The organism is Pseudomonas sp. NPDC087336 (genome assembly GCF_044744285.1).
Lineage (GTDB): Bacteria > Pseudomonadota > Gammaproteobacteria > Pseudomonadales > Pseudomonadaceae > Aquipseudomonas.
Window position 1 is genome coordinate 157,313 of record NZ_JBIUYA010000010.1, and the last position, 46,925, is coordinate 204,237.

49 protein-coding genes and 4 tRNA genes are annotated in these 46,925 nt (G+C 59.6%); 27 read left to right on the forward strand and 26 right to left on the reverse strand.

From position 1 onward, the window contains the following. Positions 1-164: 164 nt before the first annotated feature. The 6 genes from clpP to ACIO0C_RS12780 all read right to left on the reverse strand — a co-directional run bounded on the left by clpP (position 165) and on the right by ACIO0C_RS12780 (position 3,088). Complete coding sequence (gene clpP, locus ACIO0C_RS12755; protein WP_008062468.1) at positions 165-800, reverse strand: ATP-dependent Clp endopeptidase proteolytic subunit ClpP; 636 nt, start codon at positions 798-800, stop codon at positions 165-167. A gap of 92 nt (positions 801-892) precedes the next feature. Next, positions 893-2,203: a trigger factor gene (tig, locus tag ACIO0C_RS12760; RefSeq protein ID WP_401312304.1), complete on the reverse strand. Its 1,311-nt coding sequence runs from the start codon at positions 2,201-2,203 to the stop codon at positions 893-895. 404 nt (positions 2,204-2,607) lie between these two features. Beyond that, positions 2,608-2,683 (reverse strand) — tRNA-His (locus tag ACIO0C_RS12765). Positions 2,684-2,761: 78 nt separating this feature from the next. Then, positions 2,762-2,846 (reverse strand) — tRNA-Leu (locus ACIO0C_RS12770). 57 nt (positions 2,847-2,903) lie between these two features. Then, positions 2,904-2,979 (reverse strand) — tRNA-His (locus ACIO0C_RS12775). A gap of 32 nt (positions 2,980-3,011) precedes the next feature. Continuing rightward, a tRNA-Arg gene (locus tag ACIO0C_RS12780) sits at positions 3,012-3,088 on the reverse strand. A 275-nt stretch (positions 3,089-3,363) separates the two neighbouring features. Between ACIO0C_RS12780 and folD the strand changes: the two genes are divergently transcribed. Continuing rightward, positions 3,364-4,218: a bifunctional methylenetetrahydrofolate dehydrogenase/methenyltetrahydrofolate cyclohydrolase FolD gene (gene folD / locus ACIO0C_RS12785; protein ID WP_401312307.1), complete on the forward strand. Its 855-nt coding sequence runs from the start codon at positions 3,364-3,366 to the stop codon at positions 4,216-4,218. Between the two features lie 239 nt (positions 4,219-4,457). Continuing rightward, the gene (gene pbpG, locus ACIO0C_RS12790) at positions 4,458-5,399 is read left to right on the forward strand and encodes a D-alanyl-D-alanine endopeptidase (protein ID WP_401312310.1); all 942 of its coding nucleotides are present in this window, start codon (positions 4,458-4,460) and stop codon (positions 5,397-5,399) included. Positions 5,400-5,540: 141 nt separating this feature from the next. Here pbpG and ACIO0C_RS12795 read toward each other — a convergent pair whose 3' ends face one another. From ACIO0C_RS12795 to ACIO0C_RS12805, 3 genes are all read right to left on the reverse strand, one after another. Beyond that, on the reverse strand, positions 5,541-5,756 hold the full coding sequence (locus ACIO0C_RS12795) for a hypothetical protein (RefSeq protein WP_020800925.1): 216 nt from the start codon (positions 5,754-5,756) through the stop codon (positions 5,541-5,543). Between the two features lie 17 nt (positions 5,757-5,773). Next, positions 5,774-5,980 (reverse strand): DUF6021 family protein, encoded by a 207-nt coding sequence (locus ACIO0C_RS12800; RefSeq protein ID WP_020800926.1) that lies wholly within the window; start codon positions 5,978-5,980, stop codon positions 5,774-5,776. An 87-nt stretch (positions 5,981-6,067) separates the two neighbouring features. Further along, positions 6,068-6,796 carry a peptidase C39 family protein gene (locus ACIO0C_RS12805; protein ID WP_401312415.1) on the reverse strand — a complete coding sequence of 243 codons (729 nt, stop codon included), beginning with the start codon at positions 6,794-6,796 and terminating at the stop codon, positions 6,068-6,070. Positions 6,797-6,963: 167 nt separating this feature from the next. Here ACIO0C_RS12805 and ACIO0C_RS12810 point away from each other — a divergent pair, with 167 nt between their 5' ends. After that, complete coding sequence (locus ACIO0C_RS12810; protein WP_162831841.1) at positions 6,964-7,131, forward strand: hypothetical protein; 168 nt, start codon at positions 6,964-6,966, stop codon at positions 7,129-7,131. A gap of 64 nt (positions 7,132-7,195) precedes the next feature. Here the strand turns inward: ACIO0C_RS12810 and ACIO0C_RS12815 are convergent, their stop codons facing one another. Together ACIO0C_RS12815 and ACIO0C_RS12820 are read right to left on the reverse strand one after the other, a co-directional pair. Then, positions 7,196-7,945 (reverse strand): TerC family protein, encoded by a 750-nt coding sequence (locus tag ACIO0C_RS12815; RefSeq protein WP_110749094.1) that lies wholly within the window; start codon positions 7,943-7,945, stop codon positions 7,196-7,198. A gap of 29 nt (positions 7,946-7,974) precedes the next feature. Then, positions 7,975-8,217 carry a hypothetical protein gene (locus ACIO0C_RS12820; RefSeq protein WP_401312315.1) on the reverse strand — a complete coding sequence of 81 codons (243 nt, stop codon included), beginning with the start codon at positions 8,215-8,217 and terminating at the stop codon, positions 7,975-7,977. Positions 8,218-8,365: 148 nt separating this feature from the next. Between ACIO0C_RS12820 and nhaR the strand changes: the two genes are divergently transcribed. Continuing rightward, on the forward strand, positions 8,366-9,265 hold the full coding sequence (gene nhaR, locus ACIO0C_RS12825; RefSeq protein ID WP_401312318.1) for a transcriptional activator NhaR: 900 nt from the start codon (positions 8,366-8,368) through the stop codon (positions 9,263-9,265). Between the two features lie 4 nt (positions 9,266-9,269). Here the strand turns inward: nhaR and ACIO0C_RS12830 are convergent, their stop codons facing one another. Then, a complete protein-coding gene (locus tag ACIO0C_RS12830; RefSeq protein ID WP_401312321.1) occupies positions 9,270-10,424 on the reverse strand; it encodes an MFS transporter in 1,155 nt (384 codons plus the stop codon). A gap of 325 nt (positions 10,425-10,749) precedes the next feature. Here ACIO0C_RS12830 and sstT point away from each other — a divergent pair, with 325 nt between their 5' ends. Next, on the forward strand, positions 10,750-11,982 hold the full coding sequence (gene sstT / locus ACIO0C_RS12835) for a serine/threonine transporter SstT (RefSeq protein ID WP_401312324.1): 1,233 nt from the start codon (positions 10,750-10,752) through the stop codon (positions 11,980-11,982). 75 nt (positions 11,983-12,057) lie between these two features. Here sstT and ACIO0C_RS12840 read toward each other — a convergent pair whose 3' ends face one another. From ACIO0C_RS12840 to ACIO0C_RS12850, 3 genes are all read right to left on the reverse strand, one after another. Next, complete coding sequence (locus tag ACIO0C_RS12840; protein WP_401312327.1) at positions 12,058-12,567, reverse strand: DUF1993 family protein; 510 nt, start codon at positions 12,565-12,567, stop codon at positions 12,058-12,060. A gap of 77 nt (positions 12,568-12,644) precedes the next feature. Beyond that, a complete protein-coding gene (locus ACIO0C_RS12845) occupies positions 12,645-13,838 on the reverse strand; it encodes an acyl-CoA dehydrogenase family protein (RefSeq protein WP_401312330.1) in 1,194 nt (397 codons plus the stop codon). Further along, positions 13,835-15,007: an acyl-CoA dehydrogenase family protein gene (locus ACIO0C_RS12850; protein WP_401312333.1), complete on the reverse strand. Its 1,173-nt coding sequence runs from the start codon at positions 15,005-15,007 to the stop codon at positions 13,835-13,837. The genes ACIO0C_RS12845 and ACIO0C_RS12850 overlap by 4 nt, the downstream gene beginning before the upstream one ends. A gap of 227 nt (positions 15,008-15,234) precedes the next feature. On the opposite strand from ACIO0C_RS12850, the gene ACIO0C_RS12855 reads away from it, so the two are divergent. After that, positions 15,235-15,882: a YceH family protein gene (locus ACIO0C_RS12855; protein ID WP_401312336.1), complete on the forward strand. Its 648-nt coding sequence runs from the start codon at positions 15,235-15,237 to the stop codon at positions 15,880-15,882. Positions 15,883-15,928: 46 nt separating this feature from the next. On the opposite strand, the gene ACIO0C_RS12860 is transcribed toward ACIO0C_RS12855, so the two are convergent. Next, entirely contained in the window at positions 15,929-16,756 is an 828-nt protein-coding gene (locus ACIO0C_RS12860; protein WP_401312339.1) for a shikimate 5-dehydrogenase, read from the reverse strand. Between the two features lie 244 nt (positions 16,757-17,000). On the opposite strand from ACIO0C_RS12860, the gene ACIO0C_RS12865 reads away from it, so the two are divergent. The 3 genes from ACIO0C_RS12865 to ACIO0C_RS12875 all read left to right on the forward strand — a co-directional run bounded on the left by ACIO0C_RS12865 (position 17,001) and on the right by ACIO0C_RS12875 (position 18,057). Then, positions 17,001-17,384 (forward strand): hypothetical protein, encoded by a 384-nt coding sequence (locus tag ACIO0C_RS12865; RefSeq protein WP_401312342.1) that lies wholly within the window; start codon positions 17,001-17,003, stop codon positions 17,382-17,384. Between the two features lie 171 nt (positions 17,385-17,555). Beyond that, the gene (locus tag ACIO0C_RS12870) at positions 17,556-17,750 is read left to right on the forward strand and encodes a hypothetical protein (RefSeq protein ID WP_401312344.1); all 195 of its coding nucleotides are present in this window, start codon (positions 17,556-17,558) and stop codon (positions 17,748-17,750) included. Between the two features lie 115 nt (positions 17,751-17,865). Further along, a complete protein-coding gene (locus tag ACIO0C_RS12875; RefSeq protein ID WP_401312418.1) occupies positions 17,866-18,057 on the forward strand; it encodes a hypothetical protein in 192 nt (63 codons plus the stop codon). On the opposite strand, the gene ACIO0C_RS12880 is transcribed toward ACIO0C_RS12875, so the two are convergent. After that, on the reverse strand, positions 18,054-19,112 hold the full coding sequence (locus ACIO0C_RS12880; RefSeq protein ID WP_401312347.1) for an AI-2E family transporter: 1,059 nt from the start codon (positions 19,110-19,112) through the stop codon (positions 18,054-18,056). The genes ACIO0C_RS12875 and ACIO0C_RS12880 overlap by 4 nt on opposite strands. A gap of 191 nt (positions 19,113-19,303) precedes the next feature. Here ACIO0C_RS12880 and ACIO0C_RS12885 point away from each other — a divergent pair, with 191 nt between their 5' ends. After that, entirely contained in the window at positions 19,304-20,479 is a 1,176-nt protein-coding gene (locus ACIO0C_RS12885) for an ATP-binding protein (RefSeq protein WP_401312350.1), read from the forward strand. Between the two features lie 64 nt (positions 20,480-20,543). On the opposite strand, the gene oadA is transcribed toward ACIO0C_RS12885, so the two are convergent. Both oadA and ACIO0C_RS12895 read right to left on the reverse strand, forming a co-directional pair. Beyond that, positions 20,544-22,352: a sodium-extruding oxaloacetate decarboxylase subunit alpha gene (oadA, locus tag ACIO0C_RS12890; RefSeq protein ID WP_401312353.1), complete on the reverse strand. Its 1,809-nt coding sequence runs from the start codon at positions 22,350-22,352 to the stop codon at positions 20,544-20,546. Between the two features lie 11 nt (positions 22,353-22,363). Next, positions 22,364-23,779: an acetyl-CoA carboxylase biotin carboxylase subunit gene (locus ACIO0C_RS12895; RefSeq protein ID WP_401312356.1), complete on the reverse strand. Its 1,416-nt coding sequence runs from the start codon at positions 23,777-23,779 to the stop codon at positions 22,364-22,366. Between the two features lie 190 nt (positions 23,780-23,969). On the opposite strand from ACIO0C_RS12895, the gene ACIO0C_RS12900 reads away from it, so the two are divergent. Beyond that, complete coding sequence (locus tag ACIO0C_RS12900) at positions 23,970-24,932, forward strand: LysR family transcriptional regulator (RefSeq protein ID WP_401312359.1); 963 nt, start codon at positions 23,970-23,972, stop codon at positions 24,930-24,932. Here ACIO0C_RS12900 and ACIO0C_RS12905 read toward each other — a convergent pair. The 4 genes from ACIO0C_RS12905 to ACIO0C_RS12920 form a co-directional block, all read right to left on the reverse strand. After that, positions 24,874-25,083 carry a PA3496 family putative envelope integrity protein gene (locus ACIO0C_RS12905; protein WP_401312362.1) on the reverse strand — a complete coding sequence of 70 codons (210 nt, stop codon included), beginning with the start codon at positions 25,081-25,083 and terminating at the stop codon, positions 24,874-24,876. The two genes, ACIO0C_RS12900 and ACIO0C_RS12905, sit on opposite strands and share 59 nt — an antisense overlap. 176 nt (positions 25,084-25,259) lie before the next feature. Next, positions 25,260-26,126 (reverse strand): transcriptional regulator HexR, encoded by an 867-nt coding sequence (gene hexR / locus ACIO0C_RS12910; RefSeq protein ID WP_008056956.1) that lies wholly within the window; start codon positions 26,124-26,126, stop codon positions 25,260-25,262. 265 nt (positions 26,127-26,391) lie between these two features. Then, positions 26,392-26,745, reverse strand: a complete 354-nt coding sequence (gene uraH / locus ACIO0C_RS12915; RefSeq protein ID WP_401312366.1) for a hydroxyisourate hydrolase — start codon at positions 26,743-26,745, stop codon at positions 26,392-26,394. A gap of 52 nt (positions 26,746-26,797) precedes the next feature. Continuing rightward, on the reverse strand, positions 26,798-27,013 hold the full coding sequence (locus ACIO0C_RS12920) for a hypothetical protein (protein WP_401312369.1): 216 nt from the start codon (positions 27,011-27,013) through the stop codon (positions 26,798-26,800). A gap of 168 nt (positions 27,014-27,181) precedes the next feature. On the opposite strand from ACIO0C_RS12920, the gene puuE reads away from it, so the two are divergent. The 8 genes from puuE (at position 27,182) to ACIO0C_RS12960 (ending at position 35,298) form a co-directional block, all read left to right on the forward strand. Continuing rightward, on the forward strand, positions 27,182-28,108 hold the full coding sequence (puuE, locus tag ACIO0C_RS12925) for an allantoinase PuuE (RefSeq protein WP_008056957.1): 927 nt from the start codon (positions 27,182-27,184) through the stop codon (positions 28,106-28,108). After that, complete coding sequence (gene uraD / locus ACIO0C_RS12930) at positions 28,105-28,620, forward strand: 2-oxo-4-hydroxy-4-carboxy-5-ureidoimidazoline decarboxylase (RefSeq protein WP_401312372.1); 516 nt, start codon at positions 28,105-28,107, stop codon at positions 28,618-28,620. Before puuE ends, uraD begins: the two co-directional genes overlap by 4 nt. 86 nt (positions 28,621-28,706) lie before the next feature. Next, positions 28,707-29,702, forward strand: a complete 996-nt coding sequence (alc, locus tag ACIO0C_RS12935) for an allantoicase (protein ID WP_401312375.1) — start codon at positions 28,707-28,709, stop codon at positions 29,700-29,702. 139 nt (positions 29,703-29,841) lie between these two features. Then, complete coding sequence (locus tag ACIO0C_RS12940) at positions 29,842-30,345, forward strand: ureidoglycolate lyase (protein WP_401312420.1); 504 nt, start codon at positions 29,842-29,844, stop codon at positions 30,343-30,345. Positions 30,346-30,396: 51 nt separating this feature from the next. Beyond that, positions 30,397-31,701, forward strand: coding sequence for a urate hydroxylase PuuD (locus tag ACIO0C_RS12945; RefSeq protein ID WP_401312378.1), 1,305 nt, complete (start codon positions 30,397-30,399; stop codon positions 31,699-31,701). A gap of 138 nt (positions 31,702-31,839) precedes the next feature. Further along, positions 31,840-33,192, forward strand: coding sequence for a nucleobase:cation symporter-2 family protein (locus ACIO0C_RS12950; protein WP_401312381.1), 1,353 nt, complete (start codon positions 31,840-31,842; stop codon positions 33,190-33,192). A gap of 160 nt (positions 33,193-33,352) precedes the next feature. Further along, on the forward strand, positions 33,353-34,138 hold the full coding sequence (locus tag ACIO0C_RS12955) for an outer membrane protein OmpK (RefSeq protein ID WP_401312384.1): 786 nt from the start codon (positions 33,353-33,355) through the stop codon (positions 34,136-34,138). A gap of 374 nt (positions 34,139-34,512) precedes the next feature. Then, on the forward strand, positions 34,513-35,298 hold the full coding sequence (locus ACIO0C_RS12960; RefSeq protein WP_046817966.1) for an outer membrane protein OmpK: 786 nt from the start codon (positions 34,513-34,515) through the stop codon (positions 35,296-35,298). A 128-nt stretch (positions 35,299-35,426) separates the two neighbouring features. Here ACIO0C_RS12960 and ACIO0C_RS12965 read toward each other — a convergent pair whose 3' ends face one another. Together ACIO0C_RS12965 and ACIO0C_RS12970 are read right to left on the reverse strand one after the other, a co-directional pair. Continuing rightward, positions 35,427-36,599, reverse strand: coding sequence for a patatin-like phospholipase family protein (locus tag ACIO0C_RS12965; protein WP_401312387.1), 1,173 nt, complete (start codon positions 36,597-36,599; stop codon positions 35,427-35,429). A 35-nt stretch (positions 36,600-36,634) separates the two neighbouring features. Continuing rightward, a complete protein-coding gene (locus tag ACIO0C_RS12970) occupies positions 36,635-37,567 on the reverse strand; it encodes a lipid A biosynthesis lauroyl acyltransferase (protein WP_401312390.1) in 933 nt (310 codons plus the stop codon). 118 nt (positions 37,568-37,685) lie between these two features. Here ACIO0C_RS12970 and minC point away from each other — a divergent pair, with 118 nt between their 5' ends. The 8 genes from minC to ACIO0C_RS13010 all read left to right on the forward strand — a co-directional run bounded on the left by minC (position 37,686) and on the right by ACIO0C_RS13010 (position 45,475). After that, positions 37,686-38,423 carry a septum site-determining protein MinC gene (minC, locus tag ACIO0C_RS12975; RefSeq protein WP_401312393.1) on the forward strand — a complete coding sequence of 246 codons (738 nt, stop codon included), beginning with the start codon at positions 37,686-37,688 and terminating at the stop codon, positions 38,421-38,423. 200 nt (positions 38,424-38,623) lie between these two features. Continuing rightward, on the forward strand, positions 38,624-39,436 hold the full coding sequence (minD, locus tag ACIO0C_RS12980; RefSeq protein ID WP_008056976.1) for a septum site-determining protein MinD: 813 nt from the start codon (positions 38,624-38,626) through the stop codon (positions 39,434-39,436). 3 nt (positions 39,437-39,439) lie between these two features. Continuing rightward, the gene (gene minE, locus ACIO0C_RS12985) at positions 39,440-39,694 is read left to right on the forward strand and encodes a cell division topological specificity factor MinE (protein WP_007974947.1); all 255 of its coding nucleotides are present in this window, start codon (positions 39,440-39,442) and stop codon (positions 39,692-39,694) included. 76 nt (positions 39,695-39,770) lie between these two features. After that, positions 39,771-40,406: an RluA family pseudouridine synthase gene (locus tag ACIO0C_RS12990; protein WP_401312397.1), complete on the forward strand. Its 636-nt coding sequence runs from the start codon at positions 39,771-39,773 to the stop codon at positions 40,404-40,406. Between the two features lie 144 nt (positions 40,407-40,550). Next, positions 40,551-41,642, forward strand: coding sequence for a hypothetical protein (locus tag ACIO0C_RS12995; protein ID WP_401312400.1), 1,092 nt, complete (start codon positions 40,551-40,553; stop codon positions 41,640-41,642). A gap of 78 nt (positions 41,643-41,720) precedes the next feature. After that, positions 41,721-43,010 carry a M18 family aminopeptidase gene (locus ACIO0C_RS13000; protein WP_046817960.1) on the forward strand — a complete coding sequence of 430 codons (1,290 nt, stop codon included), beginning with the start codon at positions 41,721-41,723 and terminating at the stop codon, positions 43,008-43,010. A 54-nt stretch (positions 43,011-43,064) separates the two neighbouring features. Further along, positions 43,065-43,241, forward strand: a complete 177-nt coding sequence (locus tag ACIO0C_RS13005) for a hypothetical protein (protein WP_008056983.1) — start codon at positions 43,065-43,067, stop codon at positions 43,239-43,241. Between the two features lie 77 nt (positions 43,242-43,318). Then, on the forward strand, positions 43,319-45,475 hold the full coding sequence (locus tag ACIO0C_RS13010; RefSeq protein ID WP_401312404.1) for a mechanosensitive ion channel family protein: 2,157 nt from the start codon (positions 43,319-43,321) through the stop codon (positions 45,473-45,475). Between the two features lie 75 nt (positions 45,476-45,550). Here the strand turns inward: ACIO0C_RS13010 and ACIO0C_RS13015 are convergent. Then, positions 45,551-46,925, reverse strand: a 1,375-nt coding sequence (locus tag ACIO0C_RS13015; protein WP_401312407.1) for a DEAD/DEAH box helicase, incomplete at its 5' end; no start/stop codon positions are given.

The window sequence follows — 46,925 nt, forward strand, 5'->3', positions numbered from 1 at the left end:
AAGGAGCAATAGAGCAGCTTGCCGTTGTCCTCGCCGTTGCGGGTGTCAGTCATTCGTTCGATCCAAATCCGATAGGCTTGCAACACAAGATGAAGGCTATTGCGGGCTTTTTCAAGCCCGCCGGTGATCGGACCTGCCGACCAGCCTTATTTTGAGCTGCTTATTTAAGCGGGGCGCTGGTTGATCACTTCATCGATCAACCCGTACTCACGCGCGGCTTCTGCACTCATGAAATTATCGCGGTTGGTATCGCGCTCGATTTCTTCAAGGGTGCGCCCGCTGTGCTTGGCCATCAGCGTGTTGAGACGCTCACGAATGAAGAGGATTTCCTTGGCATGGATTTCGATGTCCGAGGCCTGGCCCTGGAAACCGCCCAGAGGCTGGTGAATCATCACACGCGAGTTCGGCAGGCAGTAGCGCTTGCCTTTGGCACCGGCCGTCAGCAGGAACGCGCCCATGCTGCACGCCTGACCGATACAGGTGGTCGACACGTTAGGCTTGATGAACTGCATGGTGTCGTAGATCGACATGCCCGCCGTCACCGAACCGCCCGGGGAGTTGATATAGAGATGGATGTCCTTGTCCGGGTTTTCCGCTTCAAGGAACAGCAGTTGCGCACAGATCAGGTTGGCCATGTAGTCCTCTACAGGGCCCACCAGAAAGATCACTCGCTCCTTGAGGAGACGCGAGTAGATGTCGTAGGCGCGCTCGCCACGAGCGGACTGCTCGACAACCATCGGGACCAGGCCGCCTGCAGCCTGGATATCAGAGTTCTGCTGAATATACGAATTACGGAACATGCTCTGCAGTCACTCCCAAATAGTTATGTCTTGAATACGCATAAGCCAGCTCGAGAGCTGGCTTATGGTGTGTGCTTCTTAGCGCAAAATGATCAGTCGGCTTGTGGAGCTTCTACCGGCTTGACCGCTTCTTCGTAAGAGACCGATTTGTCGGTCACGCTAGCTTTCTGCAGAACAGTATCCACAACTTGCTCTTCCAGCACAACCGAACGAACTTCGTTCAGTTGCTGGTCGTTCTTGTAGTACCAGGACACAACTTGCTCAGGCTCTTGGTAAGCCGAAGCCATTTCCTGGATCATCTCGCGAACGCGGGCTTCGTCAGGCTTGAGGTCGAATTGCTTGACCACTTCAGCCACGATCAGGCCCAGGACAACACGGCGCTTGGCTTGCTCTTCGAACAGCTCGGCCGGCAGTTGGTCAGGCTTGATGTTGCCGCCGAACTGCTGAACAGCTTGCACGCGCAGACGATCAACTTCGTTGGACAGAAGAGCCTTTGGCACTTCGATCGGGTTGGTGGCCAGCAGACCGTCCATGACCTGATTCTTGACCTTGGACTTGATCGCCTGACGCAGCTCGCGCTCCATGTTCTTGCGAACTTCGGTGCGGAAGCCTTCCAGACCGGTTTCCTTGATGCCGAATTGCGCGAAGAACTCTTCGTTCAGCTCAGGCAGTTTTGGCTCGGAAACGGTGTTGACGGTCACGGTGAACTCGGCGGTTTTGCCAGCCAGGTCCAGATTCTGATAATCCTCTGGGAACGTCAGGTTCAGAACGCGTACTTCACCGGCTTTAGCGCCAACCAGGCCATCTTCGAAGCCCGGGATCATGCGGCCGGAACCCAGCACCAGCTGGGTGCCCTTGGCGGAACCGCCAGCGAACACTTCACCGTCGACCTTGCCTTCGAAATCGATGTTCAGCTGGTCTTCGTTCTGGGCAGCGCGATCGGCCACTTCAAAACGGGTGTTCTGCTTGCGCAGGATGTCCAGCATCTTGTCCAGATCGGCATCAGCCACGTCAGCGCTCAGGCGCTCTACGGTGATACCTTCGAAACCGGCAACGGTGAACTCAGGGAACACTTCGAATACGGCAACGTATTCCAGGTCCTTGCCTGCTTCCAGGGATTTAGGCTCGATCGACGGCGAACCAGCCGGGTTCAGCTTCTGCTCAACCACAGCTTCGTAGAAGGAAGACTGGATGACGTCGCCTACCGCTTCCTGGCGAGCTTCAGCGCCGAAACGACGCTTGATTTCGCTCATTGGCACTTTGCCTGGACGGAAGCCAGCAATCTTGGCCTTTTGGGCAGTCTGCTGCAGACGCTTGTTGACCTGAGTCTCGATGCGCTCAGCCGGCACGGTGATGCTCATGCGGCGCTCAAGAGCAGAAGTATTTTCAACAGAAACTTGCATGGATATTCCTCGTTGCACAGACGTTAGCCGGCCGTTTCCGACCCCAGAATCAAGGGCATGCATTCTAGTGGGTCAAACTCAAGAAGTCACCCTACTGAAAACGGGTAAAAAAGCAGCAGGCAATTTATAGGTGCGAATGCACGGGTGCACCTCGCCCCGGTGGCAAATACAGCCAATCACGCCAAGGCTCTGCGCCAACCCTTCCTTATATGGATGAGGTTGCCAATCATCTCCCTGACAGCCGACCTTGCGAACACGGCCGGCGGGCAGCACGGCATCATCGAGAAACATAAAAACGACGAAACGCCCTGCCCTTGCGACCCGGAACCCGCAGTCGCTGAAACCGCTGAAACCGCTGAAACAAAAAAGGCGCCAGACTATTAATCTGGCGCCTTTTCGAAATATGGGGTGGACGATGGGGATCGAACCCACGACAACGGGAGTCACAATCCCGTGCTCTACCAACTGAGCTACGCCCACCATATTGCGTGCCAAAGAAGCCAAATCACTTCTTTGTTGAACCTCGACCAGGCCAGGCGGCATGGTTGAAGTCTTGTTTGGTGCGGATGAAGAGACTCGAACTCTTACGCCTCGCGGCGCTGGAACCTAAATCCAGTGTGTCTACCAATTCCACCACATCCGCGAGATGAAGCCTTTAAAGCAAAGGCGCCAGACTGTTAATCTGGCGCCCTTCGAAATATGGGGTGGACGATGGGGATCGAACCCACGACAACGGGAGTCACAATCCCGTGCTCTACCAACTGAGCTACGCCCACCATATCGCGTTACTTGTGCCAAAGCTGCCTAATGGCGCACCCGGCAGGACTCGAACCTGCGACCATCCGCTTAGAAGGCGGATGCTCTATCCAGCTGAGCTACGGGCGCCTTGTTAATCTGTACTCTTGGAGGACTACAAACTAAGTGCTTTTCAGTCTCGCAGAACCGTAACCCCGCTCAACCTTCTAAACCAGTGCTAGGCTGTGCCCGACAAGTGCGACGAATAGTATAGAGCCCCCCGCAGGTCGTCAAATCCTTTTTGAAAAAAATTCATTTAATTAAAGGAGTTAGCGGAATTTGCAGACCAAGCGCCTTTGCCCTCACCGCATGACATGCGAGAATGCGCTCTCTTTTTTTCCCCTCTCGATGGTTAATCACGCGCAATGACTGCACAACTTATCGACGGCAAATCGATCGCCGCCAGCCTGCGCCAGCAGATCGCCCAACGCGTCAACGAGCGTCGCCAGCAAGGCCTGCGCACGCCCGGCCTTGCGGTGATCCTGGTCGGCAGCGATCCTGCCTCTCAGGTTTATGTCTCGCACAAGCGTAAAGACTGTGAAGAGGTCGGCTTCCTTTCCCAAGCTTATGACCTGCCTTCCGAAACCACTCAAGAAGCGCTGACCGATCTGATCGATCGCCTCAATGACGATCCGGCGATTGACGGCGTTCTGCTTCAACTTCCTCTCCCTGAACATCTCGACGCCTCCAAATTGCTGGAACGCATTCGTCCCGATAAAGACGTCGATGGTTTCCATCCCTATAACGTCGGTCGCCTGGCCCAACGCATCCCGTTGCTGCGCCCATGCACCCCGAAAGGCATCATGACCCTGCTGGAAAGCACCGGCGCCGATCTCTACGGAATGAACGCGGTGGTGGTCGGCGCTTCCAACATCGTCGGACGCCCGATGGCGATGGAATTGCTGCTGGCCGGTTGCACCGTGACCGTCACTCACCGTTTCACCAAGGACTTGGCCGGGCATGTCGGCCGCGCCGACCTGGTGGTCGTCGCCGCCGGCAAGCCGGGCCTGGTAAAAGGTGAGTGGATCAAGGAAGGCGCGATCGTGATCGACGTCGGCATCAACCGCCAGGAAGACGGCAAACTGGTGGGTGACGTGATCTACGAAACCGCCCTGCCCCGCGCCGGCTGGATCACTCCGGTGCCGGGTGGCGTCGGCCCGATGACTCGCGCCTGCCTGCTGGAAAACACGCTGTACGCCGCCGAAACCCTGCATAGCTGAGGCTTAAAGCAGAGGTAGCTCGCGACACAAGGAACCCCGCCCATGGCGGGGTTCTTTTTTACCCGCGCAACAGGATCGACCATCCGCCGGAAAGTGACTTTTTTTTCATGTTTCCAGGCACTTTCACCCCGTCCCCGAACAACCATCGACAGTTATTCAGCCATACTCCAGAATGTCGCGCTTTTTAAGAAATAGCCCGTTACAAAACGGCTTATCAACACTTCATTGAGTCTGCCAGCGTGAAAATCCGTCTTTCCATCCTGAACCTATTTTTTGCAGTTACAGGGACTTTCATCACGGCACTGGCCAGCGCGGGCGACACCACCACCGCAGCGCCTCGAGACACCTCGCAACTCAAGCTCGCTTCCAGCAGCTCCTTGCTGCTGGATATGCAGACCAACAAAATCATCTATGCCAGCAATCCGGACGTCGTCGTCCCCATCGCTTCCGTCAGCAAACTGATGACTGGCCTGGTCGTGGTTGAAGCCCGGCAGAACATGGATGAATACATCAGCATCAACATCAGCGACACACCGGAAATGAAAGGTGTGTACTCCCGGGTAAAACTCAAGAGCGAACTGCCGCGTCGGGAAATGCTGCTGATTGCCCTGATGTCCTCCGAAAACCGTGCCGCCGCCAGCCTGGCCCACCACTATCCAGGCGGCTATGCCGCGTTCATTGCTGCGATGAACGCCAAGGCCCGAGCCCTGGGCATGACCAAAACCCATTTCGTCGAGCCGACTGGTCTCTCCCCGCGCAACGTTTCCACCGCTCGCGATCTGAGCAAACTGTTGATCGCCGCGCACAAATACCCGTTGCTGACAGAACTGAGCACAACCAAGGAAAAAACCGTCACCTTCCGTAAACCCATCTATAGCCTGGGCTTCCGCAATACCGACCACTTGGTGCGTAAACCGGACTGGGACATCCAACTGACCAAAACCGGTTTCACCAACGAAGCCGGTCGCTGCCTGGTGCTGGTGACCCGGATGAGTAACCGTCCGGTTGCCCTGGTGCTCCTTGACGCCTATGGCAAATACACACACTTTGCCGACGCCGCCCGCATCCGCAATTGGGTCGAAACCGGCAAGAGCGCGAACGTGGCTTCTGCGGCCTTGCAGTACAAGTCGGACAAGAACCTCAAGCAGCGCCAGAGTGGTGTTGTTGAGGCTTCGAAGTAAGCAGGCAGTCGGCCATTGTGGTTTAACAGGGTGCCGAGGCGGCCTGACCCCAAGTGAACACAGATGATCGTCCCACGCAGAGCGTGGGAACGATCATCTCCAGGCTTATCACCCGCCGAAATCAGACGACCTCCCCCGCAATCAATCGTTAGGCAGCGGCATCTGGTCATCATCAGGAATACCATCACCCTTGCTGGGGTCGTGCCAGCCCTGCGGATGTTCAGTCGGCACTACCGTCGGCCGCGCCAGCGGATCGCGCAACGGACTGTCCGGGTCCATCACCGGATCCATGTCCTTCTCGGGAGTAGTCGGCACGGTTTCCGGACGTTCGTCGTTGAAGCTCGAATCGGTAGACATACGCACCTCCAATAGGACTAGGGTTTGAGATTACCCAATGGATCGTAGGGTTTGGCCGGCGCCTTGGAGTTGTCACCCGGCTTCACATCCCTCGGGGCCTTGGCTGGCCCGATTGGATCGACTGCCGGATCGGCAAGGTCCGGGGAGTCGGGATCGAACCCCAACTCATCGCCAGACGAATGCTCGGATGAGTGAGGGCCGTCGGGGGTATTGGAATGTGCCATGACACCTCCTGATAGCCCGGGAAAATCCGGGCCTTTAAGATAAGAGGTTGGCAACGGCCGCAGGTGCCCGGCGAGTGACGAACGGACTTACTGCGCGACCAGCGCTTTCTTCGCCTTGGCGGCAGCCTGTTCCTGGCCCGCTTGGGCAAGATCGTTGGCCGCCTTGAGCCAGCGCTGCTGATCGACCTGAGCGGGCAACTGGGACGGATTCTGGATCAACACGGCCCATCCACCGGCGTCCTTGAACGCCGACTCGAACGAACCGAACCCCATCATCCGCCGCTGATCCATACCTGCACGCAGCAAGACGGTCTGCTTCTGACGGTTGTATCCACTCAAAATCGCGTAGCGCGGTTCGGCCCAGAGCGCCGAGCCTTCAGTGAAGCGCACCATCACTGGGTAACCGGCCGCGACCTGGGTCAGCAAGGCGGGCAGATTGCTGTCGAGGGGATAAACCACCATCCCGTACTCGCGGGCGAGGTTCTGCATGTTCTGTTGCAATTGCGCCTCGCCGGCCGGCAGATGCAAGGGTTTATCGAGCAAGCCAGGGGTGATCACGATGCCCTGCTGCGACAACATGCTCGCCAGCACTTGCGGCCCGCTTTGATTCGCCACGCCCTTGTAGAAGCGGCCGCTGAGCTCGACGCGCTCTGGCAGACGTTTGATCTGTGGCGACACGCTCCCGGCGCATCCCGCCAGACTGGCAACACAACCCACAATCAGTACCGCCGATAGCATTCGAGAAATTACTCGCACCATCATCTCTCTCTTATTCAGATGCCAGGCAATCGCATTCCCGGCTTGGCCGTCGATAATAGGGTGCCGCACCGCCGCGGTATAGCCTTAACCGGCAGTTGATGGCATCCGATAGAGCAAACTGGTTGGTGACAGCCGACCTTTGGTCAATAGCCTGAAACAAGCCAGCGACTAGACTGTCACTTGCATAGCGTGTGTGCCCGCTGCAGGGCAAAGAGGAGGCCTCGATGAGCCTGGCAATGACAATCGTAATGTTGATTTCTGGCTGGCTGGCGGTGGCCGCCGCCATGTTATGGGGTGTTCTGCGCATTACCCGCCGGCACCATCACCCTGTACAGCCGAAACCTCTGGCTAAAACCGACGAAGCCAGCGCATCACACGCCACAGTCCACTAAACGAGACTTTGGTCAAAAAAAAAGGCCGCCTGGATTCCAGGCGGCCTTTTCATTTCAGCAAGGGTCAAGCCTCAGCGGTAACCCGCTTCTGCCGTGCCCGCCGGGACATCATGTTCAACACTTCGATCGCTGCCGAGAACGCCATCGCCGCATAAACGTAGCCCTTCGGTACGTGGGCGCCGAAACCTTCGGCGATCAGCGTCATGCCGATCATGATCAGGAAGCCTAGCGCCAACATGACGACTGTCGGGTTGTCATTGATGAACTTGGCCAGCGGGTCAGCCGCCAGCAACATCACCAGTACCGACACCACCACGGCAATGATCATGATCGGCAAATGCTCGGTCATGCCGACAGCGGTAATGATGCTGTCGATGGAGAACACCATGTCCAGCATCAGGATCTGACCGATCGCCGCAGCAAAGCCCAGGGTTACGGTCGAGGTCGCCGATTTCGGATCTTCCGGTGCCGGGTCCATGCTGTGATGGATCTCGGTGGTGGCTTTCCACAACAGGAACAGGCCGCCAGCGATCAGGATCATGTCCTTCCAGGAAAACGCATGACCGAAGATCTCGATGACCGGCGCTGTCAGCTGGACGATAAATGCAATGGTACTCAGCAAGCCCAGTCGCAGGATCAGCGCCATGCCGATACCGATGCGCCGCGCCTTCTGCCGATGCTGCTCGGGCAGTTTGTTGGTCAGGATCGAAATGAAGATCAGGTTATCGATGCCGAGCACGATTTCCATCACCACCAGGGTGGCCAGGGCGACCCAGGCAGTGGGGCTGGCGGCTAACTGTAAAAGGTATTCCATGGGTCAGTCCTGACTCGCTGTAAGACGGTTTAGATTTCCTGGGAGGTCGATGCGGATTCTTCCGCTTCTTTTTCCGATGATTCTTTTTTGCTGATCAGCCCGCCGGTGGCTTCGCTGAGCGCCTGTTCGGCGGCCTTGTGAGTGTCGTCGATCGCCTGCTTCGCGCTTTCGGCAGCCTTGCCCATCAATTGCTGGGCGCTTTTTTCCGCCTGGTCGCAACCGGCCAGGACCAGTAATGATGTGATCAGCAGTGCCGTGGCTTTGATTTTCATGGTGATGTCCTCGATATAACGAACGCAGCCGAAACGATGGCCCGTTGATAGCGAGGGATTCTAGGCAATTGAATACTTCAGGAAAATTCGTATTTTTAGCGGCTATACTTCGAAATTCTCGAATCCAGAAATTCTGCAGGGACTACACGTGCTCAATTATCGACAGCTGCATTACTTCTGGGTGGTGGCCAAGACGGGCAGCATCGTGCGCGCTTGCGAGCAGCTGAACCTGACGCCACAAACCATCAGCGGGCAGATTTCGCTGCTTGAACAAACCTATGGCATCGAGTTGTTCCGCCGGGTGGGTCGGCAGCTGGAACTGACCGAAGCAGGCCGGCAAACCTTGACCTACGCCGAGCAGATGTTTCAGCTGGGGGGTGAACTGGAATTGATGTTGCGAGCGCAGCCCAACGAGCAGCAGATCCTGTTTCGCGTGGGCGTGGCCGACGTGGTGCCCAAATCCATCGTCTATCGCCTGATCGCGCCAACCATGGAATTGAGTGAGCCGCTGCGCATCACCTGCCGCGAAGACAAGCTCGAACGGCTGCTGGCCGACCTGGCCATCCAGCGCCTGGACCTGGTAATTTCCGACAGCCCCATGCCATCACACCTGGACATCAAGGGCTACAGCCAGAAACTCGGCGAATGCGGGATCAGTTTCTTCGCCACTGCCGAATTGGCGTTGCATTACGGTCAGGACTTTCCCCGCAGCCTGCACGGCGCGCCCCTGCTGATTCCCGGGCCGGAAACCGTGGTACGCAGCCGTTTGCAACGCTGGTTCGCCGAGCAGCAGATCCAGCCGCAGATCGTCGGTGAATTCGACGACAGTGCCTTGATGCAGGCGTTCGGCCAATCCGGCAGCGGAATCTTCATCGGCCCAAGCGTGATCGCCGACGAAGTGCAGCGCCAATACGGCGTGCAAGTGATTGGCCAGACCGACGCGGTCAGCGAGTCGTTCTACGCCATTTCAGTGGAGCGCAAGGTCAAGCACCCTGGCATTGTCGCCATTACCGAAGGTGCCCGACGCGAGTTGTTTACCGAACTGTAAAGCCTCAGGCGCAGACTTCCCGGGGCTTGAACGTCATCAGGGCGATGGCCAGCAGGATTGAGGCGAGGATAAAAGCCGCCGCCGCGAAGCCAAGGCCTTGCAGCCCTACGCTGTCGATCACCCGCCCGCCGATCATCGCACCCAGGCCAATACCCAGGTTGGCGCCGGCAATGTTCAGCGAAGCGGCGAACGCTGGCGCTTCAGGCGCGGCCTTCATCAGGCGCACGTGACTGACCAGGAACATCGCCGCCTGGGTCACGCCCCAAATGCCCATCGCCGCGGCCAGGCCGAGGGGCGAATGAATGTTCGGCACCAATGCCACCAGGCCGGCAATCATGAACGCACAGAACATCATCGACGCCATCAGCGGGTGACGATCCACCGCACGACCGCCCAGCGAGTTGCCGATCAACCCGACCGCGCCGAAGCCCATCAGGCACCAGCCAACCACGGTGCCGTTGAACCCGGCCAAGCGCTCAAGGATATCGGCCAGATAGGTGTAGGCCGTGAACATGCCGCTGAACACAATCACCGACAGCAACACATGACCCAGCATCAGCGGGCTGCGCAGGATCTTGAACTGCGACAGCAAGCTCACCTGATGCTGGTGCAGGTTGGTTTTCGGCAGGTAGATAAACAGCAACAGCGCCTTGGCAAAGGCAATGACCGCCAGAATGGCGAAAGCACTGCGCCAGCCGAACGCATCGGAAATCAATGTGCCCACGGGAATGCCGAACACCGTGGCACAGACAATGCCGAAGCCGATCTTGGCGATGGCGCGGCCGGCGTAGTCCGGCCCGACGATGTCCACCGCGGTCTCACTGGCCAGCGCCCAGAACACCGGCAAGCCCAGCGCCGGAATCAACCGGGCAAGCGCCATGACCCAGATGTTCGGCGCCAGTGCGGCCAGGGTGTTGGCCAGGCCAAACATGATCAACACCGAGATAAACAGCTTGCGCCGCTCGAAGCGGGCGAAGTACGCCGTGAGAAACGGTCCGAACGCAGCAACGGTAAAGGCGAACAGGGTCACCAGTAACCCCGCTTGCGGGATGCTGACGTCCAGATCCCGGGCGATGGCTGGCAACAGGCCGACGATGACGAATTCCGTGGTCAGCACCGTGAAGCCGGCGGCAGACAACAGAAGGATGGGCAACAGCATGCAAAACTCCAGAAAACGAAAACACCAGCGATAGCCCGAAGGCCCACTGGCAATATGAAAATGAGGATGGCGAATCTTAACAGAGTGTTTCCTGATGCGGTTGCACGAACCTGCAATTCGCGTTGAATGCCAGGGTGGCAGTTCGTCACAGGTCTGAAGGATCATGCCTACGCTGTGATAAAGTCCGCGTCCTGCAAAACGTACACCCGGTGTTCATCGACCTTTCATGACGTCGATGTCGCGACCCTCTTCGGTTTCCCGCCTGTGGCCTGCCCCGCAGACGCGGCGAAGCCTTGCACTTATAAAAAATCAGAGATGCCGTTTTATGACTGCTTCATCCCCTTCCCTATTGCAACGCCTGAAACGCCTGAGCCTGGTCACGCAAATCGTGATCGGCCTGATCGCCGGTATCGCCCTGGCCTCGTTCGCGCCTGAAGCGGCGAAATCCACGGCGTTCATCGGCAAAGTTTTCGTCAGCGCGCTCAAAGCGGTCGCGCCGATTCTGGTGTTCGTGTTGGTCATGGCATCGATCGCCAACCATAAGCACGGCCAGGAAACCCATATCAGGCCGATTCTGTTGTTGTATCTGCTGGGGACTTTCGCTGCCGCCGTGGTCGCGGTGGTTGCCAGCATGCTGTTCCCGTCCAGCCTGGTGCTGTCGACCCATGACGTTGCAGTGACCGCGCCGGGCGGGATTGGTGAAGTGCTGCAAAGCCTGCTGCTGAGCGTGGTCGACAATCCGGTCAGCGCCTTGATGAACGCCAACTTCATCGGCATCCTGGCGTGGGCCATCGGCATGGGCATAGCCATTCGCCATGCTGGCGACACCACCCGTGAAGTGCTTGGGGACCTGTCCAATGGCGTGACCGTGATCGTGCGCCTGGTGATCTGCTTCGCGCCGCTGGGGATCTTCGGCCTGGTGGCCTCGACCCTGGCCACCTCCGGTTTCGGCGCCTTGATCGGCTATGCGCACCTGCTGGCCGTGTTGCTGGGCTGCATGCTGTTCGTGGCGCTAGTGATGAACCCGCTCATCGTGTTCTGGAAACTGCGCCGCAACCCGTACCCACTTGTGCTGACCTGCCTGCGCGAAAGCGGCATAACCGCGTTCTTCACCCGCAGCTCGGCGGCGAACATTCCGGTCAACCTGGAACTGAGCAAGCGCCTGGGTCTGCACGAAGACACCTATTCGGTATCGATCCCGTTGGGCGCGACCATCAACATGGCCGGTGCCGCCATCACCATCACCGTGTTGACTCTGGCGGCCGTGCATACGCTGGGGATCGTCGTGGACATTCCGACCGCCATTCTGCTCAGCGTCGTGGCGGCCATCTGCGCCTGTGGCGCTTCGGGTGTGGCGGGTGGGTCTTTGCTGCTGATCCCGCTGGCGTGCAGTCTGTTTGGCATCCCGAGCGAAATCGCGATGCAGGTGGTGGCGGTCGGTTTCATCATCGGCGTGCTGCAGGACTCGGCCGAGACTGCGCTGAACTCGTCCACCGATGTGCTGTTCACCGCGGCCGCTTGCCTGGGCGAAGAACAGAAAGCCACACGACTGGCGTAACCCACCGCTCACTGTAGGAGCCCGGCTTGCCGGCGAAGGCGTACTTAAGGCCGCCTTCGCCCGTAGGAGCCAGGTTTAGAACGCGCCCATGTAATCGCGCTTGCCCACTTCCACGCCGTTATGACGCAGCAGCGCATAGGCGGTGGTGACGTGGAAGAAGAACTGCGGCAGGCCGTAGGTCAGCAGGTAAGCCTGGCCGGAGAAACGCTTCTCTTTCGGCGTGCCTGGGCGGGTCACGATCTCGATGCCTTCCTTGCCGTTGATCTGCTCGGGCGTGAACTCGCCGATGTAGGCCAGGACCTTGGCGATCAATGCTTGCAGTTCGGCGAAGGTGGTTTCGCTGTCGTCGTACTTCGGCAGTTCGACTTCAGCCAGACGGGAAGTCACGCCTTTGGCGAAATCAACGGCGATCTGCACCTGACGCACCAGCGGGAACATGTCCGGGTACAGGCGCGCTTGCAGGAAAGCGTTCGGGTCGATGTTTTTCGTAGTGGCGTGGGCCTCGGCTTTTTTCAGCACGTCGCTCAGGGCGTTGAGCATTTGCTGGAAAACAGGAACGGAGGCGTCGTACAGGGAAATGGTCATGGCAGTCTCGTGTGATGACAGGAGGAAAACGTCGGCCGATTATAGCCGTGCGCGGTCCTCCCGAGATCGCTCTTTTTTTACTTGCCCGCACGCGCCTCCCTGGGCATGCCCAAGGCGCGCTCGGCAATGATGTTGCGCTGGATCTCGTTGCTGCCGCCATAGAGGGTGTCGGCGCGGCTGAACAGGTACAGCGACTGCAGTCGGGTCAGTTGATAAGGCGCCGCTTCGAGCAGTTCCGCCTCGGCGCCCAGTACGTCCATCGCCAGCTTGCCAAGGCTGGCATGCCAGGTCGACCAGAACAGCTTGTAGATAGTCGCCTCCTTGCGCAGCGATCCGTCCTGGCTTCCCGAGAGCATGCGCAGCGAGTTGTAGCGCATGATCCGCAACCCGCTCCAGGCCTCGGCCAGGCGTTGGCGCAGGATCGGATCGCAGGCAGCCCCGTTGCGCTTGGCGATAGCGATGATTTCGTTGAGTTCGTTCTGGAACTGCATCTGCTGGCCAAGGGTCGACACGCCACGCTCGAAACCCAGCAAAGCCATGGCGATCTTCCAGCCCTCGCCCGGCGCGCCGATAATATTGGCGGCGTCGGTGCAGGCGTCATCGAAGAACACTTCGTTGAACTCCGAGGTGCCGGTCAGTTGCTCGATCGGCCGCACGGTGATTGAAGCCTGGGCCATCGGGACCAGCAGGAAAGACAAACCTCGATGGCCCACGCTGCCCGGTTCGGTGCGAGCAATCACAAAGCACCAATCCGATTCATGGGCCAGGGAGGTCCAGACTTTCTGCCCGTTGATCACCCAACTGCCGGTCGCTTCGTCCAGCGTCGCGCGGGTCTTGACGTTGGCCAGGTCAGAGCCGGCCCCAGGCTCGGAATAGCCCTGGCACCAGAAGCTCGTGCCGTTGACGATCCCTGGCAAAAAACGCTGTTGCTGTTCGACCGTGCCGAACGCAGCGATGGTCGGCCCGGCAAGGCCTTCGCCAATGTGGCCCATGCGCCCGGGGCCGCCAGCGCGGGCGTACTCTTCGTGAAAAATCACCTGTTGGGTGATCGACAAGCCACGCCCGCCATGCTCCGGCGCCCAGCCGACGCATGTCCAGCCGCCCTCGGCCAGTTTGCGCTCCCAGGCTTTGCGCTCCTGGGGAAACATGTGCTCATCGCCTGGGCCGCCGCGAAAACGCAGGGACTCGAATTCACCGCAGAGGTTGGCGCTCATCCAGTCGGCGACTTCCTGGCGAAAGCACTCATCTTGCTCGCTGAAACTGATTTTCATGGTTGCTCTCCAAGAATCACCGCGGCGATCCGCTCGCGATGCAAGGCCGGCAGCCCGAGGAAGCTCTCGCTGGCGCGGGCGCGCTTGAAGTACAGGTGTGGGTCATATTCCCAAGTGAAACCGACGCCGCCATGCAGCTGGATCGACTCGCACGCGCAGTGGAAAAAGGTTTCCGAGCACTGCGCCTTGGCCAGCGCTGCTGCCAGCGGCAGTTCGCCCGCCACGTCGGCATCGCCCCGGGGATCAAGGGCTTCCTGAGCGACGCACGCCGCGTAGTAGCAGGCCGAACGCGCGCATTCGACTTGCAGCATCATGTCCGCGGCACGGTGCTTGAGGGCCTGGAAACTGGCGATGGGGCGACCGAACTGCTGGCGTTCCTGCATGTAGGCCACGCTAAGGTCGAGCACCTGCTGCGCGCCGCCGGTCTGTTCGGCAGCCAGGCCGATGCAGGCCAGTTGCAGGACCTGCTCAAGATGCGTCCAGCCTTTGCCGAATGTACCCAGCAGGCAGTCGGCTTCGAGGTACAGGCCCTTGAGCTCGATGCGTGCCTGGCGCCGGGTCTGGTCCATTGTCGGCAGCATTTGCCGCTCGATGCCCGCCCACGCGGCGTCAACGGCGAACAGACTGATGCCCGCCTCGCCGGTCGATCCGGGTTGCCGTGCGGCAATGATCAACAGGTCGGCGCCATGGCCATCCACTACATGCTTGAGCGTGCCGTCGAGGACAAAACCGTCGCCCTCAGCCACCGCCGTGGCCTGGACATCGCTGGCCGACCAGCCGTTGGCACTGCTGAACGCCAGGGTCGCGGTCAGGCTGCCGTCAGCAATCGAAGGCAGCCAACGCTGCTTCTGTTCATCATTGGCGGCCAGCAATAACGCAGGCGTGGCCATGCAAGCAGTGGCGAAAAACGGCGAGCACAACAATCGCCGCCCCATCTGCTCCAGCAGGATTGCCAGCTCGACGAAGCCCAGGCCGAGGCCGCCATAGGCTTCGGGAATATGGATCGCCGGCCAGCACATTTCCTGGCATAACCGCTGCCAGAGGGCCTCGTCGAAACCCCGTTCGCTGACCATTGCCGCGCGCACGGCGGCCGAATCCGACACATCGGCGAGCAAGCCCTCGGCCGATGCGCGGATCATTTCCTGTTCGTCGCTGAATGCAAACTCCATCGCGGCACCTTCTGCTCGTCTGTTGGGGCACGCGTGGCGCAACACCCCTTTGAACATGAAGTCTGCCGCTGTGCGGGCGCGGTGAAATCGTCAGCCTTGCCTAGTCCGAACGAGCGATGCCGTGGACAATGAAGCGCTGCACGCCGGCAAGGCTCGACTAACCTCCATCAACGAGGTCTTATAAGTCGAGAAAATCCAGACCAACCGTTAGCGAGGTTCCAGACACTGTGAGTACTGAGCAAGAGACGACTTTCGACGAACCACGCCTGAACAGCACGGAAATCCGCATCCTGGGTTCCCTGATCGAAAAACAGGCCACCAGCCCGGAAACCTACCCGCTGACCCTCAATGCGCTGGTGATTGCCTGCAATCAGAAAACCAGCCGCGAGCCGGTGATGAATCTCACTCAGGGCCAGGTAGGCCAGAGCCTGCGCGCCCTCGAAGGACGCGGCTTCGCCAGACTGGTGATGGGCAGCCGTGCCGATCGCTGGGAGCATAAGGTCGACAAAGCACTGGAACTGGTGCCCGCGCAGGTGATTCTGACCGGGCTGATGTTTTTAAGGGGGCCGCAGACCGTCAACGAACTGCTGACCCGCAGCGGGCGCATGCATGATTTCGAGGATGCCGAGCAGGTCGTGCATCAACTTGAACGCCTGATTGCCCGTGGCCTGGCGGTACTGATCCCGCGTCAGGCCGGACAGCGCGAAGATCGTTATACGCACGCAATGGGTGATCCGGCGGATATCGAAGCGATCCTGGCTGCACGTCAAAATGCGCCGGAGCGTGGTGCTGGCGGCGCGGTGTCGGTTGAGCGAATCGAGGAGCTCGAAGCACGCATCGCCGCGCTGGAAGAACGCTTGGCACGCCTCGAATAAAAGCGCACAAGCTCGTTTGCGGGCGGCGTTGGCGGCTGCCCGTCAATCAATAGGCAAGGCTGCTGCGGGCAAACTCCACGGCCTTCTGAAACTGCTCATCGGTCGGGCGCACACCGGTATAAAGCACAAATTGCTCCAGCGCCTGGATCGCAATCACCTCGAGTCCGGTGATGACATGTTTGCCCTCGGCACGAGCGCGCACGATCAGCGGGGTTTCCGAGGGAACCGCGACGACATCGAAGACGATATCCGCAGCCGCAATGGCTTGGGCATCGAACGCCAATTGCTCGGCTTGCGGACCGGTCATGCCGATAGGCGTGACGTTGATGAGCATGTGCGGGCGTTGCTCACCCAGTTCGGCTTGCCAGGGGTAGCCCAGCGACTTGGCCAACGCCTGGCCCGCGCGCTGGTTACGGGCCACGATCAGGCCATTGTGGTAACCGCCATCGCGCAAGGCGCTGGCCACCGCCTTGGCCATGCCACCACTGCCAAGCAAGGCAAACGTGATGTCCTTGGACACCTGGTGGGTCTGCAGCAACTGGGCAATGGCGATGTAGTCGGTGTTGAAGGCCTTGAGATGGCCGTTGGTATTGACGATGGTATTGATCGACTGGATGGCCGCGGCAGAAGGGTCCAGTTCATCGACCAGGGCAATGCAGGCTTCCTTGAACGGCATCGAGACGCCGCAACCGCGAATTCCCAGGGCGCGGATGCCGCCGACGGCGCCTGGCAAGTCTTGGCTGGAAAACGCCTTGTAGTAGAAATTCAGCCCCAGTTGCTCATACAAATGGTTGTGAAATCGCAGGCCAAAGTTCCCGGGGCGCCCGGAGAGGGACATGCACAGCTGGGTGTCTCTGTTGGGGTTCATCTGCATGTGAATCTCCTTGCATTGCACTTTCGGATGGACGGGATTCGCCAGTCCATCAGGCTCTGATCAATCATATTCGCGCGCCCTGATCGATGCCGCGCGACCGTCAGGACGGCGACACAGACCTTACACAAAATTTACCCGGCGGCTGTGCTGATTTTCAAAAAAAAGCTGTCTTAGAAGTATCCCCGCGACATTCCTTGAGTCTATGGCAGACACAAGCGCCGGGTTGAAGCACCGAGGAATCATCATGATCCGTAAAATCCCCACAGTGGCTTTGCTGATCGGCGCCCTGGCTGTCGCAGGCCAGGCGCAAGCGCATGGCGGTGGCGGTTGGGAAGGTCCGGCGGTATTTGGCGCAATCGTCGGCTCGGCCATCGTCGGCTCGGCAATCATCAACAGCAACCGGCCTGTGTATGTGACACCGCAACCGGTCTACGCCCAACCGGTTTACGCACAACCACAGCCGGTATACATGGCACCGCCCCCACCGGTCTACTACCAGCCCGCACCGGTGTATGTGGGACAACCGATCTACTATCGCCCGGCGCCGGTCTATTACGGTCCACCCCGTGGTTACTACGGCCCGCCTCGTGGCTATTACGGCCCGCCCCACGGCTACGGTCGCTGGTAACCCGCGCCCGCCATCCACCGTTCGTCGTCGCAGGTCTGGAAAAATCCTGTCGGTGTCGCTATCGGGACAGTGTCGACCGTTGAAGTTGGCAAGATTGACTCGCCCCTCCCTTTGCGTCAGCAACAGTCAATCACTGCGCCAGCAAAGGTCAATAACAACAAGGACGAGCTCATGCCCACGCAAAACCCGCACCGCATCAATGGCCTGTGCACTTGCAGCAAGGTCTACAACGCCCTGACCGAACTCAAGCAGCTCGAAGGCCATCGCAACGCCAAGTTCCTTTCGCTGCTGACACAGAACCTGGTGCGCAAGGGTCTGCTGAACGAGCAGGAAGTGGTTCAAATGCTCGACCAGGTGGTCGCCTGAGCATCAGCCGGCGGGCTGACCTCACTGGCATCAATGACCACTATTGAAAACGTTGATTTTCCCTCGACGCACCCGGGCCGTAAGGTGACTCCACAGATTGATGGAGGTCCCTATGATGTCTCAGATTCAGATCATGTCCGTTATCGGCAGCGCCGTTCCCGCCCCGCTCAGAGCGCTTGGCTTGCTCGCCTGCTGGTACCTGGTCCAGGACGGCGAACAAATCAGCGGCCCGCTCACCTCGCTGCCGGACGCCCAGGCGTTGTTCCTGCAAATCGGCATGGGACAGCCAGGCAAGCTCAGTGCCTAAGGCAGCTGAACCCGCGGTTTGGTCTCGATGAAAATGGCCCAGCTCGACATGAACAGGGCCGCGATCAACGGGCCGATGACAAAACCGTTGAGCCCGAACAGCGCCAGGCCACCCAGGGTCGAGATCAGGATCATGTAGTCCGGCATCTTCGTGTCCTTGCCCACCAGGATCGGTCGCAGCACGTTATCCACCAGGCCGATCACGAACACCCCGAACAACCCCAGCACCACGCCTTGCCAGACCGCGCCGGTCAGCAGGAAAAACGCCGCCACCGGCGCCCAGACTATCCCTGCCCCGACCGCCGGCAACAACGACAGAAGCGCCATCAACACCGCCCAGACCAGCGCGCTGGGAATGTCCAGGAACCAGAAGATCATCCCGCCCAATGCACCCTGGGTAATCGCCACCAGCAGGTTGCCTTTCACAGTGGCCCGCACCACGCGATTGAACTTGAGCTGCAAACGGCGTTTCTGGTGCTCCTGCAATGGCACGGCCATACGCACCTTGCGCGCAAGTTCAGCGCCATCGCGCAGGAAGAAAAACAACAGGTAGAGCATGATGAAAAAACTGACGATGAACTCGAACGTACCCTGGCCAAGATTGAACACCTGATTCGTCACCTCACCGCCCGCCATCGCGCTCTTGACGATTTTCTCCCGCAACCCGTTCAACTCGCCCACGCCGAACCGATCGAGCAAATACTGGAAATACGGCGGCAGGCTGTGCTTGAACTGCGTCACATACCCGGCAATGTCCAGCTCACCGCTCTCGATACTCTTGTACAGCGCCGCACCTTCCTGAACCAGCATGAAGCTGATAATGATCACCGGCAGGATCGCAATCACCAGGCAGATGCTCAAGGTACAGAGCGAAGTCAGGTTGCGCTCCCAGCCGAACTTGAGCTGCAGCCGGCGCTGCATGGGCGCAAAGACAATCCCAAGGATCACCGCCCAGAACACCGCACCGTAGAACGGCAACAGGATCCAGATGAACGCGATGCTCACCAACACCAGCAAAACCGCCAGCGATTTATCTTTTAGCGTGTCTTCGTTCATGTCCGATCCTGGCCAGTCACCGGGACGCAACGTTACGTCCTGATGCTTAGGCCGCCACGGCTCGCGCGAGTGCCGTCCGTTTGCGAAATAAGCATAGGAGGAAAGGAGAAGATTTAAGGTCGCCTGCGCAAGTGGCACTTATACTTCTCCAGAAATAGGCTGCCTTTGCTCGTTGAAGCTCAGTGAAACAAATGCCAAAACATCACGATGTGTTGCCCGGCCCTGACATTCTCTTCGACGAAGCGGATTGTGGCTTGCTGCTTACCGCAGAAAATGGCCAGATCGCACAGGTCAACCTCACTTTCTGCCGTTGGCTGGGCTACCCCAGGAAAGAATTGTTAGGTCGTAACATCCAGGAGCTCATGAGTCTTGAATGGCGCACGTTCCATAAGACGTACTGGACGCCCCTCATGCAGATCCAGGGCGTAATTGCCGATGTGAAGTTCGACCTGGTCCACTACAACGGACATTCGATTGCGATGATGCTCAGCGCCGTCAGCTGCGAGCATTCCACTGGCATATTTCATGAGATGACCCTGTTCAAGGCCGAGGATCGGCCAAGGTACGAGCGCGCGCTGCTCAATGCCCGAATGCTCGCTGAAAGGCACTTGGCCAAACACCTCAAGGACCAACGGTTACTGGACATCACCCAGGACAAGTTGCGTATCACTTACGCTGCGGCTGAAGACCGGGCCCTGTTCGCCGAGCAGCTTATCGGAATCGTCAGTCATGACCTGCGCAATCCATTGTCGGCGATAAAAATGGCCACCGAATTGCTGGGTCGCAGGGAGATGGATGCCAAACAGACACAAATACTGGGCCACATCATCCACTCGGCAGAGCGCGCGCAGCGCTTGGTGGGCGATCTGCTGGATTTCACCCTGACGCAGGTCGGGCGCGGTATCGCCGTTGTGCCCAACCCCGTTGATCTGCACGAACTGGTGGCCAACTGTCTGGACGAGCTACGTTTCGCTTTCCCTGGTCATGAACTGAAGCACGAGCGTCTTGGGCAAGGTGACTTTTGTGCAGACAGTGACAGGCTCCACCAGCTCATCGGCAATCTGGTCGCCAATGCCGTTGCCTACGGTGCTGCCGATAACCTGGTCACCATTTCTTCGAGCTTCGAAGATCGCGCCGTCGTTATTACCGTGCACAACCTGGGTTTCCCCATACCACCGGAATTGCTCAAGGACCTGTTCGAGCCGATGATTCGTGGCAGTCATGACAATGCTGAACTCAGGAGTGTCGGGCTCGGCCTGTTCATTGTTCGAGAGATAGCAAGGGCACACGATGGCGAAGTGACTGTATCGTCTTCTCTAACGGGTGGAACGACGTTCACGGCCACCTTTCCACGCTCCGTCACTTAGCCTGGCAAAAAAAGGGGAGCACATGCCCCCCCGAGGTTTAAAGCGTTGAATCGCAGCCGTTAACTCAGCCTTCGATCTCGATCAGGATCTCGCCCGGATTCACCCGGTCGCCCTTGGCCACGTGAATGGCGGTGACTTTGCCGGCGATGGCGGCCTGCACTTCGGTTTCCATCTTCATCGCTTCGGTGATCAGCACAGGCTGGCCCGCCTTGACGGTGTCGCCTTCCTTGACCAGCACATCGACGATGTTGCCTGGCATGGTGGTGCTGACGTGGCCCGGGGCCGACGCCTGCTTGCGCTTGCTGCTGCCACCGCCGACGAATTCGTTGAGCGGTTCGAACACCACTTCTTCCGGCATGCCGTCGATGGACAGGTAGAAGTGACGCTTGCCTTCAGCCTTGACGCCCACACCGGTGATGTCGACGCGGTAGGTTTCGCCGTGGACGTCGATGACGAACTCGGTCGGCACACCTTCGCCGCCGGCCGAAGCGACCTTGCCGGCTTCCGGAATCGGCAACAGCACTTCTGGCGTCAGGGTGCCGGCAGCACGTTCCTCGAGGAACTTGCGGCCGATGTCCGGGAACATGGCGTAGGTCAACACGTCTTCTTCAGACTTGGCCAGGGCACCGATGTCGGCGCGCAGCTTGGCCATTTCCGGCTTGAGCAGGTCCGCCGGACGCACGTCGATCACTTCTTCGCTGCCAATGGCCTGGCGACGCAGTTTCTCGTTCACCGGCGCCGGCGCCTTGCCGTAGCCGCCTTGCAGGTACAGCTTCACTTCGTTGGTGATGGTCTTGTAGCGTTCGCCAGCCAGCACGTTGAAAAACGCCTGGGTGCCGACGATTTGCGAAGTCGGGGTCACCAGTGGCGGGAACCCGAGGTCTTCGCGAACCCGCGGAATCTCTGCCAGCACTTCACCCATGCGGTTCAGGGCGCCCTGCTCTTTCAACTGGTTGGCCAGGTTGGAAATCATTCCGCCCGGCACCTGATTGACTTGAACCCGGGTGTCGACGGCGGTGAATTCGCTTTCGAACTGGTGGTACTTCTTGCGCACGGCGTAGAAGTACAGGCCGATTTCCTGCAGCAGTTCCAGGTCCAGGCCGGTATCGAACTCGCTGCCCTTAAGGGCGGCAACCATCGATTCGGTGCCCGGGTGGCTGGTGCCCGAGGCGAAGCTGGAGATGGCGGTGTCGATGTGGTCGGCGCCGTTTTCAATGGCCTTGAGCTGGCACATGGTGGCCAGGCCGGCGGTGTCGTGCGAGTGAATGAACACAGGCAGCGATTGCTCGGCTTTCAACGCCCGGACCAGTTCGCCGGTGGCGTACGGGGTCAGCAGACCCGCCATGTCCTTGATCGCCACCGAGTCGCAACCCATGGCTTCCATTTGCTTGGCCTGTGCCACGAACGCGTCGATGGTGTGCACCGGGCTGGTGGTGTAGGCGATGGTGCCCTGGGCGTGCTTGCCGGCGGCTTTCACCGCTTCGATGGCCACGCGCAGGTTACGTACGTCGTTCATGGCGTCGAAGATGCGGAACACGTCGATGCCGTTGACCGCTGCCTTGGCGACGAAGGCCTTGACCACGTCGTCGCTGTAGTGGCGATAGCCCAGCAGGTTCTGGCCGCGCAGGAGCATTTGCAGGCGCGTGTTAGGCAAAGCGGCGCGCAGTTGGCGCAGACGCTCCCACGGATCTTCCTTGAGGAAACGGACGCAGGCGTCAAACGTTGCGCCACCCCAGCACTCCAGCGACCAGTAGCCAACCTTGTCGAGCTTGTCGCAGATCGGCAGCATGTCTTCGGTGCGCATGCGGGTCGCGAGCAGCGATTGGTGGGCGTCGCGCAGGATGGTGTCGGTTACATGAATCTTCTTGCTCATTATTCTATTCCTCACAGGCCTGCGTGGGCGGCGATGGCGGCAGCGATGGCCAGGGCCAGCTCTTCGGGTTTGCGCTTGATCGAGTAGTTGGTCAGTTCAGGGTGGCTTTCGACGAAGCTGGTGTTGAACTGGCCGCTACGGAATTCGGGGTTACGCAGGATTTCCTGGTAGTACGCCGCGGTGGTCTTGACCCCTTGCACACGCATGTCGTCCAGCGCGCGCAGGCCTCGGTCCATCGCTTCTTCCCAGGTCAGCGCCCACACCACCAGTTTCAAGCACATGGAGTCGTAGAACGGTGGAATGGTGTAGCCGGTGTAGATCGCCGTGTCGGTCCGTACGCCCGGACCGCCGGGTGCGTAGTAACGGGTGATCTTGCCGAAGCTGGGCAGGAAGTTGTTTTTCGGGTCTTCGGCGTTGATCCGGAACTGCAGTGCGAAACCGCGGTGCTGGATGTCTTCCTGTTTCACCGAGAGCGGCAGGCCGGACGCAATGCGGATCTGCTCGCGTACGATGTCGATGCCGGTGATTTCTTCGGTGATGGTGTGCTCCACCTGCACCCGGGTGTTCATTTCCATGAAGTACACCTCGCCCTCGGCGAGCAGGAACTCCACGGTACCGGCGTTCTCGTAACCCACCGCCTTGGCTGCGCGCACCGACAGGTCACCGATGTAGGCGCGCTGTTCCGGGGTCAGTTGCGGGCTCGGTGCGATTTCGATCAGTTTCTGGTTGCGGCGCTGGATCGAGCAATCACGCTCGAACAGGTGCACCACGTTGCCAAAGCTGTCGCCGAGGATCTGCGCTTCGATGTGCTTGGGGTTGACGATGCACTTTTCCAGGAACACTTCCGCGGAACCGAACGCCTTGGTGGCTTCGGAAATGACGCGCGGAAACGCCTGTTCAAGTTCTTCACGGCTGTTGCAGCGACGGATACCGCGACCGCCACCACCGGAAGTGGCCTTGAGCATCACCGGGTAACCGATACGGTCGCCTTCGGCCAGGGCCTCTTCGATACCGGCGACGTTGCCTTCGGTACCCGGCGTGACCGGAACGCCCGCCTTGATCATGCTGCGGCGTGCTTCGGTCTTGTCACCCATGCGGCGAATGACTTCAGCCGATGGACCGATGAATTTGATCCCGCGTTCGGCGCAGATGTCTGCCAGCTCGGCGTTTTCCGAGAGGAAACCGTAACCAGGGTGCAAGGCATCGCAACCGGTTTCCACGGCCAGGTTCACCAGCTTGCGCGGGTTCAGATACCCTGCCAGTGGCTCGGCACCGATACTGTGGGCCTCATCCGCACGCTTGACATGCAAGGCATGGCGATCGGCGTCGGAATAGATCGCGACCGAGCGAATGCCCATTTCGGCACAAGCGCGTACGATTCGTACGGCAATCTCACCGCGGTTGGCGATCAGGATCTTTTTTATCACTTGGAGTTTCCCTTGATCCGGTGGTACCCACGACCTGCTAGACGAGGTCGACGCGTGACCAAATGTTTCAGTTTGGTCGCAACGCCACACTAGCGCTCACAAGGGATTAACAAAAATGAATAATTATTGGGTCATGCATAAGTAAAGACTTATAGTTGACACACCAGCCTGTGGCCAGAGTGTTCAAATAATGCGTAAGTCCTTGATGCGTATGACATTACGTCAATTGCAGATCTTCAACGAAGTCTGCGACCTGAGGTCCTACAGCCGCGCAGCCGACGAAATGTCCCTCACGCAACCGGCTGTCAGCCTGCAGATTCGTCAGCTTGAGGAACTGGTGGGCCAGCCCCTGTTCGATTATGTCGGCAAAAAGCTCTACATGACCGAAGCCGCAGAAGCCCTGCAACGGGCGAGCCGGGATATTTTCGGGCGCCTGGAAAACCTCGACATGCAGCTGTCGGACATGCAGGGCTCACTGCAAGGCCAACTGAAACTGGCGGTGGAATCGAGCGCCAAGTATTTCGTACCGCACCTGTTTGCCGCCTTCAAGCGCCAGCATCCGGAAGTGAACCTGCAGCTTACCGTGGTCAATCGCGCCCAGGTGATCCGGCGACTGTCGGACAACCGCGACGACCTGGTGATCATGTCCATGGTGCCGCAGGACATGGGGCTCGAGTTCCTGCCATTCCTGAACAATCCGATCGTTGCGGTAGCACCACCCGACCACCCGCTGTGCCACCAGGGGCCCTTGCGCCTGCAGGACCTTGAGCCTTACACCTTGCTGATGCGCGAGGTGGGCTCGGGAACGCGATTGGCCTGCGAAGAATACTTCAAGGAGAAGCGCGTGCACTTCAACCAGACCCAGGAGGTCTCTTCGGCCGAAGCCCAGCGCGAATGCGTGCTGGCGGGTCTGGGCGTGGCGCTGTTGACGCGCCACGCCCTGAACCTTGAATTGGCCACCGGCGGCTTGATCGAGTTGCCGATCGAAGAACTGCCGCTCTACCGCAGCTGGTGCCTGGTACAGGCCAAGGCCAAACGCCTGTCACCGGTGGCTCACGCGTTCCTTGCGTTCATTCGTAGCGAACGAATTCAGATCAGCGCGCTGGTTGAGCGCTTCGACGGGAAGTCGGCGCTGCCGCTTGCCAGTAGTTGAGTTCCAGGTCGCCCGAAAAATCAGCGATCTCGGCCAGAAGCTGACGCTGCTCACAGCGATCTTCGATCGCACGGCGAAACGCCATGCGGCGCTGGTCTTCCTGCTGACGACGGGTTTTGACGACGCTGTTGCGTTCTTCGTAGGGGGCCATTTCAATTCTCCCAAGTCGAGTACGGGAGTTTCAAGATAGGCGCGAGGGATGACGGTTTGGCGGCGGGTCGGTTACAGACAGATGAACCCTGTAGGAGCTGGCTTGCCAGCGAAGAGGCCCGAAAGACAAACACACACCTCAAGAACGCCTTCGCCGGCAAGCCGGGCTCCTACAAGTCAGTCGTCCAGCGCTTTCACCGACTTCGGTGACAGGCGCAAGCTGCGCAGGCTGCGCTTGACGCTCTTGAGGTGGTTGACCAGGCTCGGCCCGCGGGCCATGGCCACGCCCATGGCCAGCACGTCGATCACCACCAGGTGGGCGATACGCGAGGTCAGCGGCGTGTAGATTTCGGTGTCTTCATGTACGTCGATGGCCAGGTTGACGGTCGACAGCTCGGCCAAAGGCGTCTGGCTCGGACACAGGGTGATCAACGAGGCGCCGCTCTCACGCACCAGGTTGGCGGTGATCAGCAAATCCTTGGAGCGGCCGGACTGCGAAATGCAGATCGCCACGTCGCTGGGTTTGAGGGTGACCGCCGACATCGCCTGCATGTGCGGATCGGAATACGCCGCCGCCGTGAGCAGCAAGCGAAAGAACTTGTGCTGCGCATCTGCCGCCACCGCACCGGAGGCGCCGAAACCATAGAACTCGACGCGCTGGGCCTGGGACATGAGCGTCACCGCGCGCTGCAACTCCAGCGGATCGAGCTTCTCGCGAACTTCCATCAGCGTGTGCAGGGTGGTGTCGAAAATCTTCAGGCTGTAGTCCGCTACCGAATCGTCCTCATGGATCGCGAACTGCCCGAAACTCGCGCCTGCCGCCAGGCTCTGGGCCAGCTTCAGCTTCAAGTCCTGGAAACCCGAGCAACCGATGGCGCGGCAAAAGCGCACGATGGTCGGCTCACTGATCCCCACGCTGTGGGCCAGGTCAGCCATGGAACTGTGCATCACGGCCGCAGGATCAAGCAGAACGTGATCGGCGACCTTGAGCTCCGACTTGCGTAACAGGTGGCGAGACTGGGCGATGTGTTGCAGCAGATTCAAAGGGCTGGACTCTTTTTTATTTGGCAGGCGCCGGGGATGTAGCACGCTTGTAGTTATACTACATGAATCGCCTTTTTGCCCGCTGAATAAGTAACTGAATTGTCTTCGCCACACCCTGTTTAGGCGGGATGGGCCGTATGTAGCAGCGGATCCGGCCTTTGCCGCCAAGGATTTTTTGCGAAAAAAAGCCCGCAGTGTGAGCGGGCGAAAGACCAAAGAAGCTATATGCGCAGTCGCTTCCCTGAGGAGAAAGCTGCTTGGGGGATCAGCTTCCTCGGTACGTTGAATAGCTGTAGGGCGAAATGAGCAGCGGCACATGGTAGTGATCCTGCTCGGCAGAGATGCCAAAACGCAGCACCACCACATCCAGGAAAGCAGGCGTAGGCAACTGGACGCCACGGGCGCGGTAGTAGTCGCCCGCATGGAACTGGACCTGATAGACCCCGGTCCGGTAGTCATCGCCCTGCAGCAGCGGTGCATCGACACGGCCGTCGCTGTTGGTTATCGCGCTGGCGACCAATTCCAGGTGCGATCCTTCAACGCGGTACAACTCGACCTTGATCGAGCTGCCCGGGCAACCATGTGCAGCGTCCAAAACGTGTGTAGTCAAACGTCCCATTGATTCTGCGCGCCTGCCTGCATGGAGCAGCCAGACTTCGCGCCTCCCGAAGTCAGATGAAAAGGAGACCGCACCGATTCGGAGCACGAAAAGCTGCGGCGAGCGATTGATTAAGACACTTTTCAAAAAAATTGTACACAATAAAAACGACATTTTTTCGACTGGCGGCGCCAACGATCGAAATCACGCCGATTTCCTGCGGATCCTCACAACCGCTGGCGCTCACAATCATTAACTGACCAGTCAGGCAGATTTCTTGCAGGTGCATGTCAATCGCGCGTAAAGATGACCGTTAACGAAAAATGCAAAAAATCAGGCTTACAAAGTGAATATAAAGTTGTATACAATCATCCCATCGCTGTGACGCCAGCCAGTGATCCAACCTTTTAGTCGCGTCACACCAACTGTCACCACGAATACAAGAAGGAAGACTGCAGTGAGCGCTGACTACCCTCGCGACCTGATCGGTTACGGCAGTAACCCTCCGCACCCACACTGGCCGGGCAATGCCCGCATCGCCCTGTCATTCGTACTCAATTACGAAGAAGGCGGCGAGCGCAACATCCTGCACGGCGATAAAGAGTCCGAAGCGTTTCTTTCGGAAATGGTTTCCGCCCAGCCGCTACAGGGCGCGCGCAACATGAGCATGGAATCGCTCTACGAGTATGGCAGCCGCGCCGGTGTCTGGCGGATTCTGAAGCTATTCAAGGAATTCGACATTCCGTTGACCGTCTTCGCCGTGGCCATGGCCGCCCAGCGTCACCCGGATGTGATCCGCGCGATGGTCGATGCCGGCCACGAGATCTGCAGCCACGGCTACCGCTGGATCGACTACCAGTATATGGATGAGAATCAGGAACGCGAGCACATGCTTGAAGCGATCCGCATCCTCACCGAAATCACCGGCGAGCGTCCGCTGGGCTGGTACACCGGTCGCACCGGCCCCAATACCCGCAAGCTGGTGATGGAAGAAGGCGGTTTCCTCTACGACTGCGACACCTACGACGACGACCTGCCCTACTGGGAACCGAACAACCCGACCGGCAAGCCGCACCTGGTGATCCCGTACACCCTGGACACCAACGACATGCGCTTCACCCAGGTCCAGGGTTTCAACAAGGGCGACGACTTCTTCGAATACCTCAAGGATGCGTTCGACGTGCTCTACGCCGAAGGCGCCGAAGCCCCGAAAATGCTGTCGATCGGCCTGCACTGCCGCCTGATCGGCCGTCCGGCGCGTCTGGCTTCGCTCAAGCGCTTTATCGAATACGCTAAAAGTCATGAACAGGTGTGGTTCAGCCGCCGCGTCGACATCGCACGCCACTGGCAGGAAACCCACCCGTACCAAGGGGCCGCGAAATGAGCGCCTTTCAAACATTGAAACCCTCGACCTTGAGCCGCGACGCCTTCGTCAAAGCCTTCGCCGACATCTACGAACATTCGCCATGGGTGGCCGAAAAGGCCTTCGACCTGGGCCAGGACGCATCGATCGACGAGATCGAAACCCTGCACCAGCGCATGAGCGACATCCTGTTGAGCGCCGATCACGCCAGCCAGTTGGCACTGATCAACGCTCACCCGGACCTGGCCGGCAAAGCTGCCGTCCAGGGCCAGTTGACCGAAGCCAGCACCCATGAACAGGCTGGCGCCGGTATTCACCAATGCACGGCCGAAGAGTTTTCTCGCTTCACCGAGCTGAACGACGCCTACAAGGCCAAGTTCAAGTTTCCCTTCATCATGGCGGTAAAAGGCAGCAACCGGCATCAGATCCTCGCGGCGTTCGAAACGCGCATCCACAACTCGGTCGACACCGAATTCAAATGCGCGCTGGCGCAGATCAACAAGATTGCCCTGTTCCGATTACTGACCCTATAGCGAGTTTTGCCCGAGTGTTAAAAACGCTGAAGCACCCAGGGCACTGCAAGCATCCCAAGCCAACTTATTAAAGGCAGACAAGAAGAATGAAAGCTTACGCCGTACCTTTCGAGAAGTTCGTCAACCTGGCCGACGCCCGCCTGGGCACCAAAATCATCTCGGTCACCGATGATTGGTTCGCAGACGCCAACCGTCTGTTCCAACCGACCCCGGCCGTGTGGAAGGAGGGCGTGTTCGATGACAACGGCAAGTGGATGGACGGCTGGGAGTCGCGCCGCAAGCGCTTCGAAGGCTTCGACAGCGCAGTAATCCGCCTGGGCGTGCCAGGTTCGATCAAGGGCGTGGACATCGACACTTCATTCTTCACCGGCAACTTCCCGCCGTCGGCTTCCCTGGAAGCCTGCTTCCTGGCCGAAGGCGAGCCGAACGAAAACACCCAGTGGACTGAAGTGCTGTCGGCCGTCGAACTGCAAGGCAACAGCCACCACTACCACGAAATCAGCAACGACCAGGCGTTCAGCCACCTGCGCTTCAACATCTATCCGGATGGCGGCGTGGCACGTCTGCGCGTGTACGGCATCCCGTTCCGCGACTGGTCCGCCGTGGGTGACAACGAGCAAGTCGACCTGGCTGCAGCCCTCAACGGTGGCCGCGCCCTCGCCTGCTCCGACGAACACTTCGGGCGCATGAGCAACATCCTCAACCCGGGCCGTGGCATCAACATGGGCGACGGCTGGGAAACCGCACGCCGTCGCACGCCAGGCAATGACTGGGTGATCGTCGCCCTGGGCCATGCCGGCGAGATCGAGAAAGTCATCGTCGACACCCTGCACTTCAAGGGCAACTACCCGGACAGCTGCTCGATCCAGGGCGCGTTCGTGAAAGGCGGTACCGACAGCCAGATCGAAACCCAGTCGTTGTTCTGGCGCGAACTGCTGCCAAGCCAGAAGCTGGAAATGCACGCCGAACACACCTTCGCCGAGCAGATCAAGGCACTGGGCCCGATCACTCACATCCGCCTGAACGTGTTCCCGGATGGTGGTGTGAGCCGCCTGCGTGTTCTGGGCAAGGTCGCTAAATAAGGTGTAGATGATCGTTCCCACGCTCCGCGTGGGAATGCATACCGTGACGCTGCGCGTCACAGTGGACGCGGAGCGTCCATGGCGGCGTTCCCACGCAGAGCGTGGGAACGATCAAATTCAAAAGATTAAGAAGACCAGCATGCGCACACTGACGATTGAACCGCTGACCAAAGAAGCCTTCGCCCCTTTCGGTGACGTGATCGAAACCGACGGCAGCGATCACTTCATGATCAACAACGGTTCGACCATGCGCTTCCATAAACTGGCGGTGGTCGAAACCGCAACGCCAGAGGACAAGGCGATCATCAGCATTTTCCGCGCCGACGCGCAGGACATGCCGCTGACCGTCAGCATGCTGGAGCGTCATCCGCTGGGCAGCCAGGCTTTCATTCCGCTGCTCGGCAACCCCTTTCTGATCGTGGTCGCGCCACTTGGCGATGAACCTGTATCAGGCTTGGTCCGCGCCTTCGTCACCAACGGCAGGCAGGGCATTAATTACCATCGCGGCGTCTGGCACCACCCGGTGCTGACGATCGAAAAGCGGGATGACTTCCTGGTGGTTGATCGCAGTGGCACAGGCAATAACTGCGATGAGCATTTTTTCAAAGAGGATGAGCGTTTGATCCTCGCCCCCCACCAATAAGAGAAGGTCTGATCACTCGACAACAAGAGTGACAGGCGAGAGGTAAAGACTGTGGAAGCACATCTGTTGGAATGGCTGAACCTGAGCGTGCGCTGGGTTCACATGATTACTGGCGTGGCCTGGATCGGTGCGTCGTTCTATTTCGTCTGGCTGGAAAACAACCTCAATCGGGTCAACCCGAAAAGCGGTCTGGCCGGTGACTTGTGGGCGATCCACGGCGGCGGTATCTACCACCTGGAAAAATACAAACTGGCCCCACCCACCATGCCGGACAACCTGCACTGGTTCAAATGGGAAGCCTACTTCACCTGGATGTCGGGTATCGCGCTGCTGTGCGTGGTGTTCTACTCCAACCCGACGCTCTACCTGCTGGCTCCGGGCAGCACCCTGAGCGGCCCTGAAGGCGTGGCCATCGGCATCGGCTCGCTGTTCATCGGCTGGTTCGTCTACTCCTTCCTTTGCGACTCGGCCTTGGGCAAACGCCCTGCCCTGCTGGGTTTCATCCTGTTCGTGCTGATCATCGGTGCCGCCTATGGCTTCAGCAAGGTGTTCAGCGGTCGTGGTGCGTACCTGCACGTCGGCGCGATCATCGGCACCATCATGGTCGGTAACGTGTTCCGCATCATCATGCCGGCGCAACGCGCACTGGTGGCGGCCATCGCCGAGAACCGCACGCCCGATCCGGCGCTGCCGGCCAAAGGCCTGCTGCGTTCGCGTCACAACAACTACTTCACCTTGCCCGTGCTGTTCATCATGATCAGCAACCACTTCCCGAGCACCTATGGCAGCCAGTACAACTGGTTGATCCTGGCCGGGATCGCGGTGCTGGCGGTGTTGGTGCGTCATTACTTCAACACCCGTCACGACAGCCACAAGTTTGCCTGGACCCTGCCGGTGGCAGCGGTGGGCATGATCTGCCTGGCCTACGTGTCTGGTCCGAAGCCGATGTCCAGCGCCCCGGAAGTGGCCAAGGCACCTGCCGCGATCGAGTACCAGCCTCTGCCGGAAACAGCAGTGGGTGGTGGTTTGAAACCGGCTGAAGCAAAACCTGCCGAAGCCCCTGCAGCCGCGCCAGCCCAAGCGTCCAACGCCGGCCCTGGTTTCGACAAGGTGCACAGCGTGATTCAGGAACGTTGCGCGGTGTGCCATTCGGCCAAACCGACCAGCCCGCTGTTTAGCGCCGCGCCCGCCGGCGTGATGCTCGACACCCCCGAGCAGATTCGCCAGAACGCGGCGCGCATCCAGGCTCAGGCCGTCGCCACCCAGATCATGCCATTGGGCAATATCACCCAGATGACCCAGCAGGAACGTGACCTGATTGGCGCCTGGATCGTTCAGGGTGCTCCGACCAATTAATCGCTGAAAAGCTTCGCTGGCAAGCCAGCTCCTACAGGTCCTTCGAAACCCTGTAGAAGCTGGCTTGCCAGCGATTGGCCGCAACGCGGTCTACCTGATGCAAAAAATCACAAGAATAAAAATGATCCGAGGTGTTGCATGTCCGAGCTCTCCCAAGCACGCATCCCCGACGCACCCGCCATTCAGCGTTTGCCCCTTTTGCAACTGATCCTGGTCGGTCTGCAACATGTTCTGCTGATGTACGGCGGCGCCATCGCGGTGCCGCTCATCATCGGACAGGCCGCTGGCCTGAATCGTGAAGAAATCGCCTTCCTGATCAACGCCGACCTGCTGGTCGCCGGCATCGCCACCATCGTCCAGTCTCTTGGTATCGGCCCCATGGGTATCCGCATGCCGGTGATGATGGGCGCCAGTTTCGCCGCCGTCGGCAGCATGGTCGCCATGGCGGGCATGCCGGGCATCGGCCTGCAGGGGATCTTCGGCGCAACCATCGCCGCTGGGTTCTTCGGCATGCTCATCGCGCCGTTCATGTCCAAAGTCGTGCGTTTCTTCCCGCCTCTGGTCACCGGCACGGTCATCACCTCGATCGGTTTGTCGCTGTTCCCCGTGGCCGTGAACTGGGCCGGCGGCGGTGCTGGTGCCGCTCAATTCGGTTCACCGATCTACCTGACCATTGCCGCGCTGGTGCTGGGCACCATCCTGCTGGTGCATCGCTTCATGCGCGGTTTCTGGGTCAATATTTCCGTGCTGATCGGCATGTGCCTGGGCTATGTGCTCTGCGGCCTGCTGGGCATGGTCGACCTCAGTGGCATGGCCCAGGCGCCATGGCTGCAATTTGTCACGCCGCTGCACTTTGGCATGCCGAAATTCGAGCTCGCGCCAATCCTCTCGATGTGCCTGGTGGTGGTGATCATTTTCGTCGAGTCCACCGGGATGTTCCTGGCCCTGGGCAAGATCACTGGCCAGGAAGTCTGCCCGCGTATGTTGCGTCGCGGCTTGTTGTGTGACGCTGGCGCCTCGTTCTTCGCCGGCTTCTTCAACACCTTCACCCACTCCTCCTTCGCGCAGAACATCGGCCTGGTGCAGATGACCGGCGTCCGTTGCCGCTCGGTGACCATCGTGGCCGGCGGCTTGCTGATCGTGTTGAGCCTGCTGCCCAAGGCCGCACTCCTCGTGGCCTCGATTCCACCGGCGGTGCTGGGCGGCGCGGCGATCGCGATGTTCGGCATGGTCGCCGCCACTGGGATCAAGATCCTGCAGGAAGCCGACATCGGTGACCGACGCAACCAATTGCTGGTGGCGGTCAGCATCGGCATGGGCCTGATCCCGGTAGTACGCCCGGAGTTTTTCGCCCACCTGCCGGTGTGGATGAGCCCGATCACCCACAGCGGTATCGCCATGGCGACGCTCAGCGCCCTGACATTGAACCTGCTGTTCAACATCCTCGGCGGCGCCGAACGCGCGGCCATCAACGACTGCCACGCCCACTAAGACAGAAACTCCCCCCCCCTGTAGGAGCCGGCTTGCCGGCGAAAGCGGAATGTCAGACGACATCGATGTCGGACTTGCCGACCCCTTCGCTGACAAGCCAGCTCCTACAGGGGCAGGGGTTTCCTGCGCCTTGAAAAATAAAAACAAGAGGGAGCAACAGATGATTCGGACACAGAAAAACATGCTGTTGGGTGCTGGCCTCCTGGCCGCGAGCCAAGCCATGGCCGGTGATTTGCTGTTGTGGCAAACCAACAGCCTGAGCTATCTGTACGGCAAGGATTTCGCGGTCAACCCGTCGATCCAGCAGACGATCACCTTTGAACACGCCGATCGCTGGAAGTACGGCGACAACTTCATGTTCGTCGACAGCACCTACTACAACGGCGAGAAAGACCGCAACAAAGGCGCACACGCCTATTACGGCGAGTTCAGCCCGCGCCTGTCCTTCGGCAAGATCCTCGACCGCCGTTTCGAATTCGGCCCGATCAAGGACGTGTTGCTGGCCATGACCTACGAGAATGGCGAAGACGACAGCGAGGCCTATCTCATTGGCCCCGGCTTCGACATCGCGATACCGGGTTTCAACTTTTTCACCTTGAACTTCTACTATCGCCAGACCGAAGGCTCGCGTCCCGGTGACGACGTCTGGCAGATCTCGCCGGCCTGGTCCTACACCGTGCCACTGGGCAATTCGAGCCTGTTGATCGACGGCTACCTCGACTGGGTCGTCGACAACGACCAGAACTCGCGCGGCACCTATCACGCCAACCTGCACTTCAACCCGCAGATCAAATACGACCTGGGCAAAACCCTCGGCTGGCGGGAGAAACAGGTGTACGTCGGCGTGGAATACAGCTATTGGAAAGACAAGTACGGCATCGAAAACAACAGCAACCTCGACACCCATGAAAGCACCACCAGCCTGCTGGTGAAGGTGCATTTCTAAGATGATCCGCAACCGTGCCCCAAACCTGTCGTCGGTGCGCTGTTGCGGGGCACTTGAGACCTGGCCGAGGAGTCAGTATTCTCCGCGGCCGCCTGAATCCGCTTTAAAAAAAAGCCCGGATTTAATTCCTGACCAGAAAGCCAACTTATCCCGGCTCTGGACGGTACCAAGGCATCCCCAAACCACTCTCAATCGACTGTTTTTGAGCAGCCGAGCGGGAGTTTTTTTGTTTTTTGAAAGCCTTGGCGCAGCTCTTGCTAACAGCACAAAGCTGACCGAATGGATGATTTTTTGCAGCTACAGAATAAGGCGCCACACCAGAGCGTCGACCTTAAAAAAATAACGTGAAACCACTACTTTTTGGGAGCAACCGAATGAAACGTACGTGCACTAGCCTGATGCTGGCGGGATCGTTGCTGGCGGGGGGTCAGGCCATGGCCGGCGACTTGCTGCAATGGCAGAACAACAGCCTGACCTACCTGTATGGCAAGGACTTCCAGGTCAACCCGCGCATCCAGCAGACGGTGACCTTCGAACACGCCGACGGCTGGAAATACGGCGACAACTTCTTCTTCATCGACAAAATCTTCTACAACGGCAAGGAAGACTCTTTCGCAGGTGAGAACACCCACTACGGCGAATTCAGCCCGCGCCTGTCGTTCAACAAGATTTTCGATCAGAAGCTGGAGTTCGGCCCGATCAAGGACGTGCTGCTGGCCATGACCTATGAGTTCGGCGAAGACGACACCGAGTCGTACCTGATCGGCCCGGGTTTCGACCTGGCCATCCCCGGCTTCGACTACTTCCAGCTGAACTTCTACAACCGTCACACCGAAGGCGACCGTCCGGGTGACGATGTCTGGCAGATCACTCCAGCCTGGTCCTACACCATCCCGGTGGGTGACTCGGACGTGCTGATCGACGGCTTCATGGACTGGGTCGTCGACAACGACGTGAACGACAAAGGCGAATACCACGCCAACCTGCACTTCAACCCACAGGTCAAATACGACCTGGGCAAGGCGCTGAACCTGGGCGCCAAGCAACTGTACGTGGGTGTCGAGTATGACTACTGGAAAAACAAGTACGGTATCGAAGACAGCCAGGGCTTCAAGACGGATCAGAGCGTGACCAGCTTCCTGGTCAAGGTGCACTTCTGATCCGGCGTCTGTAACGACGCCTTCGCGGGCAAGCCCGCTCCCACAGGTTATTTCGTCGTACGAAGATTTTGTGTTCGACGCCAATCACTGTAGGAGCGGGCTTGCCTGCGAATGCAACGCCGCCAATCTCAAGCCGAAACCACAGGCTCCGCCAACCCGAGAAACCGGCAAATCTCCCCGCGCTTGGCCAACGCATCGCGCCGCCCCAGATCAATCAACTCGCTGCAATACCCCGCCTCGAACAGCAGATAACTCAACACCCCTGCCCCACTGGTCTTCGTCGCACCCGGCCCACGCAAAAACAGACGCAGTGCCGCTGGCAGTTCCTGGCGATGGCGCGCGGCAATCTCGTCGATCGGCTGGCTGGGTGAAATCACCAGCACCTCCACTGGCGCCACCCCCAGCGTTCGGATCGGCGTGCCATCGGGCATGAGGCGGCTGAACTGATTCAAGCGCTGCAAGAGCTCGATATCGCTTTCCAGGCTATCGATGAACGTACTGTTGAGCATGTGTCCACCGATCTGCGCCAGGGTTGGCTGCTGACCCGTGTAGGCGCGTTGCAGCGGTTGTTCCGGGTCGACCCCGCGCGGGTTACCGCTGACGCCCACCACCAGCACCCGATTGGCGCCCAGGTGCAGGGCCGGGCTGATGGGCGCCGATTGGCGCACCGCGCCGTCGCCGAAATACTCTTCGCCGATTTTCACTGGAGCGAACAGCAGCGGAATGGCCGAACTGGCGAGCAAATGGTCAACCGACAATTGTGTGGGAACGCCTATCCGCCGATGACGCAACCAGGCGTCGATGGTGCCGCCACCCTGATAGAACGTCACCGCCTGACCGGATTCGTAGCCGAACGCCGTGACCGCAACCGCCTGCAATTGCTTCTGTGCGATGGCGTGGGCAATGCCGCTCATGTGCAATTTGTCGTCGAGCAACCCGCGTAGCGGCGAGCTGTTGAGCAACGCCACGGGCACCTGGGCGCCAAGGCCCAACAAGCTGTGACTGACGAACCGGGTGGCCTGGCTGATCACGCCCGGCCAGTCGCTGCGCAACACCAGGTGGCTGCGAAAACCTTGCCAGAACGCCGTCAGCCGCTCGATGGCCGCGCGAAAATCCATCGCCCCGCTGGCCAGGCTGACCGCATTGATCGCCCCGGCGGAGGTGCCGACAATCACCGGAAAAGGATTGTCCGCGCCCAAGGGCAGCAACTCGGCAATCGCCGCCAGCACGCCCACCTGATAGGCCGCCCGAGCCCCGCCGCCGGAAAGAATCAACCCAGTGACGGGTTCAGCAGGACTCATCGCAACACTCCATGGTGCATTTCGGGATCGGCCGTTCAGCCGCGTTTTGCATACAGCTTCTGTTCACCGGGCGGACGGCTCTTGAAGCGGCGATGGGCCCAGAGGTATTGCTCAGGACAATCACGCAAGACGCCTTCGATCCATTGGTTGATGCGCAAGCAGTCGGCTTCTTCGGTTTCACCGGGGAAGCCTTCGAGCGGTGCGTGGATCACCAGGCGATAACCACTGCCGTCCCCCAGGCGCTCCTGGGTGAACGGCACCACCAGCGCCTTGCCCAGTCGCGCGAATTTGCTGGTGGCGGTGACAGTGGCGGCCTGTATGCCGAACAACGGCACGAAAATGCTTTGCTTGGCGCCATAATCCTGGTCTGGTGCGTACCAGATCGCACGGCCGGCCCGCAGCAACTTGAGCATGCCACGCACGTCCTCGCGCTCCACGGCGAGCGAATCGAGGTTATGCCGCTCACGACCGCGACGCTGCACATAGTCGAATAGCGGGTTCTTGTGTTCGCGGTACATGCCGTCGATGGTGTGCTGCTGGCCGAGCAGCGCCGCACCGATTTCCAGCGTGGTGAAGTGGACGGCCATCAGGATCACGCCCTTGCCTTCGCGCTGGGCATTCTTCAGGTGCTCCAGGCCCTCGACATGGGCCAGTTTCGCCAACCGCTCGCGCGACCACCACCAACTCATCGCCATTTCGAAGAAGGCGATACCGGTGGATGCGAAGTTTTCCTTGAGCAGACGCTTGCGCTCGGCTGCGGATTTTTCCGGGAAGCACAGTTCGAGATTGCGCTTGGCAATGCGCCGCCGGTCGGCCGCTGCTCGATACATCAAGGCACCCAGGCCCCGACCGATCCACAGCAATGCAGGATACGGCAGCTGGACAATCAGCCATAACAGCCCCAGGCCGCACCAGAGCGGCCAGAAACGCGGCATCAGAAAAGTTGTTCGAAAACGCGGGCGATCCATTAAAGGTTCCGAAAAGACGTTGGCCGCGCATTCTACATCGTTCGACCCGGCTTGCGGCTCGCCGGCGTTCTCGTTATAAGTCTCGGCACTTTTAGTGACAAGTCGTTGTATGCCGACCATGAGCCAAACCGAACCGCTAGACCAAGATCCCGTGTTCCAGTTGAAGGGCAGCATGCTTGCCATAACGGTGCTGGAACTGGCCCGAAATGACCTTGAAGGCCTCGATCGGCAGTTGGCCGCCAAGGTCGCCCAGGCGCCGAACTTCTTCAGTAACGCGCCGTTGGTCCTGGCCCTGGACAAGCTCCCGGCCAACGGCGGCACCGTCGATCTGCCCGGCCTTATGCGCATCTGTCGCCAGCATGGCCTGCGTACCCTGGCCATCCGCGCCAGCCGCATCGAAGACATCGCGGCGGCCATCGCGGTCGACCTGCCGGTGCTGCCGCCGTCCGGGGCCCGTGAACGGGCGCTGGACCTGAACGAAGGCGTCGTGGCGAAAAAGCCGGAAAAACCAGCGGAACCGACCATCAAGCCGACGAAAATCATCACTTCGCCAGTACGCGGTGGCCAGCAGATTTATGCCCAGGGCAGCGATCTGGTGGTGATCTCCTCGGTCAGCCCGGGGGCGGAACTTCTCGCCGATGGGAACATCCATGTATACGGCCCGATGCGCGGTCGCGTGCTGGCCGGCGTCAAGGGCGACACCAAGGCGCGGATTTTCTGCCAGCAAATGAGCGCTGAGCTGATCTCCATCGCCGGTCATTACAAGGTTTCCGAAGATCTGCGCCGCGACCCTTTGTGGGGCTCGGGCGTGCAGGTCAGCCTGTCAGGCGACGTGTTGAACATCATTCGGCTTTAACGGATACTGCCGCATTTTCCAAGCATCTCTAAAACGTAGCGAAAACGGCTCAAACGAAGTAGGAAACAGGCTACAAACAGTGTTTACCGGGGGTAAATGCCGTCTGCGGCCATATTCCAGCCAAGGCTGTCCCGCTGCTGTAGTTTTCAAGAGATGTTTTTCAGGGGCTAAAAGTCCTTTTTCCTTAGGGGTGAAACACCTTGGCCAAGATTCTCGTGGTTACATCCGGCAAGGGTGGTGTGGGTAAGACCACCACCAGCGCCGCTATCGGTACCGGCCTCGCTCTGCGCGGTCACAAAACAGTCATCGTCGACTTCGACGTCGGTTTGCGTAACCTTGACCTGATCATGGGTTGCGAGCGCCGTGTGGTGTATGACTTCGTCAACGTGGTTAACGGCGAAGCCAACCTGCAACAGGCCCTGATCAAAGACAAGCGCCTGGAAAACCTCTACGTACTGGCGGCCAGCCAGACCCGCGACAAAGACGCGCTGACGGTCGAAGGCGTGGAAAAAGTCCTGATGCAGCTCAAGGAAGACTTCGAGTTCGTGGTCTGCGACTCCCCGGCGGGTATCGAAAAAGGCGCCCACCTGGCCATGTACTTCGCTGACGAAGCGATCGTCGTGACCAACCCGGAAGTGTCCTCGGTGCGTGACTCCGACCGCATGCTCGGGCTGCTGGCCAGCAAGTCCCGTCGCGCCGAACGCGGCGAAGACCCGATCAAGGAACACCTGCTGATTACCCGCTACCATCCAGAGCGTGTGAGCAAGGGCGAAATGCTCGGCGTCGAAGACGTCAAGGAAATCCTCTCGGTGGCCCTGCTCGGCGTGATCCCTGAATCCCAGGCGGTGCTCAAAGCATCCAACCAGGGCGTTCCGGTGATTCTCGACGACCAGAGCGATGCCGGCCAGGCCTACAGCGATACCGTTGACCGCCTGCTGGGCAAAACCGTGGAACATCGTTTCCTCGATGTACAGAAGAAGGGATTCTTCGAGCGCCTGTTTGGAGGCAACTAAACAATGAACCTTTTTGACTTCTTTCGTGCCAACAAAAAGCAAAGCACCGCGTCGGTAGCGAAAGAGCGTCTACAGATCATCGTGGCGCACGAACGCGGCCAACGCAGTACCCCGGATTACCTGCCAGCCTTGCAGAAGGAACTGGTCGAAGTGATTCGCAAGTACGTCAATATCGGGTCCGATGACGTACACGTCGCACTGGAAAGCCAGGGCAGCTGCTCGATTCTGGAACTCAATATCACCCTGCCAGATCGCTGAGTCGATCCGGGTGGAACCACGGCGGTTCAGGCCAGCAGGCCTGAACCGCCGTTGGCGTTTGTAACGAGGCTGTTTGATGCCGCTGTCCAATATCCACATCATCCATGAGGACGCCGCTGTCCTGGTGGTAAACAAACCCACCCTGTTGCTCTCCGTGCCCGGCCGGGCCGACGACAACAAGGACTGCCTGATTACCCGCCTGCAGGAAAACGGCTACCCGCAAGCGCGAATCGTCCATCGACTGGATTGGGAAACCTCCGGCATCATCCTGCTGGCCCTTGATGCCGACTCACACCGTGAACTGTCCAGGCAATTTCACGACCGCGAAACCGAAAAAGCCTACACCGCATTGTGCTGGGGCCAGCCGGCGCTCGACAGTGGCAGCATCGACTTGCCGCTGCGCTACGACCCGCCGACCAAGCCACGCCACGTGGTGGACCATGAATTCGGCAAACACGCCCTGACCTTCTGGCGCGTGCTGGAGCGCTGCGGCGATTGGTGTCGCGTCGAACTCACGCCGATCACCGGCCGTTCCCACCAATTGCGCGTGCACATGCTGTCGATCGGTCACCCGCTGCTGGGCGACGGACTCTACGCCCACGAGCAAGCCCTGGCCGCCTGGCCACGCCTCTGCCTGCATGCGAGCATGCTCAGCTTCACTCACCCACAAAGCGGTGAGCGACTGCGCTTCGAGTGCCCTGCTCCGTTTTGAGCGGGTCACACGCAAGCGCATTGAAAACGCCCTGGCACTGAAGGGCGTTTTTCAATTGTCGTTACAACATTTGCTGACAACAGTGCGCCTGCGTTGGCCCAGGCCAATACGTTAAACTTACGCCTCTGTTGCCTGGAGCTACTTATGCGCGAAGCGCTGTCCCCCCTAGAGAAAACACCGCACCAGTTGCTCTACCTCATCTATGGCAACCAGGATGTCTACCGGCGCGAAGCCAAGTTCAGCATGCTCACCGCCCTGGCACAGCTCAAACGGGGTGAGTCGCTGTGCATCCGGGTCATGACCGATCGCCCGGAGGATTATGCCGGCTGGCCGGTCGACACCATCGCCCTGAGCGAGCAGACCCTGGCCCAATGGCAGGGCGTAAACGGCTATCACCACCGACGCAAGGCCTGCGCCATCGCCCAGGGGCTGAAGCTTGCGCACAAGACCCTGTTCGTCGACACCGATACGCTGTTTCTCGAATCGCCTCATCGCGTCTTCGAAAGGATCGAGCCCGGGCGCTATGTCATGGACCGTTTCGAGTACGACTGGAGCTATGTTTGCGAACGCCCGGACTACGTCAAGCTCGGTCGCTGCCTGCAAGCCCATGGCATCTCGGCCAACAACAGTTTCAAGCTGTACAACAGCGGGCTGTGCGGTATCACCGACAGTGATACGCCATTGCTCGAAGAATCAATCCGCCTGATCGATGAATGGACCCAAGGCTCGTTCGATATCCACACCATCGAGCAAATCGCCCTGTCGTTCGCGATGCGCAACCAGCCCGTTCAGGAAGCGAAGAAGTTCATTTACCACTACTTCGCTGAAAAACGCTTCTTCCATGCGATGCAGAAGCACTTTTTCACCCGTCATGGCGAGCAGTTCCGTGCCGAACTGCCGGCCCTGTGCACCGAAGTCCCGCGCTGCAAGCCTGTACCTTCGCCCTGGCAACGCCTGCGCATCAAGTGGAAGCTGCGCAACCAGCGCAAGAGCGTGAAAAAGGTTGGTCGTGACCTGCTGTATGGCAGCGCGGCACCCGAACATCCTTACTACGAAGTGTGCCGCCATGAGTGGTGGGAATCCGCTTCCCGGGAGATCCTGCGCTGGGACGAAGACCAACAGAAACAGTTCTTCGGTACGGAAAAGGGTCGCTGGCCAAAACATCTGCCGCGCCCGGCCAGGTCCGGCGACGAACAAACCATCATTGCCTACCTGCGCGAGCGGATGAATCATTGACCACCCGGCACTGAAAGCTCTTGTCCAATGCATCGGGCCAATACGTTAAACTGGCGCCATTGCTGTCTGGAGCTACTTATGCGCGAAGAGTTGAACCAAGGCCTGATCGATTTCCTCAAGGCCTCCCCTACCCCGTTTCATGCCACCGCCAGCCTTGTTCAGCGACTGGAAGCGGCGGGCTTCCAACGCCTGGACGAACGTGAGCCATGGAACACCGAAGCCAATGGTCGCTACTACGTCACCCGCAATGACTCGTCGATCGTCGCGATCAAGATGGGCCGGCACTCGCCGCTGCACGGCGGCATTCGACTGGTCGGCGCCCACACCGACAGCCCGTGCCTGCGGGTCAAGCCCCAGCCGGAACTGCAACGCCAGGGTTTCTGGCAATTGGGCGTGGAAGTTTATGGCGGCGCCCTGCTGGCACCCTGGTTCGACCGCGACCTGTCCCTGGCCGGTCGCGTCACCTTCCGTCGTGATGGCAAGGTCGAGAGCCAGCTGATCGACTTCAAGGCGCCGATCGCGATCATCCCCAACCTGGCCATTCACCTCAACCGTGAAGCCAACATGGGCTGGGCAATCAACGCCCAGACCGAACTACCACCGGTACTGGCGCAATTCGCCGGTGACGAGCGTGTGGATTTCCGCGCCGTGCTCACCGATCAGCTGGCCCGCGAACACGGCCTGAACGCCGATGTCGTGCTGGATTACGAACTGAGCTTCTACGACACCCAAAGCGCGGCCGTCATCGGCCTGCACGGTGATTTCATCGCCGGCGCGCGCCTGGACAACCTGCTGTCATGTTATGCCGGGCTGCAAGCGCTGTTGACCACCGACACCGACGAAACCTGCGTCCTGGTCTGCAATGACCACGAGGAAGTCGGTTCGTGCTCGGCCTGTGGCGCTGACGGCCCGATGCTGGAGCAGACGTTGCGCCGCCTGCTGCCCGAAGGCGACGAGTTCGTCCGCACCATCCAGAAATCCCTGCTGGTCTCGGCCGACAACGCCCACGGCGTGCACCCCAACTACGCCGACAAGCACGATGCCAATCACGGCCCGAAACTCAACGCCGGTCCCGTGATCAAGGTCAACAGCAACCAGCGCTACGCCACCAACAGCGAAACCGCCGGGTTCTTCCGTCACCTGTGCATGGCCGAAGAAGTGCCGGTACAGAGCTTCGTGGTGCGCAGCGACATGGGTTGCGGGTCGACCATCGGCCCGATCACCGCCAGCCACCTGGGCGTGCGCACCGTGGACATCGGCCTGCCGACCTTCGCGATGCATTCGATCCGCGAATTGTGTGGCAGCCACGACCTGGCGCATCTGGTGAAAGTGCTCAGTGCGTTCTACGCCTGCCGCGAGCTCCCGTAGAGCACTACAAAAACCACCTAGACTTCAATTATCCCTTTCGACAAGGCAGTCGCCATGATCACAATGTCCTCGTTCCACGCCATGCTCATCCCAATTCTTATCGGGATGATCATGCTGGCAGTCGGTTTCAATTTTCGCGACAAGAACGCTGGCGTGCTCGCCATGTGGCTCGGCATGCTGTTGATCCTGGCCACGGTGATCTTCAAGATCCTCGCCAAACTCAACGAATAAATCCCCACCCCCGCTCGCATTGGTTTTGACGGGCTCGTACACTCGGTCGACCTGCCCATTCAGAGGTTGACCGCCTAGTGTTCGCTCGCCTGTTCGCCCTGCCGTGCCTTTTCCTGATCTGCCTGATGACACTGATGGCGCCAGCGCCTGCCCAGGCCGCCGGGCTGCCGAGCCTGCTTGGCAGCCCGGCAAAAACCCAACCCGAGGCGCAGGAACCCCTTGGGCAATCCCTGGACGAAGTCATCAAGTCGCTGGAGAACGATCAACAGCGCAGCAAACTGCTGGCAGATCTGAAGAAGCTGCGCGATGCCAGCAAAAAAGCCCAACCGGCCGCCGAAGAAGGCGTGCTGGGCCTGATTGGCGGAACCCTGGCCAGTTTCGAAAAGCAATTCTCCGGGGCCGACAGCCCGATCACTCGTTGGACCAGCGAGTTCGACCTGGCCAAGGATGAATTGATGGCAATGGCACTGCCGGCCAGTGAGTGGCTGCCGATCATCTTCGCCTTTGCCATGATCCTGATGGTCTGGAGCCTGCTGGCGGCGGCGCTGATCTGGGTCAGCCATCGAGTCCGGATGCGTTTCGGCCTGACCGAAGAACTGCCGCAGCACCCCAGGGCCCTGGACATGCTGCGTTTCGCCCTGCGCAAGCTGGGGCCGTGGCTGATTGCCCTGGTCATCACCGTCTACATGAGTTACGCCCTGCCATCGTCACTCGGTAAAAGCCTGGCCATGGTGCTGGCTTACGCACTGGTGGTCGGCACCTGTTTCTCCGCGATCTGTGTGATTGCCTTTTCCCTGCTCGACGGCCCGCACCGTCACAGGGCCCTGTATATCCTGCGGCACCAGGCCTTCCGCCCGCTGTGGTTGATCGGCAGTTTCGCCGCTTTCGGTGAAGCCCTGAACGACCCGCGCCTGACGGAAAGCCTTGGCGTGCACCTGGCCCACACCGCAGCGACGGTGGCCAATGTGTTGGCGGCATTGTCCACGGGGTTGTTCATCCTGCGTTTCCGCCGCCCGATTGCCCACTTGATCCGCAACCAGCCGCTGTCCCGGCGCCTGACACGCCGCGCCCTGAGCGACACCATCGAAATTCTTGGCACCTTCTGGTTTGTACCGGCGCTGGTGCTGGTGGGGATTTCCCTGTTCGCGACCTTCGTCTCGGCCGGCGACACCAGTACCGCGCTGCGCCAGTCGCTGATCTGCACCGTGTTGCTGGTTTTGTGCATGGTCATCAATGGCCTGGTGCGCCGCCACGCGCTCAAACCGCAACGCGGCGCGAAACGTCACGCACTGTATTCGGAACGCCTGAAAAACTTCTTCTATACCCTCGCCCATCTGTTGGTATGGCTGGCATTCATTGAGCTGGGCCTGCGGGTCTGGGGCATGTCGTTGATCAGCTTCACCGAAGGCGAAGGCCATGAGGTCAGCGTCAAACTGTTCAGCCTTATCGGCACGCTGATCTTTGCCTGGCTGATCTGGATCCTCAGTGACACCGCCGTGCATCACGCCCTCACCCGCTCGCGCAAAGGCCTGGCCAACGCCCGCGCACAGACCATGATGCCGCTGATCCGCAACGTGCTGTTCGTGGCGATTTTCATCATCGCGCTGATTGTCGCCCTGGCGAACATGGGCATGAACGTTACGCCACTGCTGGCCGGTGCCGGCGTGATCGGCCTGGCCATCGGCTTTGGCGCACAATCGCTGGTGGCCGACCTGATCACCGGCCTGTTCATCATCATCGAGGATTCCCTGGCCATCGACGACTACGTGGACGTCGGCGGACACCTGGGCACCGTCGAGGGCCTGACCATTCGCACCGTACGCCTGCGGGACATCGATGGCATCGTCCACACCATTCCGTTCAGCGAAATCAAGAGCATCAAGAATTACTCCCGGGAATTTGGCTACGCGATCTTCCGGGTCGCGGTGCCTGCCAGCATGGACATCGACAATGCGATCAAGCTGATGCGCGACGTCGGCCAGAAAATGCGCACCGATCCGCTGCAACGGCGCAATATCTGGTCGCCCCTGGAGTTTCAGGGCGTGGAGAGTTTCGAGTCCGGCAATGCGATTCTGCGAGCCCGGTTCAAGACCGCGCCGATCAAGCAATGGGAAGTTTCACGGGCGTTCAACCTGTCGCTCAAACGGCATCTGGATGAAGCCGGGCTGGACCTGGCGACACCGCGCATGAGCATTCAGGTGGTGACGGCGGGTGGTGGGCCAGCTGCGGAATAATCCCAAACACAGGACAAAAAAATCCCCGAACCAGTCGGGGATTTTTTACGTTCGATCAATCAGCCCGGGAGCGGATTAATCTTCGCGGTAGCGACGCAGCTTCAACTGCTTACCGGCAACGCGAGTGTCCTTCAGCTTGCTCAGCAACTTCTCAAGACCGTCTTCCGGCAGTTCGACGAGGCTGAAGCTGTCACGCACCTGGATGCGACCGATGGCTTCACGCGCCAGGCCACCTTCGTTGAGGATGGCGCCCAGCAGGTTCTTGGCAGCGATACCATCACGCGCACCCAGCGCGGTACGGCAACGAGCACGACCTTCGCCCAGTGGCATTGGAGCACGACGCTCGCGGTCACCACGCTCAGGACGATCACCGGAACGCTCTGGACGATCGCCACGCGGTGCATTGTTCGGCACCAGTGGACGTTCTTTCTCGATAGCGGCCAGGTTCAGCGCTTGACCGTTGGTTGCCTTGCGCAGCAGGGCTGCGGCCAGGGCACGCGGGCTGCAACCGATGTCGGCGGTCAGGCGATCGAGCAGATCACCGTGGGTCGATTCGGCTTCAGCCACCAGCGGCGACAGGCTGTTGGTCAGCTTCTTGATGCGCGCATCCAGAACGGCTTGAGCGTCCGGCAGGCGAACTTCAGCAACCTTCTGACCGGTTACACGCTCGATCACTTGCAGCATGCGGCGCTCACGTGGAGTCACCAGCAGCAGCGCGCGACCTTCGCGACCGGCACGGCCGGTACGGCCGATACGGTGAACGTAGGATTCCGGATCGTACGGCATGTCGACGTTGAACACGTGAGTGATGCGCGGAACGTCCAGGCCACGAGCGGCAACGTCGGTCGCCACAACGATGTCCAAGCGGCCATCCTTGAGGGAGTCGATCACGCGCTCACGCTGGTTCTGGGCAATGTCACCGTTCAGCGCAGCGGCTTTGTAGCCTTTGGCTTCCAGGGCGCTGGCCAGGTCCAGGGTCGCTTGCTTGGTGCGCACGAACATGATCAGGGCGTCGAAGTCTTCCACTTCCAGCAAGCTGAGAACGGCAGAAGTCTTCTGGTCAGCGTGAACCAGCAGGTGAGCCTGCTCGATCGCGGTAACGGTCTGGGTCTTGCTCTGGATCTTCACGTGCTTCGGATCGCGCAGGTGGCGCTCAGCGATGGCACGGATCGATTGCGGCAAGGTGGCCGAGAACAATACGGTCTGACGGGTTTCCGGCATGGCCTTGAAGATGACTTCCAGGTCGTCCATGAAGCCCAGCTTGAGCATTTCGTCTGCTTCGTCGAGAACCAGGTGGTTCACGGTCGCCAGAACTTTTTCGTCGCGACGCAGGTGGTCGCACAGACGGCCCGGAGTGGCGACAACGATCTGTGCGCCATTACGGATTGCTTTCAATTGTGGGCCCATCGGCGCGCCGCCGTAGACAGCCACAACAGTGACGCCCGGCATT

What these genes read in the sequence shown, in the direction of transcription:
- clpP (WP_008062468.1), bottom strand. Translation starts at nt 800, where the DNA reads ATGTTCCGTAATTCGTATATTCAGCAGAACTCTGATATCCAGGCTGCA.
- tig (WP_401312304.1), bottom strand. Translation starts at nt 2,203, where the DNA reads ATGCAAGTTTCTGTTGAAAATACTTCTGCTCTTGAGCGCCGCATGAGC.
- folD (WP_401312307.1), top strand. Translation starts at nt 3,364, where the DNA reads ATGACTGCACAACTTATCGACGGCAAATCGATCGCCGCCAGCCTGCGC.
- ACIO0C_RS12795 (WP_020800925.1), bottom strand. Translation starts at nt 5,756, where the DNA reads ATGTCTACCGATTCGAGCTTCAACGACGAACGTCCGGAAACCGTGCCG.
- ACIO0C_RS12800 (WP_020800926.1), bottom strand. Translation starts at nt 5,980, where the DNA reads ATGGCACATTCCAATACCCCCGACGGCCCTCACTCATCCGAGCATTCG.
- ACIO0C_RS12810 (WP_162831841.1), top strand. Translation starts at nt 6,964, where the DNA reads ATGAGCCTGGCAATGACAATCGTAATGTTGATTTCTGGCTGGCTGGCG.
- ACIO0C_RS12815 (WP_110749094.1), bottom strand. Translation starts at nt 7,945, where the DNA reads ATGGAATACCTTTTACAGTTAGCCGCCAGCCCCACTGCCTGGGTCGCC.
- ACIO0C_RS12820 (WP_401312315.1), bottom strand. Translation starts at nt 8,217, where the DNA reads ATGAAAATCAAAGCCACGGCACTGCTGATCACATCATTACTGGTCCTG.
- ACIO0C_RS12830 (WP_401312321.1), bottom strand. Translation starts at nt 10,424, where the DNA reads ATGCTGTTGCCCATCCTTCTGTTGTCTGCCGCCGGCTTCACGGTGCTG.
- sstT (WP_401312324.1), top strand. Translation starts at nt 10,750, where the DNA reads ATGACTGCTTCATCCCCTTCCCTATTGCAACGCCTGAAACGCCTGAGC.
- ACIO0C_RS12840 (WP_401312327.1), bottom strand. Translation starts at nt 12,567, where the DNA reads ATGACCATTTCCCTGTACGACGCCTCCGTTCCTGTTTTCCAGCAAATG.
- ACIO0C_RS12845 (WP_401312330.1), bottom strand. Translation starts at nt 13,838, where the DNA reads ATGAAAATCAGTTTCAGCGAGCAAGATGAGTGCTTTCGCCAGGAAGTC.
- ACIO0C_RS12850 (WP_401312333.1), bottom strand. Translation starts at nt 15,007, where the DNA reads ATGGAGTTTGCATTCAGCGACGAACAGGAAATGATCCGCGCATCGGCC.
- ACIO0C_RS12860 (WP_401312339.1), bottom strand. Translation starts at nt 16,756, where the DNA reads ATGCAGATGAACCCCAACAGAGACACCCAGCTGTGCATGTCCCTCTCC.
- ACIO0C_RS12865 (WP_401312342.1), top strand. Translation starts at nt 17,001, where the DNA reads ATGATCCGTAAAATCCCCACAGTGGCTTTGCTGATCGGCGCCCTGGCT.
- ACIO0C_RS12870 (WP_401312344.1), top strand. Translation starts at nt 17,556, where the DNA reads ATGCCCACGCAAAACCCGCACCGCATCAATGGCCTGTGCACTTGCAGC.
- ACIO0C_RS12875 (WP_401312418.1), top strand. Translation starts at nt 17,866, where the DNA reads ATGTCTCAGATTCAGATCATGTCCGTTATCGGCAGCGCCGTTCCCGCC.
- ACIO0C_RS12880 (WP_401312347.1), bottom strand. Translation starts at nt 19,112, where the DNA reads ATGAACGAAGACACGCTAAAAGATAAATCGCTGGCGGTTTTGCTGGTG.
- ACIO0C_RS12885 (WP_401312350.1), top strand. Translation starts at nt 19,304, where the DNA reads ATGCCAAAACATCACGATGTGTTGCCCGGCCCTGACATTCTCTTCGAC.
- oadA (WP_401312353.1), bottom strand. Translation starts at nt 22,352, where the DNA reads ATGAGCAAGAAGATTCATGTAACCGACACCATCCTGCGCGACGCCCAC.
- ACIO0C_RS12900 (WP_401312359.1), top strand. Translation starts at nt 23,970, where the DNA reads ATGCGTAAGTCCTTGATGCGTATGACATTACGTCAATTGCAGATCTTC.
- ACIO0C_RS12905 (WP_401312362.1), bottom strand. Translation starts at nt 25,083, where the DNA reads ATGGCCCCCTACGAAGAACGCAACAGCGTCGTCAAAACCCGTCGTCAG.
- uraH (WP_401312366.1), bottom strand. Translation starts at nt 26,745, where the DNA reads ATGGGACGTTTGACTACACACGTTTTGGACGCTGCACATGGTTGCCCG.
- ACIO0C_RS12920 (WP_401312369.1), bottom strand. Translation starts at nt 27,013, where the DNA reads ATGCACCTGCAAGAAATCTGCCTGACTGGTCAGTTAATGATTGTGAGC.
- uraD (WP_401312372.1), top strand. Translation starts at nt 28,105, where the DNA reads ATGAGCGCCTTTCAAACATTGAAACCCTCGACCTTGAGCCGCGACGCC.
- alc (WP_401312375.1), top strand. Translation starts at nt 28,707, where the DNA reads ATGAAAGCTTACGCCGTACCTTTCGAGAAGTTCGTCAACCTGGCCGAC.
- ACIO0C_RS12940 (WP_401312420.1), top strand. Translation starts at nt 29,842, where the DNA reads ATGCGCACACTGACGATTGAACCGCTGACCAAAGAAGCCTTCGCCCCT.
- ACIO0C_RS12950 (WP_401312381.1), top strand. Translation starts at nt 31,840, where the DNA reads ATGTCCGAGCTCTCCCAAGCACGCATCCCCGACGCACCCGCCATTCAG.
- ACIO0C_RS12955 (WP_401312384.1), top strand. Translation starts at nt 33,353, where the DNA reads ATGATTCGGACACAGAAAAACATGCTGTTGGGTGCTGGCCTCCTGGCC.
- ACIO0C_RS12960 (WP_046817966.1), top strand. Translation starts at nt 34,513, where the DNA reads ATGAAACGTACGTGCACTAGCCTGATGCTGGCGGGATCGTTGCTGGCG.
- ACIO0C_RS12965 (WP_401312387.1), bottom strand. Translation starts at nt 36,599, where the DNA reads ATGAGTCCTGCTGAACCCGTCACTGGGTTGATTCTTTCCGGCGGCGGG.
- ACIO0C_RS12970 (WP_401312390.1), bottom strand. Translation starts at nt 37,567, where the DNA reads ATGGATCGCCCGCGTTTTCGAACAACTTTTCTGATGCCGCGTTTCTGG.
- minC (WP_401312393.1), top strand. Translation starts at nt 37,686, where the DNA reads ATGAGCCAAACCGAACCGCTAGACCAAGATCCCGTGTTCCAGTTGAAG.
- minE (WP_007974947.1), top strand. Translation starts at nt 39,440, where the DNA reads ATGAACCTTTTTGACTTCTTTCGTGCCAACAAAAAGCAAAGCACCGCG.
- ACIO0C_RS12990 (WP_401312397.1), top strand. Translation starts at nt 39,771, where the DNA reads ATGCCGCTGTCCAATATCCACATCATCCATGAGGACGCCGCTGTCCTG.
- ACIO0C_RS12995 (WP_401312400.1), top strand. Translation starts at nt 40,551, where the DNA reads ATGCGCGAAGCGCTGTCCCCCCTAGAGAAAACACCGCACCAGTTGCTC.
- ACIO0C_RS13000 (WP_046817960.1), top strand. Translation starts at nt 41,721, where the DNA reads ATGCGCGAAGAGTTGAACCAAGGCCTGATCGATTTCCTCAAGGCCTCC.
- ACIO0C_RS13005 (WP_008056983.1), top strand. Translation starts at nt 43,065, where the DNA reads ATGATCACAATGTCCTCGTTCCACGCCATGCTCATCCCAATTCTTATC.